The organism is Pseudomonas sp. GW821-FHT02H06 (genome assembly GCF_059421525.1).
The window spans coordinates 1-57,671 of the sequence record NZ_JBWKVD010000014.1; the positions used below are offsets into that span (position 1 = coordinate 1).

At 61.3% G+C, this 57,671-nt stretch carries 49 protein-coding genes (1 of these 49 running past the window's edge); 10 read left to right on the plus strand and 39 right to left on the minus strand.

Annotated elements, in window-relative coordinates:
* Nucleotides 1-244: 244 nt before the first annotated feature.
* The 32 genes from fliJ to AC07VF_RS20335 form a co-directional block, all read right to left on the minus strand.
* Nucleotides 245-694 (minus strand): flagellar export protein FliJ, encoded by a 450-nt coding sequence (gene fliJ, locus AC07VF_RS20180; RefSeq protein ID WP_192174142.1) that lies wholly within the window; start codon nucleotides 692-694, stop codon nucleotides 245-247.
* Between the two features lie 6 nt (nucleotides 695-700).
* The gene (gene fliI, locus AC07VF_RS20185; protein WP_192174141.1) at nucleotides 701-2,059 is read right to left on the minus strand and encodes a flagellar protein export ATPase FliI; all 1,359 of its coding nucleotides are present in this window, start codon (nucleotides 2,057-2,059) and stop codon (nucleotides 701-703) included.
* Nucleotides 2,049-2,864 (minus strand): flagellar assembly protein FliH, encoded by an 816-nt coding sequence (gene fliH / locus AC07VF_RS20190; protein WP_495010023.1) that lies wholly within the window; start codon nucleotides 2,862-2,864, stop codon nucleotides 2,049-2,051. Before fliH ends, fliI begins: the two co-directional genes overlap by 11 nt.
* Before the next feature lie 15 nt (nucleotides 2,865-2,879).
* Nucleotides 2,880-3,896 carry a flagellar motor switch protein FliG gene (gene fliG, locus AC07VF_RS20195; RefSeq protein ID WP_065987292.1) on the minus strand — a complete coding sequence of 339 codons (1,017 nt, stop codon included), beginning with the start codon at nucleotides 3,894-3,896 and terminating at the stop codon, nucleotides 2,880-2,882.
* Nucleotides 3,889-5,667, minus strand: a complete 1,779-nt coding sequence (gene fliF / locus AC07VF_RS20200) for a flagellar basal-body MS-ring/collar protein FliF (protein ID WP_192174139.1) — start codon at nucleotides 5,665-5,667, stop codon at nucleotides 3,889-3,891. Before fliF ends, fliG begins: the two co-directional genes overlap by 8 nt.
* A 14-nt stretch (nucleotides 5,668-5,681) precedes the next feature.
* Nucleotides 5,682-6,011: a flagellar hook-basal body complex protein FliE gene (gene fliE / locus AC07VF_RS20205; protein ID WP_065987290.1), complete on the minus strand. Its 330-nt coding sequence runs from the start codon at nucleotides 6,009-6,011 to the stop codon at nucleotides 5,682-5,684.
* Nucleotides 6,012-6,328: 317 nt separating this feature from the next.
* Nucleotides 6,329-7,735, minus strand: coding sequence for a sigma-54-dependent transcriptional regulator (locus AC07VF_RS20210; RefSeq protein WP_495010024.1), 1,407 nt, complete (start codon nucleotides 7,733-7,735; stop codon nucleotides 6,329-6,331).
* A complete protein-coding gene (locus tag AC07VF_RS20215) occupies nucleotides 7,732-8,979 on the minus strand; it encodes a sensor histidine kinase (RefSeq protein WP_495010025.1) in 1,248 nt (415 codons plus the stop codon). The genes AC07VF_RS20210 and AC07VF_RS20215 overlap by 4 nt, the downstream gene beginning before the upstream one ends.
* Before the next feature lie 139 nt (nucleotides 8,980-9,118).
* Nucleotides 9,119-10,594: a transcriptional regulator FleQ gene (gene fleQ, locus AC07VF_RS20220; protein WP_192174136.1), complete on the minus strand. Its 1,476-nt coding sequence runs from the start codon at nucleotides 10,592-10,594 to the stop codon at nucleotides 9,119-9,121.
* A 169-nt stretch (nucleotides 10,595-10,763) separates the two neighbouring features.
* Nucleotides 10,764-11,060, minus strand: a complete 297-nt coding sequence (fliT, locus tag AC07VF_RS20225) for a flagellar protein FliT (RefSeq protein ID WP_133775902.1) — start codon at nucleotides 11,058-11,060, stop codon at nucleotides 10,764-10,766.
* Nucleotides 11,061-11,071: 11 nt separating this feature from the next.
* Nucleotides 11,072-11,467 (minus strand): flagellar export chaperone FliS, encoded by a 396-nt coding sequence (fliS, locus tag AC07VF_RS20230; RefSeq protein ID WP_122534871.1) that lies wholly within the window; start codon nucleotides 11,465-11,467, stop codon nucleotides 11,072-11,074.
* 120 nt (nucleotides 11,468-11,587) lie between these two features.
* Nucleotides 11,588-13,015 (minus strand): flagellar filament capping protein FliD, encoded by a 1,428-nt coding sequence (fliD, locus tag AC07VF_RS20235; protein ID WP_192174135.1) that lies wholly within the window; start codon nucleotides 13,013-13,015, stop codon nucleotides 11,588-11,590.
* Between the two features lie 78 nt (nucleotides 13,016-13,093).
* Nucleotides 13,094-13,483, minus strand: coding sequence for a flagellar protein FlaG (locus AC07VF_RS20240; RefSeq protein WP_192174241.1), 390 nt, complete (start codon nucleotides 13,481-13,483; stop codon nucleotides 13,094-13,096).
* Between the two features lie 73 nt (nucleotides 13,484-13,556).
* Nucleotides 13,557-14,408 carry a flagellin domain-containing protein gene (locus AC07VF_RS20245; RefSeq protein WP_192174134.1) on the minus strand — a complete coding sequence of 284 codons (852 nt, stop codon included), beginning with the start codon at nucleotides 14,406-14,408 and terminating at the stop codon, nucleotides 13,557-13,559.
* Between the two features lie 298 nt (nucleotides 14,409-14,706).
* On the minus strand, nucleotides 14,707-15,558 hold the full coding sequence (locus AC07VF_RS20250; RefSeq protein WP_495010036.1) for a flagellin domain-containing protein: 852 nt from the start codon (nucleotides 15,556-15,558) through the stop codon (nucleotides 14,707-14,709).
* 287 nt (nucleotides 15,559-15,845) lie between these two features.
* Nucleotides 15,846-16,094: a hypothetical protein gene (locus AC07VF_RS20255; protein ID WP_192174133.1), complete on the minus strand. Its 249-nt coding sequence runs from the start codon at nucleotides 16,092-16,094 to the stop codon at nucleotides 15,846-15,848.
* A complete protein-coding gene (locus AC07VF_RS20260) occupies nucleotides 16,091-17,386 on the minus strand; it encodes a motility associated factor glycosyltransferase family protein (protein ID WP_495010026.1) in 1,296 nt (431 codons plus the stop codon). The genes AC07VF_RS20255 and AC07VF_RS20260 overlap by 4 nt, the downstream gene beginning before the upstream one ends.
* Nucleotides 17,387-17,487: 101 nt before the next feature.
* Nucleotides 17,488-18,420, minus strand: a complete 933-nt coding sequence (locus AC07VF_RS20265) for a ketoacyl-ACP synthase III (protein ID WP_282371604.1) — start codon at nucleotides 18,418-18,420, stop codon at nucleotides 17,488-17,490.
* Between the two features lie 914 nt (nucleotides 18,421-19,334).
* Nucleotides 19,335-20,387: a pseudaminic acid synthase gene (gene pseI / locus AC07VF_RS20270; protein ID WP_495010027.1), complete on the minus strand. Its 1,053-nt coding sequence runs from the start codon at nucleotides 20,385-20,387 to the stop codon at nucleotides 19,335-19,337.
* A gap of 70 nt (nucleotides 20,388-20,457) precedes the next feature.
* On the minus strand, nucleotides 20,458-21,549 hold the full coding sequence (gene pseG / locus AC07VF_RS20275) for a UDP-2,4-diacetamido-2,4,6-trideoxy-beta-L-altropyranose hydrolase (RefSeq protein WP_495010028.1): 1,092 nt from the start codon (nucleotides 21,547-21,549) through the stop codon (nucleotides 20,458-20,460).
* Nucleotides 21,546-22,244: a pseudaminic acid cytidylyltransferase gene (pseF, locus tag AC07VF_RS20280; RefSeq protein WP_495010029.1), complete on the minus strand. Its 699-nt coding sequence runs from the start codon at nucleotides 22,242-22,244 to the stop codon at nucleotides 21,546-21,548. The genes pseG and pseF overlap by 4 nt, the downstream gene beginning before the upstream one ends.
* A gap of 30 nt (nucleotides 22,245-22,274) precedes the next feature.
* Nucleotides 22,275-23,453 carry a UDP-4-amino-4,6-dideoxy-N-acetyl-beta-L-altrosamine transaminase gene (gene pseC / locus AC07VF_RS20285; protein WP_495010030.1) on the minus strand — a complete coding sequence of 393 codons (1,179 nt, stop codon included), beginning with the start codon at nucleotides 23,451-23,453 and terminating at the stop codon, nucleotides 22,275-22,277.
* Nucleotides 23,450-24,451, minus strand: a complete 1,002-nt coding sequence (pseB, locus tag AC07VF_RS20290) for a UDP-N-acetylglucosamine 4,6-dehydratase (inverting) (protein WP_495010031.1) — start codon at nucleotides 24,449-24,451, stop codon at nucleotides 23,450-23,452. The genes pseC and pseB overlap by 4 nt, the downstream gene beginning before the upstream one ends.
* A 25-nt stretch (nucleotides 24,452-24,476) precedes the next feature.
* Nucleotides 24,477-27,371 carry a TIGR00180 family glycosyltransferase gene (locus AC07VF_RS20295; protein ID WP_495010032.1) on the minus strand — a complete coding sequence of 965 codons (2,895 nt, stop codon included), beginning with the start codon at nucleotides 27,369-27,371 and terminating at the stop codon, nucleotides 24,477-24,479.
* Nucleotides 27,372-28,475: 1,104 nt separating this feature from the next.
* Entirely contained in the window at nucleotides 28,476-32,051 is a 3,576-nt protein-coding gene (locus AC07VF_RS20300) for a glycosyltransferase (protein ID WP_495010033.1), read from the minus strand.
* A gap of 120 nt (nucleotides 32,052-32,171) precedes the next feature.
* A complete protein-coding gene (locus tag AC07VF_RS20305; RefSeq protein WP_192172642.1) occupies nucleotides 32,172-33,761 on the minus strand; it encodes a flagellar hook-associated protein 3 in 1,590 nt (529 codons plus the stop codon).
* Between the two features lie 13 nt (nucleotides 33,762-33,774).
* Entirely contained in the window at nucleotides 33,775-35,817 is a 2,043-nt protein-coding gene (gene flgK / locus AC07VF_RS20310) for a flagellar hook-associated protein FlgK (protein ID WP_192172643.1), read from the minus strand.
* 10 nt (nucleotides 35,818-35,827) lie between these two features.
* The gene (gene flgJ / locus AC07VF_RS20315) at nucleotides 35,828-37,120 is read right to left on the minus strand and encodes a flagellar assembly peptidoglycan hydrolase FlgJ (protein WP_282371627.1); all 1,293 of its coding nucleotides are present in this window, start codon (nucleotides 37,118-37,120) and stop codon (nucleotides 35,828-35,830) included.
* A 12-nt stretch (nucleotides 37,121-37,132) separates the two neighbouring features.
* Complete coding sequence (locus tag AC07VF_RS20320) at nucleotides 37,133-38,242, minus strand: flagellar basal body P-ring protein FlgI (protein WP_074893047.1); 1,110 nt, start codon at nucleotides 38,240-38,242, stop codon at nucleotides 37,133-37,135.
* 13 nt (nucleotides 38,243-38,255) lie between these two features.
* Nucleotides 38,256-38,969 (minus strand): flagellar basal body L-ring protein FlgH, encoded by a 714-nt coding sequence (flgH, locus tag AC07VF_RS20325; protein WP_282371631.1) that lies wholly within the window; start codon nucleotides 38,967-38,969, stop codon nucleotides 38,256-38,258.
* A gap of 97 nt (nucleotides 38,970-39,066) precedes the next feature.
* A complete protein-coding gene (flgG, locus tag AC07VF_RS20330) occupies nucleotides 39,067-39,855 on the minus strand; it encodes a flagellar basal-body rod protein FlgG (RefSeq protein ID WP_065987266.1) in 789 nt (262 codons plus the stop codon).
* 47 nt (nucleotides 39,856-39,902) lie between these two features.
* Nucleotides 39,903-40,643, minus strand: coding sequence for a flagellar basal body rod protein FlgF (locus AC07VF_RS20335; RefSeq protein ID WP_192172647.1), 741 nt, complete (start codon nucleotides 40,641-40,643; stop codon nucleotides 39,903-39,905).
* Between the two features lie 271 nt (nucleotides 40,644-40,914).
* Between AC07VF_RS20335 and AC07VF_RS20340 the strand changes: the two genes are divergently transcribed.
* On the plus strand, nucleotides 40,915-41,094 hold the full coding sequence (locus tag AC07VF_RS20340; RefSeq protein WP_495010034.1) for a hypothetical protein: 180 nt from the start codon (nucleotides 40,915-40,917) through the stop codon (nucleotides 41,092-41,094).
* A gap of 356 nt (nucleotides 41,095-41,450) precedes the next feature.
* Here AC07VF_RS20340 and AC07VF_RS20345 read toward each other — a convergent pair whose 3' ends face one another.
* From AC07VF_RS20345 to AC07VF_RS20375, 7 genes are all read right to left on the minus strand, one after another.
* Complete coding sequence (locus AC07VF_RS20345) at nucleotides 41,451-43,187, minus strand: flagellar hook protein FlgE (RefSeq protein WP_495010035.1); 1,737 nt, start codon at nucleotides 43,185-43,187, stop codon at nucleotides 41,451-41,453.
* Between the two features lie 257 nt (nucleotides 43,188-43,444).
* Nucleotides 43,445-44,779, minus strand: coding sequence for a flagellar hook protein FlgE (gene flgE, locus AC07VF_RS20350; protein WP_192172650.1), 1,335 nt, complete (start codon nucleotides 44,777-44,779; stop codon nucleotides 43,445-43,447).
* Between the two features lie 28 nt (nucleotides 44,780-44,807).
* The gene (locus AC07VF_RS20355) at nucleotides 44,808-45,533 is read right to left on the minus strand and encodes a flagellar hook assembly protein FlgD (RefSeq protein ID WP_463582725.1); all 726 of its coding nucleotides are present in this window, start codon (nucleotides 45,531-45,533) and stop codon (nucleotides 44,808-44,810) included.
* 15 nt (nucleotides 45,534-45,548) lie between these two features.
* Nucleotides 45,549-45,992 (minus strand): flagellar basal body rod protein FlgC, encoded by a 444-nt coding sequence (flgC, locus tag AC07VF_RS20360; protein WP_133775926.1) that lies wholly within the window; start codon nucleotides 45,990-45,992, stop codon nucleotides 45,549-45,551.
* A gap of 3 nt (nucleotides 45,993-45,995) precedes the next feature.
* Nucleotides 45,996-46,403, minus strand: a complete 408-nt coding sequence (gene flgB / locus AC07VF_RS20365; protein ID WP_192172652.1) for a flagellar basal body rod protein FlgB — start codon at nucleotides 46,401-46,403, stop codon at nucleotides 45,996-45,998.
* Nucleotides 46,404-47,458: 1,055 nt separating this feature from the next.
* A complete protein-coding gene (gene cheR, locus AC07VF_RS20370; RefSeq protein WP_192172653.1) occupies nucleotides 47,459-48,286 on the minus strand; it encodes a protein-glutamate O-methyltransferase CheR in 828 nt (275 codons plus the stop codon).
* A 44-nt stretch (nucleotides 48,287-48,330) separates the two neighbouring features.
* Nucleotides 48,331-49,263, minus strand: coding sequence for a chemotaxis protein CheV (locus tag AC07VF_RS20375; protein ID WP_192172654.1), 933 nt, complete (start codon nucleotides 49,261-49,263; stop codon nucleotides 48,331-48,333).
* Between the two features lie 74 nt (nucleotides 49,264-49,337).
* On the opposite strand from AC07VF_RS20375, the gene flgA reads away from it, so the two are divergent.
* From flgA to AC07VF_RS20420, 9 genes are all read left to right on the plus strand, one after another.
* Nucleotides 49,338-50,099, plus strand: a complete 762-nt coding sequence (gene flgA / locus AC07VF_RS20380; RefSeq protein WP_495009899.1) for a flagellar basal body P-ring formation chaperone FlgA — start codon at nucleotides 49,338-49,340, stop codon at nucleotides 50,097-50,099.
* A gap of 170 nt (nucleotides 50,100-50,269) precedes the next feature.
* Nucleotides 50,270-50,587 (plus strand): flagellar biosynthesis anti-sigma factor FlgM, encoded by a 318-nt coding sequence (gene flgM, locus AC07VF_RS20385; protein ID WP_192172656.1) that lies wholly within the window; start codon nucleotides 50,270-50,272, stop codon nucleotides 50,585-50,587.
* 49 nt (nucleotides 50,588-50,636) lie between these two features.
* Nucleotides 50,637-51,104, plus strand: coding sequence for a flagella synthesis protein FlgN (locus AC07VF_RS20390; protein WP_074893095.1), 468 nt, complete (start codon nucleotides 50,637-50,639; stop codon nucleotides 51,102-51,104).
* An 82-nt stretch (nucleotides 51,105-51,186) separates the two neighbouring features.
* Nucleotides 51,187-51,927, plus strand: coding sequence for a flagellar brake protein (locus AC07VF_RS20395; protein ID WP_192172657.1), 741 nt, complete (start codon nucleotides 51,187-51,189; stop codon nucleotides 51,925-51,927).
* 337 nt (nucleotides 51,928-52,264) lie between these two features.
* Nucleotides 52,265-52,519: a PAAR domain-containing protein gene (locus AC07VF_RS20400; RefSeq protein WP_192172658.1), complete on the plus strand. Its 255-nt coding sequence runs from the start codon at nucleotides 52,265-52,267 to the stop codon at nucleotides 52,517-52,519.
* 101 nt (nucleotides 52,520-52,620) lie between these two features.
* Entirely contained in the window at nucleotides 52,621-53,511 is an 891-nt protein-coding gene (locus AC07VF_RS20405) for a hypothetical protein (RefSeq protein ID WP_495009900.1), read from the plus strand.
* Nucleotides 53,508-55,067: a type VI secretion system Vgr family protein gene (locus tag AC07VF_RS20410; RefSeq protein ID WP_495009901.1), complete on the plus strand. Its 1,560-nt coding sequence runs from the start codon at nucleotides 53,508-53,510 to the stop codon at nucleotides 55,065-55,067. Before AC07VF_RS20405 ends, AC07VF_RS20410 begins: the two co-directional genes overlap by 4 nt.
* A 3-nt stretch (nucleotides 55,068-55,070) precedes the next feature.
* Complete coding sequence (locus AC07VF_RS20415; RefSeq protein WP_495009902.1) at nucleotides 55,071-56,294, plus strand: DUF2345 domain-containing protein; 1,224 nt, start codon at nucleotides 55,071-55,073, stop codon at nucleotides 56,292-56,294.
* A 2-nt stretch (nucleotides 56,295-56,296) separates the two neighbouring features.
* A protein-coding gene (locus AC07VF_RS20420; protein WP_495009903.1) for a phospholipase D-like domain-containing protein crosses the window boundary here: on the plus strand, nucleotides 56,297-57,671 show its 5' portion. 590 nt of this gene lie beyond the right edge of the window; the window shows 1,375 of its 1,965 coding nt (coding positions 1-1,375); its start codon is at nucleotides 56,297-56,299; its stop codon lies beyond the right edge, outside the window.

The window sequence follows — 57,671 nt, forward strand, 5'->3', positions numbered from 1 at the left end:
GAGCCGCATGGATGCGGCGAGAGCGCCGTCAGGACATGGATGTCCGTTCGGCGCGGGCCCACGGAGCAAGACCGGAGCGAGGGAACCCGACGCAGGAGGGCCAAACCAGGAGCAGGCACTTTTGGTTACTTTTAGTGCTTTTTAAAAGTAACTCGCCGAAGGCGAAACAGTCTGCCCCCAGGCAGACGCTCGTGATCTTAAGGGTCTTGATCTTGATCTTGATCTTGATCTTGATCTCAAGCTCCTAAAACTGCTCCGTCCTGGGCAACCTCTGCACCAGCTCATCCAGCAGCTTTTGCTCGCGTTTATCTTCCAGCGCACGCGCCTCATCGATATACCGCTGCACCAACTTACGCAGCCCCTCCACCCGCGCATACGCCTTCTGCCACTCGCCGCGCGCCTTGTTCAGATTATTCTCATGCCACGCCAGACTCTGACGCTGCTGCGCCACCGCCGTCTCCAACTGATTGAGGAAGCGCTGATAATTCATCAGCCACTGACCCGACACCCCATGGGCGCCCTTGTCGATCCACTGCTGCTGATAATCAGAGCGAAACTTATCCAGCTCACCCAGCTTGGCCTCGGCCAGCCGCACCTGACCCTGAAAATGCCCCAGGCGCTGCACGGCGGCCTTCTCGACCTTCTCGGCCATCTCCACCACCGGCGCCAGACGGGCTGCGCGACTGACTGCCATGACCGATTAACCCCCAGCCTGAGGATTGAAAATCTTCGCCAACTGCTCCTCACTGCTCTGCATGCTCTCGTTCTCCTGCAAGCCCTGGCGCAAATACTTCACCAACTGTGGCTGCAGTGAAATCGCCAGGTCAGTCTCTCGGTCGCCGCCGGCCACGTACGCACCGACGCTGATCAGATCGCGGCTCTGCTGATAACGCGACCATAACTGCTTGAAATACTGCGCCTGAACCATGTGCTGCGGATCGACCACGGACGGCATCACCCGGCTGATCGACGCTTCGATATCGATGGCCGGGTAATGGCCCTCTTCGGCCAGTCGCCGCGACAGCACGATGTGGCCGTCGAGCACGCCTCGGGCCGAGTCGGCGATCGGGTCCTGCTGGTCGTCGCCTTCGGACAAAACGGTATAGAACGCCGTGATCGAGCCACCGCCCGCCTCGGCGTTACCGGCGCGTTCCACCAGCTTGGGCAGCTTGGCAAACACCGACGGTGGATAACCTTTGGTCGCGGGCGGCTCGCCGATGGCCAGGGCGATCTCACGCTGGGCCTGGGCGAAACGGGTCAGGGAATCCATCAGCAACAGGACGTTCTTGCCCTTGTCACGAAAATATTCGGCGATGCGCGTGCAATACATTGCCGCGCGCAGACGCATCAACGGCGCGTCATCCGCTGGGGAGGCCACGACGACAGAGCGCTTGAGGCCCTCCTCGCCCAGGCTGTGCTCGATGAATTCCTTCACCTCGCGACCCCGTTCGCCAATCAGCCCGACGACGATGATGTCGGCCTCGGTGAAGCGGGTCATCATCCCCAGCAGCACGCTCTTGCCCACCCCGGTACCGGCGAACAGACCCAGACGCTGACCGCGGCCGACCGTCAACAAACCGTTGATGCAGCGAATGCCCACGTCCAGCGGCTGGCTGATCGGGTTGCGGTTGAGCGGGTTGATGGTCGGGCCGTCCATCGGCACCCAGTCTTCGGCTTTCATCCCGCCCTTGCCGTCGAGGGGGCGACCGGCGCCGTCGAGGACGCGGCCCAGCATGGTCATACCCATCGGGAGACGGCCGGTGTCCGGCAGCGGAACGACGCGGGCGCCCGGTGCAATGCCGGAGACGCTGCCAACCGGCATCAGGAACACCTTGCCACCGGAGAAGCCCATGACCTCGGCTTCCACTTCGACCGGGTGATGACTGCCGTCATTGATTACCATGCAACGGCTGCCCATCGCCGCGCGCAGGCCCTCGGCTTCGAGGGTCAGGCCGACCATGCGCAGCAGTCGTCCTTCGACGATCGGCTGCGTAGGCAGGGAGATCGCGTCGGGATACGTGCTCAGACGCTTGGCGAAACTGGTGCGTTCAAGGCGCATCGACAGCACCCAGCGGGTAAGTGGTTTTCTCGGCGCTCTGGATCGCCTCTTCCAGTTCGATGGTCACATCGGGGGGCGCCGGATGAAGGGCCTGCTCGTGCAACTGGTCGAACATTTTGCCGAGGGCCTGACTGATCCGCGCCTCGACCGTGGCGTCGATGCGGCTGTGCTCGCTCTCGACCCGGCAACCGCCGGGCTGGATCGTATCGTCCTCGAGAATGCGCCAGGTTTCTTCGTGACGCTCACGCATGGCTTTGACCAGCGCGAAGTCCTGCGGGTTGACCAGAATGCGCACGTTGGCCGCCCCCATCGGCAACAGTCGCAACGCTTCGCGCAGCACCGTGCCGATCTGGCTGGAGTCGGTTTTCAATTCGCGCTGGATGACCTGCCGGACCACGTGTTCGACCAGTGACACCATGGCTTTCTCGATCTGTGCGTCCTGATCGGCGATGGGTTCGAACAGATGCCCCATCAGGGTTTCCATGCTTTCGAGCTTGGCCGCCAGGGCCACTTCCGCTTCCTGACGAACCTTGAGCTGGGTGCTGTGGAAACCCTCTTTTTCGCCGATGGCAAACCCTTCGTTGTAGGCGTCCTGGCGGATGCTTTCCAACTCTTCCAGGGTCATCGGCTGGACTTCCTCCAGCGGCACTTCTTCGCTTTCGGCGATCTCGGCTTCTTCGATGACCGGTTCCGGCTCGGGCGTTTCCACCTGCGGGTCGAAGCTGGGCAAGGCCCAGACGTCGAGGCCGCGCAAATCCTGGGCGCGGATGAGCTCACTGGGTGCTGCTTTATCGGAGCTGGACATCAACGACACCTACGCTTAAATCATTTCCTCGCCACCTTTGCCGCCAAGAACGATCTCCCCGGCCTCCGCCATACGACGGGCAATGGTGAGAATTTCTTTCTGGGCGCCTTCCACGTCGCTGACGCGAACCGGGCCTTTGGCTTCCAGGTCGTCGCGCAGCAGTTCGGCGGCACGTTTGGACATGTTCTTGAAAATCTTTTCCTTGATGGCGTCGTCGGAGCCCTTCAGTGCCAGGACCAGCACATCGGAGGAGACTTCGCGCAGCAAGGCCTGAATCCCGCGGTCGTCGACGTCGGACAGGTTGTTGAAGACAAACATGAGGTCTTCGATCTGCGTCGACAGGTCTTCGTCCACTTCGCGGATCGAATCCATCAACTGGCCTTCGATCGAGCTGTCGAGGAAGTTCATGATATCCGCCGCACGCTTGATGCCACCCAGGGTGGTACGCGACGTGTTGGCGTTGCCCGAGAACTGCTTCTCGAGAATCTGGTTCAACTCTTTCAGCGCCGCCGGCTGCACGGTGTTCAATGACGACACGCGCAGAATAATGTCCAGGCGCACCTTGTGGTCGAAATGGCTCAGCACTTCACCGGCCTGATCGGCGTCCAGGTAGGCCACGACGATCGCTTGAATCTGCGGGTGCTCGAAACGGATGACGTCGGCCACCGCGCGCGGTTCCATCCACTTCAGGCTGTCGAGACCGCTGGTGTTGCCGCCCAGCAGAATCCGGTCGATCAGGCCGTTGGCCTTGTCCTCGCCCAGTGCCTGGGTGAGCATCTTGCGAATGTAGCCGTCCGAGCCGATGCCGACACCGGTCTGATCGCCGACCACGTCGACGAACTCGCTCATCACCTGCTCGACCTGCTCGCGGTGCACATTGCGCATCTGCGCCATGGCCACGCCCACACGTTGAACCTCTTTCGGCCCCATGTGGCGCAAGACCTGCGCGGCATCGGTCTCACCCAGGGTAAGGAGCAGAATCGCGGCCTTGTCCACGCGGGTCAATTTAAGCGCAGCAGCTCTATCACTCATCAGCGTTGATCCACTCTTTGACGACCTGCGCTACACGCGCCGGGTCCTCGGCCACAAGGCTCTTGATTGCGTTGAGCTGTGCGTCATAGCCCTCGGTAGGGCTCGGCAACAGAATACTTTGCGGACCGCCCAGACTGACGCGGTCGTTTGCCAGTTCACCGTCCATCCCGATCATGCCGCCCAGCTCGGAGTCACCGTCAAGGCGCTTGCCTTGAGGATTGGTGATGCCCTTGAGCACCGGACGCAGTACACCGAACACCAGCACCAGGATGAACAGCACGCCCATGGCCTGTTTGACGATGTCCCAAAACCACGATTGCGAATAGAACGGAATGTCCGGGATCACTTCGCCGCGATCAGTAGAGAACGGCACGTTGATCACGCTGACGCTGTCACCACGGCTGGCGTCGAAGCCGACGGCGTCCTGCACCAGACGGGTGAAGCGCGCCAATTGATCGGCGGTCCACGGCACCATCGTTGTTTCGCCGTTGGCCGGGTTGACCTTGACCTGATCATCCACCACCACCGCAACCGACAGGCGATTGACCCGGCCCTGCTGCTGCTTGGTGTGGCTGATGGAACGGTCGAGCTCGAAGTTCTTGGTCGACTGGTTACGCTTGTCGGCCGGGTATGGCGCCAGCATCGGCTGACCGGTGGCCGGGTCCATGATCTGTTGACCGTTGGCGTCCAGCAGCGGTTGGCCCGGGGCGATAGCGCCCGCGGCACCGGCAGCACCGGCGGTGGCGTTCTGTGGTGCGGTCGCCGGGCCTGGCGGCTGGTTGCTCAAAGCACCCGGTACGCCACCTGAACCGCTGCCGCTGGAGCGTTGTTCGTTGACGGTCTGCTCGCTGCGCAACGCAGGCTGGTCCGGGTTGAAGCTTTCGGCAGTGGATTCGACGGCGCTGAAATCAACGTCTGCCGAGACTTCTGCCTTGTAGCGGTCATTGCCCAGCACCGGCTGCAGGATGTTCTGTACACGCTGGGTCAGCATGCTTTCCATGCGACGGGTGTAATCAAATTGCTTGCCGGCCATGGACAGCTCGGAGTTCTCGGCCTGATCGGACAGCAGGTTGCCCTTCTGATCAACGACAGAAATCTGCGACTTGCTCAGTTCCGGCACGCTGGTGGCGACCAGGTTCATGATCGCCAGCACCTGACCCGGCTCCAGCGAACGACCGGCATACAGCTCAACCAGAATGGAAGCACTGGGCTTGCGATCGTCACGCACGAACACCGAGCTCTTCGGGATCGCCAGGTGAACGCGGGCGCCCTTGACGTTATTGAGGCTGGAGATGGTCCGCGCCAGTTCGCCTTCCAGGCCACGACGGTAACGAGTGGCCTCCATGAACTGGCTGGTGCCCAGGCCTTGATCCTTGTCGAGGATTTCGAAACCGACGTTGCCGTCGCTCTGGGCAATGCCGGCGCCGGCCAGCTTGATGCGGGCACGGGACAGGTCATCGGACTTCACCAGCAGCGCGCCGGAATTAGGCTCGACGGTGTAGGGAATGTCGGCCTGGGCCAACGTGTCCATCACCTGCTTGGTGTCGACGCCCGACAGGCTGCCATAGAGCGGCTTGTAATCAGGCTGTTGCGACCAAAGCACGACGGCGAAACCAATCGCCACGCTGGCAGCCAGACCGACCATGAGGCCGACCTGACGCAGCATGGTCATCTCGGAGAGATTTTGCAGGAACGCCAGCCCGAACATCGGCGGCTTGCTTCCTGGCGCACCCGTTTTGGCGGGTACGTTATCGACGGCGGCTTCGGCCATGACTTAAATCGTCCTCAAACCGGCATTTGCATGATGTCTTGGTACGCCTGAACCAGCTTGTTGCGTACCTGGGTCAGCGCTTGAAACGACACGCTGGCTTTTTGCGAGGAGATCATCACGTCGGTGAGGTCCACGCCGCTCTTGCCCATCTCGAAAGCGGTCGACAACTGATTCGACGCCTGCTGGGTGTCGTTGACCTTGTTCACCGCCATGCCGAGCATGTCAGCAAAACTGCTCGCACCGGCCTGTTCTGGCGCTGCGATGGCCTTGGGCTGAGCCATGGCGTCCATTTGCATGGAGCGCATGTCCAACATCAAGCGATTAAATTCAACACCTTGGGTCATGACGTTTCTCTCAAAAGGGCCGCAGATTTTTGACACGGCTTCAGCGGTTACCTAAGCATTAGCAACAAGGGTGCCAGACCAATAGCGGCGATGTGCCACGTTTGATGAAAGTGTTCGGATGGGTATTTGAACGGACACATAAACGCAGAGGCGCTTCACGCATTGACACCGCGCGATGCCCTATCAAACGCGGTCCCTGTGGGAGTGAGCTTGCTCACGAAGACGGCATCACACCCACTGAAAAATCAGCGGGTTGACGGACATCTATCGTCAGCTCCAGTCAGGCAGGCATCCATTTCACCGACACACGCGCCTGCTCAGGAGGCAAACAGAAACCCTTCGACATCCATTCCCGCATCACGCATCTGCGCCAGCTTGTAGCGCAACGTACGCGGGCTGATACCGAGACGTTCGGCGGCCTCTTTGCGACGACCGCGCTCGGCACGAAGGGTGTCGATGATCATCTGGAACTCCCGCCGACGCAGGTCTTCACCCAGGGCGCCGGCCCCTTCCCCGCCGCCGGTATCGGGCGACACTTCCATGGCGCCGGTCGCGACCGTCGACGCCTGAGGGGTTGGCGCGGCGGCGAACGTGACCGGCCCGGCAAGACAGAAGTCCTCGGCCTGAATCACCCCGCCCTGCTGCAGAATCAGCGCCCGCTGTACCGCGTTGTCCAGCTCGCGGACATTGCCCGGCCAGGCGTAGCCGACCAGACACTTCTGCGCCTCGGCGGACAAACGCACCGGCCCGTGCTTCATTTTATTGACGTGCTTGGCCAGCAGACGCTCGGCCAGCGGCAGAATGTCGGCGGGACGCTGGCGCAAGGATTGCCACGCGAGCGGGAACACCGACAGTCGATAAAACAGGTCTTCGCGGAAACGCCCGGCCGCCACTTCGCCCGCCAGATCGCGGTTAGTCGTCGCCAGCACGCGGATATCCAGTTCGATAGGCTTGCGCGCACCGACCCGCTCCACTTCCCGCTCCTGCAGCACACGCAATAGCTTGGCCTGCAGGCCCATGGGCATTTCGGAAATCTCGTCGAGCAGCAGGGTGCCGCCTTCAGCCTGCTCGAACTTGCCGGCCTGGGAAGCAATGGCCCCGGTGAACGAACCCTTTTCGTGGCCGAACAGGGTGGCTTCGAGCATGTTGTCCGGGATGGCCGCACAGTTGATCGCAATGAACGGCTTGCCGGCGCGCGGCGACTGCTGATGAATGAAACGCGCCAGCACTTCTTTACCCGTGCCCGATTCGCCGGAAATCAACACCGTCGAATCGCTCTTCGCAACACGACTGGCGAGGCTGAGCAACTGCACGCTGGCAGGCTCGACCGCGATCGGACCCTCGCCATCGGCCGGCCCGAGGCGACCCAACGCATGGCGGGCAACCAACGCCACCAACGCCTTGGGCTCGAACGGTTTGACCAGATAATCGGCCGCGCCCTGACGCATCGCCTCCACCGCGCGGTCGACCGTGCCGTGGGCGGTCATCAACAGCACCGGCAACTGCGGGTAGCGGCTGCGCAACTGGCCGAGCAATTGGTGACCGTCCATGCCGGGCATATTGACGTCGCTGACCACCAGGCTGAACGACGAATCGGCAGCGGCGATCAGCGCCTCTTCCGCCGAGCCAACCGCCTGATAATCATGGCCGGCCAGCGCCAGGGTTTCGCCCAGTGCTTCGCGCAGAGACGGGTCATCCTCAACCAGCAGCACCTTGATGGTCATGAGCGCTCACCCGCCGGTATCGTCAACGCGTCAGGCCCATTCCCGGCACCCGGAACCAGCGGCAACGAGACGATGGCGCAGGTGCCACGGCCCGGACGTGAGCGGAATTCGACACGCCCCTGATGCGCACGCGCCACGGCGGTGACAACGGCCAGACCTAGACCGGTGCCGGTTGTTTTGGTGGTGAAGAAGGGCTCGCCGATGCGGGCTAGCGCCGCAGGCTCGATGCCGCTGCCACTGTCGCTGACACACAGGCGCAACGTGTTGCCGCGGTTGTACGCATGAATTTTGAGGCGGCGACGCCCGTCAGTCTGGCCGGCACTGGCCTGGACCGCGTTTTCAATGAGGTTGAGCAGCGCGCCGACCAGCGTGTCGCGGTTGCACAGCAACTCACCCGACGGACTGTCGCACTGCCAGCGCACGGCCACATCACGCACATGGGTCTGGGCGGCGGATTCGAGGGCGGCCACCAGCGCGGCCGGCGTCACTCGGTCAGTCAGCGGCAATTCGCCACGGGCAAACACCAGCATGTCGCGGACCTGATGCTCGAGCTCGTGCAAACGCTCTTTAAGACGTCCGGCAAAGCGCTGTTGGGTTTCGACGTTCAAGGCCTGTTCGGCCAGGTGGCTGGCGTAGATCATGGCGGCGGACAGCGGCGTACGGATCTGATGGGCCAATGACGCGACCATGCGGCCCAGGGACGACAAACGCTCATGGCGCGCCAGCTGGCTTTGCAGATGACGGGTTTCGGTCAGGTCGTTGAGCAGCACCAATTGGCCCGGCTCGGCGTCCAGCGAACGGGTGGCAATGGAAAGCCGGCGCCCGTCCTTCAGGGAGATTTCGTGGCCATCGTCCTCGCGCGGCGCAAAGCAGCGGGCGATGACGTGGCGCCAGAGCATGCCGATCAACGGCTCGCCCAGCAGATCCAGTGCGGCAGGATTGGCCTCGCGGACCATGCCGGTGCCGTCGATAACAATGACGCCGCCGGGCAGCAGATCGAGCAGATGCTGCAAGCGGTTCGCCAGACGCTCTTTCTCCGCCAATTCCTCCATGCGCTGGGCGCTGACCACGGCCAGCTCGCCCTTGAGCTCGGTGACCCGCGCTTCGAGCAGGCCGTAGGAATCGGTCAATTGAGTCGACATCTGGCTGAACAGCGCGAAGGCCTGTTCAAGGCCTTGCCTGCTCGCCACTTCCGGGGACTGCTGCACTAACGAACCAATGGCTGAACCGGGTTCGGAAGACATCTGAGCGGCCTGGGGCATAGTTGATCTCTCGGGTAGCGAACCGTCAGTAAACGGTATGTTCCCAGAGACATAGCAATCCCCGTGCCGAAAAAAAACCGCTGAAAAATCAGCGGTTTATTTTTGACGCGTCAAACGACAGTCAGTCTTCGACCTGTTCGTCGCCTTCGCGACGGCTCATGCCGTACTTGCGCATTTTCTCTACCAGCGTGGTGCGGCGGATACGCAAACGCTCGGCGGCGCGTGCCACGATCCCGTTGGCATCGTCCAGCGCCTGCTGAATCAGGCCCTGCTCCAGACCACCGAGGTAGTCCTTCAGGTCCAGGCCTTCAGGCGGCAGCAATGCGCTGCTGGCGAAGTTTGGCGTATGGCCGTTGATGGCCACGCGCTCTTCGAGATCGCTGCGCAGGCTGTCGACCAGTTGCTCGTCTTCGTCGTCGACGTAGCGGAATTTCTTCGGCAGCTCGGAGACGCCAATGACACCGTACGGATGCATGATCGCCATGCGCTCAACGAGGTTGGCGAGTTCACGCACGTTGCCCGGCCAACCGTGACGGCACAGGGACATGATGGCAGCGGAATTGAAGCGGATCGACCCGCGCTTCTCATGCTCCATGCGCGAAATCAGCTCGTTCATCAGCAGTGGAATGTCTTCCACACGCTCACGCAACGGCGCCATCTCGATCGGGAACACGTTCAGACGGTAGTAGAGATCCTCGCGGAAACTGCCGATGACGATCATGTCTTCAAGATTTTTATGCGTCGCAGCAATGATCCGCACGTCGACGCTCTGGGTCTTGTTGCTGCCTACGCGCTCGAAGGTGCGTTCCTGCAAGACGCGCAGCAGCTTGACCTGCATCGGCAGCGGCATGTCGCCGATCTCATCGAGAAACAGCGTCCCGCCGTTGGCCAGTTCGAAGCGCCCTGCCCGGCTGGTGATGGCGCCGGTGAAGGCGCCCTTCTCGTGGCCGAACAATTCGCTTTCGAGCAGCTCGGCCGGAATCGCGCCGCAGTTGACCGGCACAAACGGCGCATCGCGGCGCTTGGAATGGTAATGCAGGTTACGCGCGACGACTTCCTTGCCGGTCCCGGATTCACCGAGGATGAGCACGCTGGCGTCGGTGTCGGCGACCTGCTGCATCATCTGGCGAACGTGCTGAATCGCACGGCTGGTGCCGACGAGGCTGCGGAAAAGATTGGGTTCGCGCTGACGCCCGCGTTCACGGGCCTGGTCGTACATCTCGCGATAGACCTGGGCGCGGTGCAGGGAGTCCAGCAGTTTGCTGTAGCTGGGCGGCATCTCGACGGTGGAGAGGACCCGGCGGCGCAGATCGTCCGCCAGTTCGGCCGAGGAATTCTCGCCCATCAGCAGGACCGGAAGAAACTCGTCCCACGCGGCCACGGTTTTGAGCAGGCCTTGAAGGCTGCCCGGGGCGTTCACGCTGCCGACCAGCACGCAAAGCACTTCTCGGGTGGATGTCAACGAACCCACGACTTGCTGCCAGTCTGTGCTGGAGCAAGACAGGTTCTCATCACCCAGAAAATTCAGGATCACCGCCATGTCACGGCGGCGCTGGCTATCGTCATCGATCAGCAGGATTTTGATTTCACGCCACATGCAATAGCAACTTCCCTAGTCAACTCGATGCCCGATCACGGGCAAGCTTGGCTTTCGTATCGTCCGTTGAGACGTGTCAATCACCGAAATTAGTGAACTTCACTAGTTAAGTCAAAAAACCGTACACAGTCAAATTTATGGCGTACTTATTTTGGCTATGGACCAAGTGTCAACCGAACAGATGGTAAACCTTTGCCGCGCTTTTCGCTCGCTGGATCTGCGACATTTCGTCGACGATCGCTTGACGTTCGCCCACGGCAACGTCAATAAGCTTGCGATAGACGCCTAGCAGCTCTTCCAGATTATTTCGCAGCTCAGGCTCATCGTTGCTTGCCTGGCTGATGACCTCATCGACACAGGCCCGGCAGGCCATATCGAGCTGGCCGATCGCCTCCCAGTCACGCTGCTCGAGGGCATCGACCAAGGCTTCACGGGTTTCTTCGATTCGCTTGAGTGCAGCGCTCATGGGGTTCTCCTTCAGAGCACGGGTTGCTGTTCGCCGATCCCGTCCCAGCCTTCCTTGACCGTGGTCAGCAAGCCGCTGACTTCATCGAGGATCTTCGGATCGGATTTGATGTTCGCTTCCGCCAGACGCTTCATCAGGTAGACATACAGGTTGTCGACATGGGCCAGGGCTTCTGCCTGCTTTTCCATGTCCAGACCTTCACGCAGGCCGCCGATGATTTCAATCGCCTTGCCGATCAACAGTCCTTTGGCGGGGATGTCCTTGCGCTCGATGGCGCCTTTGGCCTGGGCGATACGGTCCAGGCCGGCTTCCATCAGCATCTGTACCAGACGGTGTGGCGTGGCCACGGCGGTCTGGGCGTGTGAGTTAACCTTCTGATACTGACGAAGGGCTGCCATACGGTTCATTGTCTTACCTCGCGCAACGAAGTTTCTATAGTGAGGGTATCGACACGGCCCGGGAAAACTTTAAGGCCAGATGCCAAAAACCCGGCACTGGGGGCCGGGTCTTGATCAGCTCGTCAACGGTCAGCCGCTTTGCTGGGCATTGAGCGAGTCGAAGAACGAGGTAATGCTCGTCGCAGAGGCTTTCAACTGCCCCACCAACAAGTCCATCGCGTTGTATTTGGCGGTCAGCGTGGCGGTCAGCGTGGTCACGCGCAGGTCGAGCGCCGTCTGCTGGTTCTGCAGATCAGTCTGCTGTTTGTTGAGGCTGCTGGTGCGCGTGGACAAGATGCCGCCGGTCTGGGTGTACGGCGTGATGGCCGCCTTCATCCGAGACAGCAAGCCGTTGGTGCTGTCAGTGCCGCTGAAGAGCTGCTGCACGTCGCCCGCAAGTCCCTGATCCATCGCGGCGGAAAACTTCTTGGCATCAAGGCTGAGCGTACCGTCGGACTGACCGGTGGTAATACCCAATTGAGAGAGCACGGAAATACCGCCGGGTGCCCCTGACGTTACCAACTGATCACGAATCGCCGAAAGGATCGAGCGCGGCAACGCATCGCCGGTCAGTGCGGCCGGGGTCACTGTTGCACCGGTGGTTTTATCCGGGGTGTCGCTGATGGTGGCCTTGGTGACACTGGCCACGGCTTTGACAACGGTGTTGTAGGCATCGATGAAGGTTTGCAGCGAGGCTTTCAGGCCATCGTTGTTGCCGGTCACCGCAACGGTCGAAGCACCCGGCGCCAACAGGGTCATGGACAAGCCACCGAGGCTCTTGTCGATGGTGTTGCTGGCGCTGGTGATGGTCAGGCCGTTGACGGTCAGACTGGCGTCGATCGCTTGGGCGCCAATGTAACCCGCACTGGTTTTGCTGGCCGGATCGAGCTTGGCGCCAGCGACGATATTGAATTCGCTGGACGTCGTGCTGGAGGCCGTGATATCCGTGCCCTTGCCCGTCACCGTGGAGCTGAATACCAGGCGTGAGCCATTGTCATCGGTGATGATGTTGGCGCTGATGTTTGACGTCGCGGTTTGCGCATTGATCTGCTTGGCGACCGACGCCAACGTGGCGCCGGTCGGGATGGTGATCTTGGTGTCAATGCCATTTTGAGTGAGGGTCAAATCGCCACTCGGAATAGCACTGGTGGTCCCGCCGGCAAAAGAAGCACTGGCGACACTCGAAGCCGTTGCAAGGTCTTTGACGGTGATGCTGTAGGTACCGGGTACGGCCGAGTTGTCGGACGTGACGGTTAGCTTGGTCGCATCGGAAGCTTTTGCTGCATAACCGGCGAACGCAGGGGTGTCGGTCTTGCCGAGGTTCGTCAGCGCGGTCTGAAAGGCGGTCATCGCACTCGTCAGCGTGCCAATGCCGGAGATTTTGGTGGTGACCAGCTTGGTCTGGGTGGTGATCTGAGTTTGCTTGGCCAGCTTGTCGGAGTTGACCAGCGCAGTGACGATGTCACCGATTGCCAGGCCCGAGCCGAGGCCGGTGGAGGGGGTAATAGGACTAGCCATGTGAGTCTCCTTTCAGTTGTAGTCGGCATTTTGACGAGCACGCGATGCCACATGCACAGCGTTCACCTTTCATGCCATTTAAACTTTCGCGTCGAATAACAGGCTGTTTGCATTCTTCAGGCTGTCGGCGAGCTTCAAGGCTTCGGCAGACGGCAATTGCCGCACCACTTCACCGGTTTCCGTGGCGATCACCTTCACCACCACTTTCCCCGATTTATCGTCGATGGAAAATTCCAGGTTGCGATGAACCGACTGAAAGAACTTTTCCATTTGTTTGACGGCTGCTTCCAGTTCTTCGGTTTTCTTTTCCGGGTCTGAGTCTTTACTTGTCGACGTGCCTGACTGCGATGAAGCCGCCGGAGCAGGAACGACTTGAGGCGCCACGGCAGGCTTGTCAGCAACCACAGGCACCGCGGGCAACGACTGGACCATCGAATAAGACACGTTCAGCCTGCTACTTATGTCCATGTCCACTCACCTCTTGAAAGTAAAAAGCGGGAGAGCACGCAAGCATACTCCCCCGCCAAAACTCTAGCCGTTATTACTGAAGCAGTTTCAGAACAGCGGATGGCAGCTGGTTAGCCTGGGCCAGAACAGAGGTGGAAGCTTGTTGCAGAGTCTGTTGTTTGGTCAGGTTAGCGGTTTCAGCGGCGAAGTCGGTGTCTTGAACGCGGCCCAGTGCTGCGGTGGCGTTTTCGTTAACGTTTTGCAGGTTGGAGATGGTGCTGGTCAGACGGTTTTGCGCGGCACCGAGGCTCGAACGGGTGCTGTTGATTGTTGCCAGAGCCGCGTCGATTGCCGAGATAGCGGCGTCGACGTTGGTGTGAGCAGTAGCGTTATCCGCGCCGCTGATCGAAGTAGAGCCGCTTGCAACGCCCAGAGCCGAAGCAGTGAAGCTGCCAGTCAGAACCAGGTCGATGTGGTTCGAAGTACCGGTGTTGGAACCGACTTGCAGGGTTACGGTGCTAGCCGAACCGTCCAGCAGGTTCTTGCCGTTCAGGTTGGTCGAACCGGCGATACGGGTCAGTTCGTCCGACATTTGAGCGTATTCGGAGTCCAGTGCGCCACGGTCAGCAGTACCGTTCGTGTCGTTTCGGGACTGAACAGCCAGTTCACGCATACGCTGCAGAATGTTGGTCGATTCTTGCAGAGCGCCTTCAGCGGTCTGAGCGATCGAGATACCGTCGTTGGCGTTCTTGATGGCAACAGTCTGGCCGCGGATTTGCGACGTTTCGCGGGTTGCGATCTGCAGGCCGGCTGCGTCGTCTTTAGCGCTGTTGATTTTCAGACCGGAAGACAGACGAGTCATCGAAGTCGACAGTGCATCGGAAGCTTTGGACAGGTTCTTCTGAACAGCCAGGGAAGCTACGTTGGTGTTTACGCCTAAAGCCATGATGAATTCCTCGTGAGTTGTTTGCTGCGGCTATCCGGCCCTGGCAAGCGCCGGGTGTGGCCTAGAGAACCTACGTAATGTTTATCGTCGCGGTTGCCAGGAGCTTGAGGGCTTTTTCAAATTTATTTGCCACCAGAGCGCCACCCCCGCAGTTTGTTGTCCGGGGATACACAGCGTTTCGGCGCAACCCCTGGAAGCTTTAACCTCACCCGGCGATTTGTTAACCAGTTCTCAAAAAGACGGGCGCCCCCTTCGGCGCGCCCGGGTTTTGCTTGGCGTTATCTATAGAGGCGGTTGTTTATTGGAGAAGCTTCAAAACGGCGGACGGCAGCTGGTTCGCCTGGGCCAGCACTGCCATGGAGGCTTGCTGCAGGGTTTGTTGCTTGGTTAGCTCCGCGGTTTCGGCGGCGAAGTCGACATCCTGAATCCTGCCACGAGCAGATTGAGTGTTTTCACTCATGCTCTGCAGGTTGGCGACCGTCGAGGTCAGTCTGTTCTGCGACGCCCCCAAGGCCGCCCGGGTAGACGTAACAGACATCAGAGCTTTATCGATTGCTAGCATCGCCGCGTCAGAATTCGTATGGGCGTCGGCAGTGGTCGCTCCTGATAACGCCAACGTGGGGGAATCCACTCCCATTGAAACAGCATCGAACTTAGCGCTTAAATCCAGAGTAATTCGAGATGCGGCGCTCGTGTCGGTACCAATCTGCAGCTCCATGACCCCCGCAGAACCATCAAGAAGCCGCCGACCATTGAGCTTCGTATCTTCGGAAGTTCGGGTGAGCTCGGCGCTCATCAAAACAAACTCATCATGCATGGCGGCGCGCTGAGCAGTACCGTTATTGTCATCACGAGCTTGAATCGCCAGCTCTTTCATCCTGGTGAGAATATTTGCTGTCTCGTTGAGCGCTCCTTCCGCTGTCTGCGCCATTGATACTCCATTGTTAGCGTTTCTCAACGCGACGCTTTGCCCTCTTATCTCATTGGTCATCATCGTCGCGAGCTGCAGCCCGGCTGCATCATCCTTCGCGCTGTTGATCCGCAACCCCGATGACAACCGTGTCATCGAGATACTCAGCGCATCGCTCGCACGATTGAGTTTGGTTTGAATAGCAAGCGATGCAATATTGGTATTTACGGTTAAAGCCATTTTGAATTCCTCGTTGATAGAAACGGAGGGCTCTCTAATATCGGGGAAGTCCATTTCTCCCGGAGAACCTACAGTCCCGGTATCGACGATTTGCATAGTGGCTTTAACAACAAACATGGCGCACGGGGTGCGCCATCACGACAGTTGAAGGGTAATAAATTGGCTAACGCATTAATTGGAATAGATATTAAAAAAACATAAAAAAACGGCCGCTGCGGGCCGTTTGATTCAGATAAAACTGAAACTAATGTAGGAGTTTTCTCTAACTTCCCGACAATGGGAAAGTGTCAGACTTCAAGAAATTCGACTTCAAGCCAATCAGCCACCCCCAACCAGTCCTGCCGCTCCTGGCACGCCAGAATCGCACTCAACACCCTCCCCCATTCAGCCTGTCTATCAGCAGAAACCCCATCCATCAGCGGCAGCGATCGATCAATCAGTTCGACCATTTTCAAGGCCCCTTCGATATCCCGGCCAAGACGAAACAGCTTCGCGCAGTCGCGGGCTTCTTCTACAACGTGTTCAGGCAGGGTCATGGCGCGGTCCAGTCCGGGTCGAAGTCGGCGCCGGCGATCAGAGCACCGTCGCGGCTGGTGTTGAGGAACGTGACCTCGGGGTGGCGGGCGATGAAACGTTCGAGTTCGATGAGGTAGCTGCGGAAATTGAGCTGCGTCTTGACCTTTTGGCCCCGACCGTCGCGCACCCAGTGTTTGGCGATGCTCAGGGCTGGCCCCAGATCGCCGTCCTGCCAGCCGGTGTGGGTCTTGCCGCCGGGGAAGGCGAAGTCGGCGCCGAACAGGGTGATCCGCGCGGCGCCCATTTTGACCGCGAGATCGACGGCCGGATGAATGACGCTGCCCCCCACATGCAAGGTGGCCTTGGGGATCTGCTCGCGCAGCCGCGCATACAGCGGGCTGGTGGAATAGCCGACGTAGCGCGGGCCTTGCCAGCTTCGCAGCATCTCGGCGTCCTGGCCCGGCACATAGACCAGCGTGATGTGCGCCGAATCCTCGGCGGGGAGATGTCGCGGGGTGATGCGGTGGTCGATGCTCACCACCACATCCGGGGTAATGCCCTGGTTGCGCAGCGGCACGTAGGCGGTATCCACACAAATGATCAGGGGCCGGTTGGCGCTGTTCGACGTGCTCAAGAGGCGCGGCAAATGCTGTTGCAGACTCGGCCCCGTGGCGATCACGAACACGTCGCACCCTGATTGAGTGTCAAACAACTCGGCGACATCGGTGTCCTGTTGCAGCAGCGCCCTGCCCTGTTCCAGCAGGCGCGCGTTGTCAGGGGTGTTGGCGGCGAATGCTTGATTGTTGAAGTCGACATGCACTTCGCTGACCAGCCGATCGCGGATCCGCGCGCTGCTGTCGTCGGCCAGCACCAGTTCGGCCGGCAGCGCGAAGAATGGCAGGAGGATTTCGCTCCGGGCATCGGCGTACGCGAGGTTCACGCGGGGGTCGGACAGCCAGTCATCCTGTTCCAGCAGTTGCAGCACCAGGGCGAACAGCGCGCCATTGAGGATGTGAACGTGCAGCGTTTGCAGGGAAGCGTCGGCCAGCAATACCCGCTGCAGATCGCCGAGGGCGGTGCCGTAAAGGTGAACGACGGGGCTGTTGGCGGGGAGGCTTTGTGCCTGGGTGTGCGCTTCGGCGAGGCGATCATGGCGGCTGGTGAGCTGGATCCCGCCAATGCTGAGGGTCGATTGTCGGCCTTCGATCAACTGCGCAGGAATGGATTCGATGTGTTCGGAGCTCAACCGCTGCGCCACGTCAGGCCAGCGCTGTTGGATCACGGCGAGGTTGCGCTGGAAAAACTCGCTCATGACGGCAGTCCTTTTCCTATTGGAAGTGCAGAACGCAAAACGGCGACCTGATAAATCAGCGTCGCCGTTGTGCAGGCTGGGATCAGCCTGGTGACGCGATGTCAGGGACGATAAAGGATCGCCGAGCCCCACGACAAGCCCACGCCGAAACCACTGACCGCGATGCGCTTCCAGGTGGCGTTCATGACGTGTTTTTCCAGCAGCAGCGGAATGCTGGACGACACCGTATTGCCGGTCTCAAGCATGTCCTTGACGAATTTCTCCGGCGACTTGCCGTCCTCGAACCGACGGGCGACCGCATCGACGATGGCCGCGCTGCCCTGGTGGATGCAGAACGCATCGACGTCGGAGGACTGCAGGCCGGAGTCTTCGAGCAATTCGTTGAGGTGCGCCGGCACTTTGACCAGCGCGAAGTTGAACACCTGACGCCCGTTCATGTAGAACGCGCCGTCGGTGGTCTTGAGGAACTCCGCCCCCGAGCCGTCGGTGCCGAACTTGGATTTGCCCAGCTGCCACGGCGCGTCATCGCTCATCCAGGTGGCGGTGGCGGCGTCGCCGAAGAGCATGGTGGTGTTGCGGTCTTCCGGGTCGACGATCTTCGAATACGGGTCGGCGGTGACCAGCAGGCCGTTTTTCAACCCGGTCGCTTCCATGAAGCCTTTCAGCGCATAGATACCGTAGACATAACCCGAGCAACCCAGGGAAATGTCGAACGCGGCGACGTGGGTCGGCAGGCCGAGTTTGTGTTGAACGATGGCGGCCGTGTGAGGCAGACCTTCTTCGTCGCCGTTCTGGGTGACGACGATCAATGCATCGATGGCGTCCCGCGACAGACCGGGGTTGTTGGCGAACAGCTGGTTGACCGCTTCGACGCACAGGTCCGAGGTTTCCTGGGTGTCGTCTTTGCGCGGCAGAAAAGCAGAACCGATCTTGCCAAGGATGAAGTCTTCATCCTTTCCGAATTTGGCACCCTGGGCGTAATTGTCGACGCCGGCTGTGGGCACATAACTCGCTATGCTCTTGATGCCAATCATCATGGCTTCCCAATAAAAAACTGCTGAACATCACCCGGCGCGGTTAGGCGGGGCGTTGAAAATCCGGGGCTTGCGGCCTGAAAAAAAGGCAACGTACAGGTCAGGGCGACACCAGAATCGCTCTGGAATCAGCCCAAGGACGTCACGGACCGCCAACACGATACAGTGAAGATGCCCGTTATGACCTACAGGTCACCAAAAGTTTTACAAGCTTTTAGCTGACCGACAGGTACGGCGCAACATCAGATCGCCGGTCAGACAGGCAATTGACATGAAGATGTCACGGGATTGTGGCGGGTGGTTTCAGTGTCATCGGCATTGCGTCAGACGCTAATTCATCGGACGACACGTGACATTGTGGGAGTGAGCTTGCTCACGAAGGCGGCATTTCAAACGCTGAAATTGCGGCGAATGTTCAGCCCCCCTTCGCGAGCAAGCTCGCTCCCACAGGTTTTGCATGCGCTGAAGATTATGGTCATTGCGCAGAACCACTGTGGGAGTGAGCTTGCTCACGAAGGCGGCATTCCAAACGCTGAAAATGCGGCGATGTTCAGCCCCCCTTCGCGAGCAAGCTCGCTCCCACAGGTTTTGCGTGCGCTGAAGGTTATGGGCATTGCGCAGAACCACTGTGGGAGTGAGCTTGCTCACGAAAGCGGCATTTCAAACGCTGAAAATGCGGCGAATGTACCGGCCCCTTCGCGAGCAAGCTCGCTCCCACAGATTTTGCGTGCGCTGAAGATTATGGTCATTGCGCAGAACCACTGTGGGAGTGAGCTTGCTCACGAAGGCGGCATTCCAAACCCTGAAAATGCGGCGAATGTTCAGCCCCCCTTCGCGAGCAAGCTCGCTCCCACAGATTTTGCGTGCGCTGAAGATAATGGTCCCTCTCACAAGCTTAGTCGGTCGCGCGGGTGCTAACCCACCCCATCCCAACTCAGCGCCGAGCCGCGTTTCAGCGCGTGTCGTGCTTTGCGCCCGAGGACGGCATCGATGTGTTTGGGCGCCAGGCCGAGGCCGGGGCGGATGGCGCGGATGTTGTCCGGGGTGAAAGCATCGCCCTCGGCGATGTCCCGCACCACGTACAACGAGCGGCGGTATTGCAGCGATTTCTGTTCGGCTTCGGTGGCGCCGTATTGCACGCGGCCCATGCCTTGCCAGGCGCGTTCGGTTTCGGTGACCAGGCTGGCCATTTCTGCCGGTTCCAGCGAGAAACTGGCGTCGACCCCGCCGTCGGCGCGGTCCAGGGTGAAGTGCTTTTCGATGACTGTCGCGCCCATGGCCACCGCCGCCACCGACACGCCAACGCCCATGGTGTGATCGGACAAGCCCACCTGGCAGCCAAACAGCCCGGCCATATGCGGAATTGTGCGCACGTGGCTGTTGGCCGGTGTCGCCGGGTAAGTGCTGGTGCATTTCAGCAGCACCAGATCCTTGCAGCCCGCCGCCCGCGCAGCGCGCACGCTTTCGTCCAGCTCGGCGATGCTGGCCATGCCGGTGGAGATGATCATCGGCTTGCCAGTGGCCGCCACTTTGCGAATCAGCGGGATATCAGTGTTCTCAAAGCTGGCGATCTTGTAGGCCGGCACGTCGAGGCTTTCGAGAAAATCCACAGCGGTCTCGTCGAAAGGCGTGGAAAACGCCAGCAGCCCCAGTTCTTTCGCACGGGCGAAGATCGGCGCGTGCCAGTCCCACGGCGTGTGCGCCTGCTCGTAGAGCGCATACAGCGAGGTCCCGGCCCACAAGCTGTTGGGGTCTTTGATGAAGAATTCGCCCTCGGCGATGTCCAGGGTCATGGTGTCGGCGGTGTAGGTTTGCAGCTTGAGGGCGTGGGCGCCCGCCTTGGCCGCCGCCTCGACGATGCGCAACGCCTGATCCAGCGACTGATTATGGTTGCCGCTCATCTCGGCGATGATGAACGGCGGCGCGTCGGGGCCGATGGTTCGGGAACCGATCTTGAAAGAATTCATCGTTGCTCACTCGCTGCACTGACATCGGCCGGCACTAGGCCAAACGATAAAAATAAGAACGGGCAGTGGCTCATGCGCCCTGCCCCTTTGCCGCGTTATCGGCAACCGTCGCCAATGCATCAGCGATGCGCCGGGCACCCCGGCCATCCACCAGCAACCTCGATTGTTCGGCGAACGACCGGCGTAGAACCGCATCACCGCAAAGCCGCTCGATGGCGTCGTGCAAACGCCCGGGCTCAAGCTGCACATGGGGCCCGAGATACTCATGCACACCGGCCTCGGCCAGCAATTGCGCATTGAGCTGCTGATTGTTCGCCACCGAAATACAGATCGTCGGCAAGCCCAGCGCTGCACGCTCCCAGGTGGTGCCGCCGCCGGCGCCGATAAACAGATCGGCCGCCTGCATCAGCGCGAAAAAATCACCGGTCAGCGTGTGCAGCCGCCACTCAGGTCGAGAGGCCGCCAGCTCGCTCATCGCCTGCCAGTGCGGATTGTGCAAACCGGCGACGAAATCCACCTGCAGATCAGCGAAGCCCTGAAGCGCCAGCATCGTGGCGTACACCTGCCCGGCTGCATCGAAGCCGCCAAAATTGACCAGCACCCGCTCCACCCGAGGCTTGATCGCGATGGGCTCGCACTGAAACTCCTCGCGCAGCAAAGCAAATCTCGGCCCCAGAAAGGTCTGGCTCTCAGGACCAACCCAAGCGGCATAGGGCTGATCCAGCGCCTGAGCGCTGTAATTCTGGTCCAGCAACACTTCGACCGCATGGGGCCGATTGGCCAGATCGTCGATCGCCATGACCCGATCGGCGAGACCGCGCGCCGCCGTTTCCCAGCGTGCATCCAGCCCGTAATGGTCGACGATCAGCCAGTCAAAGGGCGGCTCATCTTCAATCTCTTCGGCCAAGGCAGACAGGTCCGCCTGCCACGGCAACGCTGCTTCGATGTCCGAGTCTTCTTCAGCACCATAGCGGGCGGGCAGCACATGGGTGACATAGCCCTGATCCGCCAGCCGCTGGAGTAAATGGCCCGGCAATTCGCGGCAGGCAAAATGCACATCGGCGCCATCTGCACGTAGCGTGTTCGCCAGCGTCAGGCAGCGGGCAATGTGGCCGCTGCCGATGGTCACCGAGGCGTCGGCGCGGATCAGCACGCGCATCATTGCAGTTCCCCGCCGGCCTTGAGCGCGGCGTACAGGTATTCGGCGCGCAGCCAGTCTTCCGGGCTATCGATGTCCTGCACCAGATGCCGAGGCAGGATCACCGGCAGGCTCAGTTCGGAAAATACCGTGTCGCCGCGCCGCCAGGCATCGCCGCGGCCCCAGTAGAACTGGCCGGCGTCCTGATAGGCGACGGGCAGATCCTGGGAACGCACGCTGCGAAATTCCGGGTGCATCGCGCCCAGGCAGCCGTCGCTGTCGATCAACAGCGCACGCTGCACCGGGAAGCCGAAGCTGCACACCGAGAACGCATAGGATTTTTCGGCTGCTGCTTCGAGCGCTTCCAGGCCCTGACGCAGATAACGCGCCTGCAACAGCGGCGCGGTGGCGTAGAGGCAGCAGGCGTAATCAAAGGAACAACTGAGGGCGCCGAGGGCATGCTGGATTACCGCCGCCGTGCCGGTGAAGGCATCGGCCAGATCCGCTGGGCGCATGAACGGCACCTCGGCACCGTAATGGCGGGCGACGTCGGCGATTTCTTCGTCGTCGGTGCTGACGACAACCTGATCAAACACCCCGCTCGCCAGCGCGGCGCGAATGGAATGGGCGATCATCGGCTCGCCGTTGAACAGCTTGATGTTCTTGCGCGGGATGCGCTGGCTGCCGCCCCGTGCGGGAATGATGGCGACGGCGTTCATGCTCGTGGGCCTGTCATGGGTTCGCTCGCATCAGTCGCTGGCCCGCGCCGTTTCGCCAAGCAGCCGGCCAAGCTGCTCAACCACGTAATCCTGTTGCGCGTCGGTCATCGCCGGGTACAACGGCAGGCTGATTGCCTGGGCGTAATAGGCCTCGGCTTCAGGGAAATCACCCGGTTTGAAGCCCAGGTCGCGGTAATAGGGCTGAAGATGAACCGGGATGTAGTGCACGTTCACGCCAATGCCCGCCGCGCGCAGCCCTTCGAACACCTGACGATGGCTCACCGAAAGCATGTCGGTCTGAACGCGGACGACATACAGGTGCCACGCCGACTCGGCCTCGGCCTGAAGGGTCGGCAAGGTCAGCGGCAGGTTGGCGAGCAGCGTCTGATAGCGCGCCGCCAACGCCCGCCGACGGGCCAGAAAACCGTCCAGTTTGTTCAGCTGCGAAAGCCCGAGCGCGGCCTGCATGTCGGTCATGCGGTAATTGAAACCGAGTTCGACTTGCTGGTAATACCAGTGGCCGTGACTCGGCTCGTCCATCTGCGCCGGGTCACGGGTCATGCCGTGGCTGCGCAGGCCGCGCAGATGTTCAGCCAGTTCAGGGCGATTGGTCAGCACCATGCCACCTTCGCCAGTGGTCACGATCTTCACCGGATGAAAGCTGAACACCGTCATGTCAGCGAACTCGCCGCAACCCACCGGACGCCCGGCATAGTGCGCGCCGACCGCGTGGGAGGCGTCTTCGATCACCACAAACCCATAACGCCGGGCCAGTTCGCCGATGGCGCGCATGTGGCAGCTCTGGCCGGAAAACGCCACCGCCACCAACACTTTGGGCAGCGTGCCGGTTGATTCGGCGGCTTCAAGTTTTCGCGCCAGAGCATCGGTGTCGAGGTTCCAGGTCAGCGGGTCGATGTCGACAAAATCCACATCGGCGCCGCAATAGCGCCCGCAGTTGGCCGAGGCCAGAAAGGTATTCGGGCTGGTCCACAGCCAGTCGCCCGGCCCCAGTCCGGCCGCCAGACAGGCAATGTGCAGCGCCGCCGTGGCGTTGCACACCGCCACCGCGAAACCGGCTTCACAGCGCTCGGCCATAGCGGCTTCGAAGCGCTCAAGGGTCGGCCCCTGGGTCAGCCAGTCGGACTTGAGCACCTCGACCACGGCGTCGATATCGGCCTGATCAACGCTCTGCCTGCCGTACGGAATCATGGCTTTACGTCAGCGTGCAGCTCGCCGATCTGGCGGATCGACAGAAAGTCCGGGTTGGTGTCGGAGCGGTATTCGAATTCGTCATGGACCGCTCTGCCCTGTGCGCCGGTGGCGTCAACGGCAAAATCGGTGTCGACGTTATTGAAGCGAATCGACGGCACGATGGTGTAGTGGTCGTCGAATTCCAGGGTCATGCGCGCGTCGTCCTGGGGGACCATCAGCTCATGCAGTTTTTCCCCGGGACGGATGCCGACGATCTTGTGCGGCAGGTCGGGGGCCATGGCCTGGGCCAGATCGACAATGCGCACCGACGGAATCTTCGGCACGAACACTTCGCCGCCGTGCATGCGCTCGAAACTCTGCATGACGAAATCCACACCGTGGTCGAGGGTGATCCAGAACCGCGTCATGCGCGGGTCGGTGATCGGCAATTCAGCCGCGCCGCCGGCCAGCAGCTTGTTGAAGAACGGCACGATGGAGCCGCGGGAGCCGGCGACGTTGCCGTAGCGCACCACGGAAAACCGCGTCTGCTCCTCGCCACCGATGTTGTTGGCGGCGACGAACAGTTTGTCCGACAGCAGCTTGGTGGCGCCGTACAGGTTGATCGGGCTGGCGGCCTTGTCGGTCGACAGCGCGACGACCTTTTTCACGCCGTTGGCGATGGCCGCCGAAATGATATTTTCCGCGCCATTGACGTTGGTGCGGATGAATTCGGTCGGGTTGTATTCCGCCGCCGGCACGTGCTTGAGCGCCGCCGCGTGGACCACGTAATCGATGCCGCGCATGCCCTGCTGCAAGCGGTCGGCATCGCGCACGTCACCGAGGAAATAGCGCATGCACGGGGCGTTGAATTCCTGCTGCATTTCGTATTGTTTGAGTTCATCGCGGGAGAACACCACCACGCGCCGAGGCTGATAACGCGCCAGCAGCGAGCGGATGAACATGCGACCGAATGAACCGGTCGCGCCTGAGATGAACACTGATTTGCCGTTGAACATGACGTAGTCCTTTAACCCGGAGGCCTTAAGCGAGCAGCTCGGCCCAACTGGAACCGTCGGCCTGAGCGAGGGTGAAGCCCTTGCCGGTCAGTTGCAGATTCTTGTTGTACGCCAGGTCGTGGGCGAACGCACCGGACCATCTGTCCTGCAGCGCCGCCAGCGTCTGTGGCGCGTCGGGCAACGCGCCCGAATGGACGAACTGCACGTGAGGCGTCCACACCGTCAGGTACCCGGCCTCGGCCACTTTCAGGCAAAGATCCACGTCGGCAAAGGCGTCGGCAAAATGGCCTTGATCCAGGCCGCCGACGTCGTCGAACAGCGCCTTGCGCACCATCAGGCAGGCGTCGGACACCGCCGAGTAATTCTGGTCCAGCAGCAAACGGCTCATGTAACCGGCAGCGTCTTTTGCTTCGCCGACGAACGCTGAACCGACGCCGCCGTTCATGCCGAGGATCAACCCTGCCTGACTGACCGTGCCGTTGCGTTCAATCAGCTTGGCGCCGACCACGCCGACTTCCGGACGCATCGCCTGATTGAGCAAGGCGTCGATCCAGTTCGGGCTGATGACTTCACCATGGGCCGAGAGCAGCGCCAGGTATTCGCCCTTGGCCTGCGCGCCCACGGCGTTGATCAGCGCGGCGTGGTTCAGCGGTTGATCGAAACGAATCACCCGCACGCGGCCTTTTTCCTGGCGGCCCAGCCATTCGCTCAGCTCCGCCGACACGCTGTGATCGTCCGCAATCAGCACTTCGTAATTCGCGTAGCGCGTGCGCAGCAGCACACTGGCCAGGCAGCGCTGCAGCACCGGCAGGTCGTCGATGTCATGCAGGATGATCGACACCAGCGGGCGCTGGATGTGGCGGTAATCGATGCGCCAGGCGCCGGTTGCCGCCGGACTGATCTGGGCCTTGAAGCCGCGATTGTTCAGGTGCCGGGTCAGGGCCAGACGCTGCTGGGGGTTTTCTTCCAGCGGTTGCGCGTCGGTGACCAGCAGCGGCTCGTCCAGATGGGCCAGCCAGCCCATGCCGCCCTGCTCGATGATGCGCAGCAGCAGTTCGAATTCGGCAGCCTGGGCGAAGTCGGCGGAGTAACCGCCGGCCTCGACCAGCACGTCGCGGCGGACCAGCCAGTGGCGGGACATCAGCGTCGGGTTGCTCAGCAGCAGGTCGAGGTTGAAGCCCGGGCGCATGACATGGGTCAGCGCACCGCTGGCCTCACGTTGAACTTCATCGGCGAACACCGCGCGGCACTCAGGGGCGGCCTGCAGTTCCAGCGAGGCACGCAACAGGCCGCCGGCGGTGAAGGCACCACCGACTTCCGCCAGCATCAGCCAGTGGCAGGTGGATTGGCGGGCGATCTGGTTGACCTTGTCGACCCAGTTGCTCTTGCTGACCTTGACGAAATGCAGGGTGTTTTGCGCGCTGGTGGCGGCCGGCGGCTCGCCGCTGGTGAACACCACGACCTTGAACGTCTTGCAGTGGCCTTCGACCAGGCTGTCCAGGGTGACCTGCAGTTTGGTCATGTCATCGTTGAGGTCCAGCAACAGAATGCCGAACTGCGGTGCGCCGCCAAGGCTGTCGATGCGGTTGAGGATGGCCTGCGCGTCGCCCGGGCTCGGCTGGCGTGCGTCCAGCCACTGCAACAACTGGCCCGACGGCATGTCGGCCAAGCGTTCACGATGGTCCTCGCGATGGACCGAGTTCAGGCGCTCGAGCCAGCGCGACATTTGCGCGGCTTCTTCGGGGTCGCCCTGCCGCGCCATCAGACCGGCCAGCGGCTCGACGATGTGCGGGTTGAAGATGTTCAGGGCCATCGCTTCCCACATCCGGTTGGCGATGGTTTCGGGGTTGTCGTTGGCGTGGGTGCGCAGCAGCACTTCCTGCTGAACCCAAGTGCCTTCGAGCTGTTCCATTTGCAGCTTGCCAGCGGGCAGCGCGTGGATCAGGAATTCGATCTCGGTCAGCACATCGAAAAAGGCCTGGTTGTAAAACGGCATCTCAACGAACTGCCGGGGCCCGAACTGACGGTCCACGGGTCTGAAGACATCGTTCCAGCGGGACAACACGATGCTGGTCAGGCCCAGGGAATGTTGATCTTCGAGACAGACCTGCAGGGCGGTGTAGGCGTTTTTGACCTGCTCGATGCCGTCGGCTGCATTCAGGTCGCGGTCGGCCGTGGTCAGGGCTGCCAGAAAACCGGCGAATTCGTGGCGTTCGAGGACGGCTGACGGATCGCTGTCACTCAGCTTTTTCAGCATGTGGGTCGGGCGGTCAGAGAGCCGGTGGTGGAGTTCGCGGACCACGTAGGGGATCGGCAGGATTCGCGCCTTGGCGGCCGAGAGCAGGAAGTAGGCGTGGCCGAACTCTTGCAGTTCGCCGCTGATGCTCTGGGGCAACGCGGCAAACCACTGTTGCAGCAGCGCCGTGCGGGTGACGGCGTAGAACGGCGGAATGTAGTGATCCATGAAGCTCAGGACGCGCTCGCCGCTTTCGTCGGCGGCGAAGTCTTCCTGGCCTTTTTTGTCGCGGCGGAAGTATTCGACCTTGTCGCCGTGGGCCTGATACATCAGGCAATAGCCGTGGCACAGGCCGTAGGCCGGGTTGGCGGCGAGGAATTCCACCGACTGGGCCAGGGCGTCATGCATCAGAAAATCTTCGTCGCCCACGAACGCCATGAACGGCGTAGCCACCTGGGTCACGCCGTGGGCGATCCTGCTCTGGACCCCGGTCTCGGCGAACTGAGGCACGTGGCGGTAATCCACCTGCGGGAACAGCGCGGCGATGTCTGCGGCTGACTGCTGCGAAGCATCGAGCACCAGCACCCGAGCCGACGAGGCACTGTAGTACTGCAATGTCCGGCGCAGGAGCGCGGGCCGGTCATGGGTGAGGACCACAAGCGTCAGTTGGGCATCGAGCGGCATGGTGTTTCCCGGAGATGAATGAGGGTGCATTACGTTTTTCCTGTGATGCGGCCAGGCGTCAAAAAGATGATCAATGGCGATATCGGGGAGACGAAGCAGGAAGCACGCCAACTCTGGATGGCGGGACTGCGCGCAATGGGCTGGAGGGGCTTTGGCCGGGAAAAGCCCTGGCGATGATGCGGCGGATACCGGTCATGTGGGAGTGAGCTTGCTCACCAAGGCGGCATCTCTACCGATGGATATTCAGCGAATGTGCCGGCTTATTCGCGAGCAAGCTCGCTCCCACACGTTCTTGACCTGCCGGAAGATCGGCGACGTCAGTAGGACCGGCTTTAGCCGGGAAGGCGGCATTCGTCGCACCGCATAATTGAGGGTGCACATGCAGGCCTCTTCCCGGCTGAAGCCGGTCCTACATTCACACCGCGTACCGTCAGTAGGACCGGCTTTAGCCGGGAAGGCGTCATGCGTCACACCACAAAATTGAGGGTGCACATGCAGGCCCCTTCCCGGCTGAAGCCGGTCCCACGTTCACACCGCGTACCGTCAGTAGGACCGGCTTTAGCCGGGAAGACGTCAGACGTCACACCGCGAAATTGAGGGCGCACATGCAGGCCCCTTCCCGGCTGGAGCCGGTCCCACATTCACACCGCGTACCGTCAGTAGGACCGGCTTTAGCCGGGAAGGCGGCATACGTCATGCCGCAAAAGTGAGGGTGCACATGCGGGCCTTTTCCCGGCAGAAGCCGGTCCTACATTCACACCGCGTACCGTCAGTAGGACCGGCTTTAGCCGGGAAAGCGTCATGCGTAACACCACAAAATTGAGGGTGTGCATGCGGGCCCCTTCCCGTCTGAAGCCGGTCCTACATTCACACCGCGTACCGTCAGTAGGACCGGCTTTAGCCGGGAAGACGTCAGACGTCACACCGCAAAAGTGAGGGTGCACATTCAGGCCTCTTCCCGGCTGAAGCCGGTCCCACGTTCACACCGCGTACCGTCAGTAGGACCGGCTTTAGCCGGGAAGGCGTCGTTCGTCACACCACAAAATTGAGGGTGCACATTCAGGCCTCTTCCCGGCTGAAGCCGGTCCCACTAAAACGCCGTGCTTAATCCGCCAGCCACCCGTTGACCCAGTGCTGGAGGTTGTCGCCGCGCAGGACGTAGTCGCGCATGACCACTTCTTTCAGCTCATCGCCCATGCGGTAGCTGGCGTCCGGGTCGGCCAGGTGCATGCGGATCGCTTCGAGCCATTCGGCGGTGCTGTTGGTCATCACGCGGGTGCACGGCAGGTAGCCGTCGTACGCACGGGTGTCGGTGCAGATCACCGGGTAGCCGCAGGCCCCGTATTCCAGCAGGCGCAGGTTGCTTTTGCAGTCGTTGAAGATGTGGTGTTCCAGCGGCGCCAGCGCGAGGTCCAGGTTCAGCGCAGCCAGTTTGGCCGGATAGGCCAGCAAGCCCACTGACGGATGAAACTCGTGCACGTACGGGCGCAGCGACTCGGGGCACATGCCGAAGAACACCCAGTCGACCTGATCGGCCAGCTCGCGCACGACCTCGGCGATGATCTCCAGATCGCCGGCATGGCTGGTCCCGCCACCCCAGCCGACACGGGGCTTCTTCGAGGTACGGCGCTGGCTGCGCAGACCGGTCCAGAGCTGTGAAGCCAGCATGTTCGGGACCACGCGGATGTCGTGGTGCATCCCCGACAGCGCATCGGCCAGCGTCACCGTCGACACCACCACCCGATCACACAGGCTGGTGCCCAGACGCACCATCGCTTCCATGTTCGACGGCATGCTGCGCAGATGGCCGTTCTTTTTCGGCACGCTGATCACGTAGTCGTCCAGCTCGTAAATGCGCCGGGCGTTGGAGTACGCCTTGAGGCTGGCGACCTGATCGATGGAATTCTGACTGTAGCGGCACTGCACGACGATCACGTCCGGCGACTGACGCTCCAGCTCGATGATCGACGGCAGGTCGTAACTCATCCGCCCTTCGATTCGGCCATCGGCTTCCAGCTCCAGAAACGGCTGGGACACGCGGTAATGACCCACCGCCGTGCTGTTGACCGGGATCGCCAGCACATTCGGCAAACGCCGCGATGAATAAGGGTTCCAGCCTTTTTTAAGGCCCGGTTCCAGGCTATAGAACGAACCGGTCAGGCGCAGGTTCGGGTTGTAGGCCGGGTCGCGGGCGAGGATCGGCAGCCAGCGTTTGTAGAAGGCGTGTTGATCGTCGACTTGGGATTGTTTTTCGCGCACCTGTTCCGCTGGCGTCGAGGCGCCGATCGCCAGCACGGCACGGGGTGCCCAGACCACCAAATGGCCGGACTCGCGCACGCGCAGGCAGAAATCCACTTCACTCAGGCTGCCGGTGAATTCATTGCTGTTCAGGCCACCGAGCTGCTCGAACAAGGCCCGGCGCACCAGCAGGCAGTGGCCGCCCACCGCGCTCAGATCCTGGGCCGCTTGCAACCGCAGCAGATGACCGGGCGCGTGCAGTGGCTCGCCAAAAAACGCAGGGCCGGCCGGGCCGTGGTAACCCAGAATCAGCCCGGCCTGCAGGATGTAGCCTTCGGGGGTGAACAGCTTGGCGCCGACCACGCCGACTTCTTCCCGCCGGCCGTGATTGACCAGTTCGCCCAGCCACGCGGAATCGGCCACCACCGCGTAAATGCTGAGCATCAGCAGGTGCTCGCCGCGGGCGTGGGCAGCGGCGAAGTTGCGCACGTCGGCGCCGTTGCCCTGCCCTTCGTAATGCAGCACGCGCAGTGTATCGCCGCCGATCTGCTGCATGTCCGCCAGCCAGGATCGCGCTTCCGGGTTTTGACTGGCGCAGTCGACGATCAGTACTTCGAACGGCGCGTAAGCGGTCTTCGACAGCAGCGATTCGATGCAGCGCTGCAACGCCGCCAACTGGTCCTGATGGACGATGATGATCGACACCAGCGGACGCGCGTCGCTCAGGTAATCAATGTGATTGACCCACTGCCCTTCCACCTCGCGCAGCTGATGGGCGATGCCCATGCGGTGCAGATGCGCATCGAGCACCGGAGCGTTTTGCGCCATGACCTCATCCAGCGCGAGCCACGCCTGGAAGGGAAACTGCGACTCGACGAGGATTTCCGAAACGTGCTGAACCACCACGCCATGGGCTTCGGTCAGTCGCCAGATGGCGTCGTGGGGCGCCAGTTCGCCGTAGGCGGAATCGAAACCGCCAATCCCGGCCAGCGCGGCGATCTGAAACGCCAGCACCCGGCCAACGTAGGGGTAACTGCGCAGCAGGTCGAGGTTGAAGTCAGGCCGGAACACCGGCTCGGCCGACTCGCCTTCGTGCAGCGCGCCTTCGTCGCCGTACAGGCACAGCACGTCCGGCGAGTGGGCAACGCGTTCGGCGAGGATCAGCAGCGCGCAATCGGTGAGCCGATCCCCCGCCCGCAGCAGGTAGCACCAGTCGCCGCGCTCAAGCTGAGGCAACAGGTCATTGAGTTGCGCCAGCCAGTCGGGCTGCAGCGGCAAGGTGAACACACGGCCTTCGAGCACCGGCGCGTCACAAGCGCTGGACAGCACCAGGGTCAGTTCGGCGGCGTACAACTGCGCGTCGAGACTGGCCAGGGTCAGCGCCACACCGGCGGCACTGGCGTGTTCGTCGAGCACCACCGCCACCATCTTCGGCTGCGACGGCCATGTCGCGACGTTATCCGCCACGCGCAGGCGATCGGCGCCAAACAGGGTGCGGAAGCTCAACCATTGCTGGTACAGCTCGGCAAAACTTTCGCTGTCGGTGCCGACCCGCCACGGCAAGGCGGCCTGTCGGTCACCGAGCATGCGGCTGAGGGGCAGTTCTTGCCAGACACGGGGCTGCTCCGGCGCCTGAGTCAGCGGCACGAAGCGCACCCAGCCGTATTCGGGAGCGTCTTCGCCGGTGCGCGCCTTGAGCATCTTGCCCAGCCATTGACGCTCGTCGGTGATCAGATCCCTGACCCACTGCTGACGGCTGAAGCGCTCCGGGTGCAAGCGCTCGGCGCTGAGCACGTCGTTGAGCATGACCATGTTGCCGCGCTTGAGCAGACAGACGTAGAGCACGAAATCCACCAGCGCGGTGAAGCCGTCGCCCACTTCACGGAGCGCCGGCAGAATCACCTGCACATCGCTGCGGCGCATCAACGAGCTGCTGAAGCCGCCGAGGAAGTTGGTCGGCGAAATATCGAATACGGAGAGCAGATCGGCGCCGTAGAACACCGAGCTGGATTCGGCCAGCGGCGCGTTCTCGATGCGCACCGGCAGCTGAATGTCCTGGGGGTCGCAGAAATAACGCTGGGCCAGCACCAGGCTGACGTCGTCATGCTCGACAAGCACGCTGGCCTGACGCGCCACCGCCGCCGGAAAAAGCCGGTCGTCGTCGCAGAAAAACTTGATGAACTCGCCCTGCGCTTCGTGCAGGCACACCAGCAGATTGCCGACGAAACCCTGACGCGTAGGGTTGCGCACGTAACGCAGGGTGACCGGGCTGGAGTCCAGGTACTTTTCAACGATGCCCTGGATCTCGTCGGTCTGGCTGTCGTCGCAGACCACCACTTCAAGGGGCCTATAGGTCTGGGCCAGGGCGTCCTGAAGCGCTCGCTGAAAGAAGCGCGGGTTGTAGGCGGGAATGACGAGGCTGACGAGAGGAGCTGAATTCACGGGCGGGACTCACGAGCGGTGCCGCGCCCCGGGGAGAGGATCGGCATAACCGCTGACAATACGGTTGACGCTCAACGGTGGCGACACCTGTGGATCAGGTGCCGCCCTCCGCTGGGCCGATTACAACTTGCTGAACAGGTTCAGCGCCGACAGTTGGGTGAACACCAGCTGCGAGGCTTGCAGCATGGTTTTCTGCAGGGTCAGACGGGCGATGGCATCGACCGGGTCGGACGCGGTGATCGTGCCCGATTCGGTGGTGCCGTTGTCGATCATGGTCTGGTTGGTCACGCTCTGATCGGTCGCGGTCTTGGCCCGGGCACCGCCTTCGCTGGTGGCATTGATGATCTGCTCGGCCGCACTTTTCAGGTTACCGATGGTGGAGGTCATCGTGGCCTGCAGTTTCTGCTGGGCAATCGGGTCGCCATCGACCTTGCCGTTGAGCGCGGTAATGACCTTGGACAAGGTGTTCAGCACGTTCTGGCTTTGCTGGGTCGAAGACTGCGCGGTGAACTGGTCACCTGCCGCCATCGCCGGCGGCGTGCCGCTGAAGGTGAACGTCACGCCGGAGGCCGTCGCCGTGTTACCGCTCAGCGTGCCGGTGGACACCGCTTTGCTGGTCGCCGGGTCATAGGGCGCTGCGTACAGATTGAAGTTGGTGGCATCCGTAAAGCGCACGACAGCGCCGCCCGACGGGAAGGTTTTGTCGAACGCGGCCTGATCGGTCACCACCGAGCTGGTGATCACATCGGTCGAGGTGTTGGCCGGCAGACGCGAAGTGCTCACGGTGCTGGGGGAAACACCCAGCTGGAAGGTGTGGTCCTTGACGGCCGCGTCGGCGGCGCTGGTGCTTGCGTACTGATCTTTGGTCAAGTTGATGTTCAGGTTCAGTTCCAGGCCCCGGAAGGTGATGGCCTGGTTCGCCGAACTGGTGGACGCAAACTTGCCGGCGGCCGACGCCTCACCCGTCACATCCTGGTTGTTTTTGTCCAAGATGGTATAGGCCGTGCTGCTGGTGAAGGAGATCTTGTAGGGCTGGCCGGCGGTGAAACTGGTGTCGTAGGTGGAGGCATTGCTGACGCTGCCGCCGGACAACGAGATCACGCCGTCATCCGCGCCAGCGACCAGGGTCGTTGAGGTGCGCGTGGTGTTGGTCGCTTGTTCGAATGCATCCCAGCCGGTGGTGTTGCTGGCCATGGAGATGCCCGTGCCAACGGCCAGCAGGTTGCGCGTCTGGTCGCCCTGATAGCTGTAGGTGCCGTCGGAGCTGACGGCGTATGGCGCGGTGGTGCCCTTGGACCCGGAGAACAGGTAGGTGCCGTCGGCGTCCTGGCTGTTCATCAGGCCGAGAATCTGCCCCTGCAACTCCTTGAGCTCGGAGGCGTTGGCCTGGCGGTCCTTGTCGGTGAACGAGGTGTTCGCCGCCCCCAGTACCAGCTCTTGCGCGCGCTGAATCGCCGAGGTGATCGACGTCAAGGCCGTCTCGGTCTGCACGACGGTGGTATTGATCGTGTCGATGTTGGATTTGTACTGATTGAGCATCGTGCCCTGCTGCTGCAACTGCAGCACACGGCCCGCGCCGACCGGATCATCGCCGGCCGTGTTGAGCTTGACCTGGCTGGCCACTTCGTCACCGGTTTTGGTGACGTTGGCGTAACTGCGCGAATAGTTCGTGGCGCTGGTTTCGTAAAACTGGGTCGTTGAGATACGCATGGATTACGATTCCTTAAAGACTGTTGATCAGCGTGCTGAAAATGGCTTGAGCGGCTTTGATGATCTGCGACGAAGCGGTGTAGTACTGCTGATACTTGACCAGGTTGGCGGCTTCTTCATCCAGCGAAACACCGGAAACGCTGTCGCGCGCACTCTTGGCCTGGGTAAGGACGGCGGTGGTGGCCGTCGAATCATTCTTGCCCTGCGCCGCCTTGCTGCCGACGGTGGTAATCATGTTGGCGTTGGCGCCGCTCAGGCTCATGCCCGTGCCATTGCCGGCTGCGCTGTCGAGGGTCTGTTTGGTCTGCAGGGTACCGACCGAGGTCGCGTTGCGGTTGTCCAGAGACCCGGCGCCGGTCATGGCGATGCTGTAGGTGTCGCCACTGTTGGCCGAGCCGGCGAGGGTCATGCCAAACTTGAACGACTGCGCAGCACCCGACGAGTCGGTGTAACCCACTTCCAGACTGATGTCGTTGGACTGGCCTTGAACAATCGACCCCTTGATTGCATTGCCGGACTTGTCTTTGACCGCCGCGCCCTGCGCATCGACCAGCGTATAGGCTTGAGCACCATTGGTGACATCGCCCATGAGCAAACGCATCGGCGTCGAGGCGGTGAGCGCGTTTCGCAGATCGGCCGTCGCGGTCGGGTTGTAGATGTCGGCCTGGGTCGACAAGACAGGCTGGGTGAACGTGCCCGAGCCTTTGCTCACGATGGAGCTGCCGGTCAGCGGACTGGCCGAGGCGATGGCTTTCGGGTCGGTCATCACCACCTTGATACCGTCGGCACCGGTCTTGGTCGGGCTGATCTTGAAGCTGTCACCCTCGGTGGAGGTGCCATTGAATTTCAGCGAGAAGCCGTCGATGACCGGCGCAGTGGTGGCGCTGGTGTTGTACGAACCCATGTCCCTGCCGTCCGGCAGCCGCTTGACGCTGTACTGGCCGCTGGCATCGGTGAAGGTCACCTGATAATCGTTGGTCTGCAGCGCGCCGCTGTTGGCAATGGACACCGCGAAGTTGCCCGAGGACTGATCGTTGGTCGTGTTGGCAAGGCTGCGCTGGCTGGTCAGGCTCGGGTCATTGACGCTGATAAACAGGTTGCTGCCGAAGTTGCCGTTGGCGTCCACACCCTGGTTGAGCTGGCTGTTGATCTGGTCGGAAGCGACCACCGCCAGACGGCCCAGCTCGCTGGCGGCCGGCTGCAGCACGTCGCTGCGATAACGCAGCAACCCGCCAAGCGAGCCACCGGTTACCACACTGGAGACATCAACTTCGTTGTTCTGATATTTCAGTTTCAGCGCATACACGCTGGGGTCGCTGTCACTGGGCACGGCGCTCAGGGTATTGGCGGTGGTGCCGGTGACCAGCGGCTGGCCGGTGCCGATGTAAACGTCATAGCTGCCGTTGTTTTCAACGACCTTGGCGCCGACCAGTTCATTGAGCTGACGTACCGCCTCGGTGCGCGAATCGAGCAGCGTGTTGGGCTGACCGCCGGAAGCCTGGGTCTCGGTGATCTGCTTGTTGAGGACGGCAATGGACGACGCCAGTGCATTCACCTGCCCTGTTGCCGTGGTCAGCTGGGTATTGATGCTGGCGTTCTGGTCCTTCATCTGCGCCGAGATGGTGTTGAACTGACCGGCCAGCGCCGATGCACTGGTCAGAAATGTCGTGCGCGCAGCCGTGTCGGTCGGCCCGGACGCCAGGGCGCTCAGGTCAGTGAAAAACTTCGCCAGCACCGTGCTCACGCCGGTCGAGCTGTCGGACAGCATCGAGTCGAGCTTGCTGGCCTGGCTCAGGTACGCGGTGGCGTCGGCGTTGAGCGATGTGCTGGTCTGCAACTGGTTATCGAGGTAGCCGTTGTAGATGCGGCGCACGTCGGACAACGTCGTACCGGTGCCGATGAAACCGACGCCGATGTTCTGCTGAGCCCCGGCGGCGGTCATCACTTGCTGACGCGAGTAGCCCTGCGTGTCGACGTTGGCAGTGTTGTTGCCGATCGTCGTCAATGCTGCGCTGCTGGCGGTGAGTCCCGAAAGCCCGATTGAGATCAGTGACATGGTTCAAACCTTATAAAGTCGTGGAAGAGCCCGAGGCGGATGCGTAGGTCTGGTAACTCTTCATCTGTTTCGCTATCTGAGAAATCTTGCTGGCATAGGACGGATCGGTTGCGTAGCCGGCCTTCTGCAGCTCTTTCACAAACTGTTCCGGGTTATCGGCGGATTTCAGGGTTTCTTGATAGCGATTGTTGTTCTGCAGGAAGCTCACCAGGTCGTGGAAGCTGCTGGCGTACGAGTCGTAGGCGCGGAAGTCCGCGGTCTCCTTGACCATCTGGCCGTCACGGAACTCGCTGGTGATCGCGCGGGCTTCCGGCCCTTTCCAGCCGCCCTGGGCCTTGATGCCGAACAGGTTGTGGCTGCTGCCGCCGTCGGACTGACGCATGATCGATTTGCCCCAGCCGGTTTCCAGCGCGGCTTGTGCGACGAGCACGCTCGGATCGACGCCAATACGCGCGGCAGCGTCCTTGGCCAGCGGCATCATCGTGGCGACGAAGTCATCCCGGTTGGCGAATGCACTCTTGCCCGGCGCCAGCGGTGTCTGCACGCGACTGCGCACATAAGCGTCAGCGTCGGCGGCGTACTGCGGCCCGACGGTCCAGTCGCCATTGCTCTGAGACCCTGCGCTTTTCGCGGCGGCCACGGCATTGGAAACGGCGATGCGGTTCTTCAGTGTGGTAGCGCTGGTGCTCGCGTCCTGGCCGGCGGCGGTGGCGGTGTTCGGGACGATGCCGGCCATGATGCGGTCGCTGAGTTTGCTCGGCAGCGACAGGCGACGGGAATTCAGCGCTGCCACGTCGCTGTGCGCGGTGCCGTCGGTTGCGGCGGGCGCAGTCACCGAACGGGTGGCCCACAGCGGACGCTGAGCGATGTGCGTGGCCAGACCGGTCTGGGCAGGCGCGTCGGCTTTGCCGTCGACCTTTGCCGTGGTCTTGTTGTTGCCGGACACAAGCCCGGTGGCCGGCGCGACTTCAGCGCCCTTGTTTTTCGACAGCTGACGCATGAGCACGTCCTGCAGACCAATGCCGCCACCCTCGCGAGACATGCTCACCGACAGCTGCTGGTCATACATGTCCTGATACTGCCGCGTCGCCGCGGTGTTCATCGGGTTGTCCTTGGCCAGCACTTCGTTGGCCGAACGCATGGCCTTGAGCATCTGGCTGACGAACAGCGACTCGAATTCCTGCGCGACTTTCTTGAGGTTGCCCTCGCTGTCGCGATCACCGGTTTTCATGGCCGTCAGACGATTGAGGTCGGTGTACGCCCCTGAATCACCTGAAGAAACGCCGCCGCTTGGAATGCTCATTCAGTTTGCCTCTTAAATCACGATCAGGTCGGCTTGCAACGCGCCGGCCTGTTTCAGTGCTTCGAGAATCGCCATCAAGTCGCCCGGCGCTGCGCCCACCTGGTTAACCGCGCGGACAATCTCATCCAGCGTGGTGCCCGGACCGAACTTGAACATCGGGTGCATTTCCTGCTGGGCGTTGATCTTCGAACGCGGGACCACGGCGGTCTGGCCGTTGGAGAACGCGCCCGGCTGGCTGACGATCGGGTCTTCGGTGATGGTCACGGTCAGGCTGCCGTGGGTCACGGCTGCTGGCGAGACCTTGACGTTCTGGCCGATGACGATGGTGCCGGTCCGCGAGTTGATGATGACTTTGGCGGACGTCTGGCCCGGATCGATTTCCAGGTTTTCCAGCACCGACAGGTAATCAACACGCTGGTTGGGGTCCAGCGGCGCGGTGACCCGCACAGAGCCGCCGTCCAGCGCCTGAGCGACGCCAGGGCCGAGCATGTCGTTGATCTTGTCGACGATGCGCTTGGCGGTGGTGAAGTCGTTGCGATTGAGGTTCAGGGTCAGGGAGTTGCCCTGGTTGAAGCCACTCGGCACGGCACGTTCAACCGATGCACCACCTGGAATGCGCCCGGAAGACGGCACGTTGACGGTGATCTTCGAACCGTCGCGGCCTTCGGCATCAAAGCCGCCGACCACCAGGTTGCCCTGGGCCACGGCATAGACGTTGCCGTCGATACCCTTCATCGGGGTCATCAGCAGGGCACCGCCGCGCAGGCTTTTCGAGTTACCGATGGACGACACGGTGATGTCGATCTGCTGACCCGGTTTGGCGAACGGCGGCAGGTCGGCGTACACGGCCACGGCCGCGACGTTTTTCAGCTGCACGGTGCCGGAGCCCGCCGGCACCTTGATGCCGAACTGCGAGAGCATGTTGTTGAAGGTCTGCAGGGTGAACGGCGTCTGGGTGGTCTGGTCACCCGTGCCGTTGAGCCCCACCACCAGACCGTAACCGATCAACTGGTTGGTCCGTACGCCGGAAATGCTGGCGATGTCCTTCAGGCGCTCGGCGTGGGCGCCCAGTGCGGTGGTGAACAGCAGCGCTGCCGCTATCAGTTGCTTGAACGTGATCATGGCTATCCCGCTATCAGAAAGGGAACAACGGGCTGAGGAAGAATCGGTCGAACCAGCCTGGCTGACTGGAATCGGCAAACGCGCCTGTACCGGAATAAGTGATGCGTGCGTCGGCGATGCGAGTCGACGACACGGTGTTGTCAGTGGCAATGTCGTCGGCGCGAATCAGGCCGGCGATGCGCACCAGTTCGTCACCGGTGTTCAGGGTCATCCACTTCTCGCCGCGCACCAACAGAATGCCGTTGGGCATGACGTCAGCGACGGTCACGGTGATCGAGCCGGTCAGGCTGTTGCTCTGCGCCGCCTTGCCGTCACCCTTGGTGGCGCGGTCGCCGGTGTATCCGGCGTCCAGGCTGAGGTTGCCGCCGCCGACCGGGTTGTTGGTGCTGACGCCTGCGCCAAACAGCGAGGTCAGGCCAAGGCTGGTTTTGCTGGTCTTGCTGATCCCGGAGCTGGCGGCCTTGCTGGCAGCCATCTTCTCGGAAAGCGTAATGGTGATGATGTCGCCGACCCGATAGGCCTTGCGGTCGCCGTACATGTTCTGCTCGAAACCGGCCTGATAAATCGAACCGTTGCTGGCCGCCGAAGGCAGCGGCGTGCGCGGCAACACCGGCGCGTAATAAGGGTCATTGGGTTTGGCCGCAGGCGCAACGCAGCCGGTCAGCAGCGCGATACCGCACACAGGAGCTGCCAACAGGGAAAGCCGCAATACAGAGAGCCGTTTCATGACACTTAAAACCTCGCGGTGTAGCAGGCGTTTTTCAGGCGCCCCTTGGAATTGATCAGGTGTTTCGCAGCAGGACATCAGGCGTTTCAAACAGGGCTTACAGGTTCTGGGTTACGTACTGGAGCATCGAGTCAGCGGTCGAGATCACTTTGGAGTTCATCTCGTAGGCGCGCTGGGTGGTGATCATGTTCACCAGCTCTTCAACGGTGCTGACGTTGGAGTTTTCCAGGGTGTTCTGCTTGACCACGCCCAGACCGTTGAGGCCCGGCGTACCGACCTGAGGTGCGCCGCTGGAAGCGGTTTCCAGGTACAGGTTGCCGCCCTGGGATTGCAGGCCGGCCGGGTTGATGAAGTCCGCGGTCTGCACGTTACCGATGATCTGTGGCGTGGCGGTGTTGGCCGAGGTGGTGATCGACACGGTGCCGTCTTCGCCGACGGTGAAGGTCTGCGAGTCTTGCGGAACGACGATCGCAGGCTCCAGCGCGTAACCGTTTGCAGTCACGATCTGGCCGTTGCTATCCAGGTGGAACGTACCGTCGCGGGTGTAGGCCAGGGTGCCGTCAGGCTGACGGATCTGGAAGAAACCGCGACCGTTGACCGCCATGTCCAGCGGCTGGTTGGTGGTCTGCAGGCTGCCGGCGGTGAAGTTTTTCTGGGTGCCGACGATGCGCACACCGGTACCCAGTTGCAGGCCCGATGGCAGCTCGCTGTCCTGAGTGGACTGGGCGCCTGGCTGACGCTTGATCTGGTAAAGCAGGTCCTGGAATTCCGCACGGTCGCTTTTGAAACCGGTGGTCGAAACGTTGGCCAGGTTGTTGGAAATGGTCGTCAGGTTGGTGTCCTGGGCGGCCAGACCGGTTTTAGCAACATAGAGTGCCGGAAGCATGTTTGAATCTCCTCGAGCGCCTGTTTATCGGCGCAAGCTGTCAGTCATTAGCCCATTTGCAAGACGCGAGCCATCGACTCGTCATCCTGCTCGGCGGTCTTCATCATCTTGATATGCAGTTCGAATTGGCGGGACAGCGCCAGCACCGAGGTCATCTCGTCGACGGCGTTGACGTTGCTGGCCTGCAGAAACCCGGATTCGACCTGCACGTCAGCATCGGCCTGGGCCGGTCTGCCGCTTTTGGTGTGCATCAGACCGTCGGGGCCTTTTTCCATGGTGGTCTGGTCGCCCTTGACCAGCTTGATGCGGTCGATCTGCGCCATCACCTGAGGGCTCTCGCCCAGCGAGCGAACGCTGATGGTGCCATCGGCGCCGATCTCGATCTGCTGCTGCGGAGGCACGGCAATCGGCCCGCTGTTGCCCATGACCGGCAAACCATTGCCATCACGCAACACGCCGAGGGCGTCGATGTTCATGCTGGAGGTGCGGGTGTAGGCTTCGCCGCCGTCGGGCGTCTGCACCGCCATCCAGCCGTTGCCTTTGACGGCGACGTCCAGATCGCGACCGGTGTCGACCATCGCACCCTGGCTGAAGTCAGTGCCGGGACGTTCGCTCATGGCGTACGCTCGGGACGGGTTAACTTCGCCGAACACCGGCATTGAGCGCGCCTGTTCGAGGTCGCGCTGAAACCCGTTGGTCGAAACGTTCGCCAGGTTGTTGGCATGGGCCTTTTGGGCGATGGCGTTTTCCGACGCTCCGCTCATGGCCACGTATAGCAACTTGTCCACAGTCTTCCTCCTCCGACAGACGCTTGCCGCCTGTAGCTGTACTGAACAGGTCATAGCAATAATCGAACCAGTTTTTCAGCGGTGATACAAAGCGTTGATTCTTCAATGATTCCGGCCGCATTCGGCGGACCGGGATCCGGTTTGGACCGCCGCGCGACAGCGGACTGCCGGTTTCCTGCACATCGACGGCAGCGAGCGCCAGAAAACTCTCCATGGGGTGCGAAACTTGCAGCGTTTTATGAATTCGCTTGAGTCGCTACGGAAAACTGTCATGGGTCTGCGCATCGCCCTGCTCTTTACATTGATTGCCTGCTCGTTTGCCGTGTGGGCGGCGCCGGCGCCCTACTTCCTCTGGCAAGGCGCCCACCGCATCGTCTGCGCCCAGACCAGCCCGGGCAAAGGCTGGACCCGGATCAGCGCCGCCTATGTGAAGTCGGATTGTTCGATTTGAGTCGTTTCGTTTCGCCTGTGACGGATTGATCGCCTGACACGCCGCCTTCCCGGCTGAAGCCGGTCCTACACTGATCTCGGCGCAAGCGGATATCCCTGCTCGACGCAAGACCTGTAGGAGTGAGCTTGCTCGCGAAGGCGGTTTGCCTGTGATGAATCAACCGTCTGACACGCCGCCTTCCCGGCCGAAGCCGGTCCTACAATGATCTCGGCACATCCGGATATTCCTGCTCGACGCAAGACCTGTAGGAGCGAGCTTGCTCGCGAAGGCGGTTTAGCTGTGATGAATCAACCGTCTGACACGCCGCCTTCCCGGCTAAAGCCGGTCCCACCTTCGCGTTCACGCTAAATCCCGCATCAAGTCGCGCGTATCAGCGTCTGCATCAGTTCCGCCTCCGTCGACAGGGTTTTCGAGTTGGCTTGATAGGCCGTCTGCGCCTGGATCAGCTCCACCAGCTCGTTGGTCAACGTGACGTTGGAGCCTTCCAGCGAATGGCCGATGACACTGCCCAAGGTGCCGACACCCGGCGTGTCGTAATTGGCGACGCCGGAGGCCAGGGTTTCGACCCAGCGGGTGTCGCTCACCGGCTGCAGCCCCTGATTGTTGGCGAAGCTGGCGAGCATGACCTGGCCGACATTGCGGTGCAGACCATTGCTGAACCCGATCATCAGCATGCCGCTCTTGTCGATCGTCAGCTGGGTGGCCTGCCCTGCCGTGTGCCCGTCGATGACGATGTTGCTGCTGCCCGTGGCGGCGTTGTGCTGACTGATCTTGTTGAAGTCCATGACAATCCCGTCGGCATTTCCTACCGCGCCGTTCGCACCCCAACGCCCGCCCGGTTTGTTGCCGTCCAGCGGTTTGGCCGGCACCCAGCCTTCGAGGGTCAGGGTGTTGTTGGCAGCGGTCAGCCACTGGCTGCCGATCAGCGATTGCAGCGAGCCACCGGAGTCGAACAGCATGCTTGCCGTCGTCGGTGCCGTACTGCTCGGGTCCTGCGGGTTACGCCCGTCGATCAGCGTGTGCATCTTCCAGCTGTTGCTGCCGTCTTTGACAAAATACTGGGTCATCTCGTGACGCATGCCGAGGCTGTCGAACACGCCGTAGGTGGACGCCTTGGTGTAGGTGGTGATGTCCGCCGGATTGAAGGTCGGGACGGGCCGCGGCATGAGCGGATCGGCCGGGTCGAGCACGGGCAGGCCACCGTCCAGCAGCGGCAGTGAGATCGGGCCGGGCGCAGGCGCGGGGCTTACGGTCCAGCTGCCGTTGACGTTGATCGCCGGACGCCACTTCTGCAGGGACAACTCGGTGTCGGAAATCATCTTCACCGCCGCCGTCGAACCCGTGACCGAGAGCCTCCCCGCCGCAGACACCTGCAAACCGATTTCCAGCGGCGCGGTGCTGGTGGGGTCCAGCGGATTGACGCCGTCGATGAGAATGTAAGACGTCCAGTTGTCGTCTTCAGTCTTGACGAAGTACTGCTTGAGTTCGTGATCCTGTGGCGGAACGCCGGCGTCCTGAATCAGCCGCCCCGTTACCCGCGTGTAGGTGGTCGGGTCGCCAGGGTCGAAGCGCGGGATGGCGCCGAGTGACGGCGACGCCGCATTCAGGTTGAGGGTCTGCTCCATCTTGCCGGTGGCCTTGGGCGACATGTCGGCAGCGTCAATCTTCAGGTCCGTGCGAACGCCGCTGATCACCTCCCCCGCGTCTGTCACCCCATAGCCCTGCAAGCGGCTGCCGTGGGAGTCCACGACAAAATTCTGTGCATCCTTGATGAAGGCCCCTGACCGGCCGTAACTGATGGAACCGGCGTCACTCATGACAAAAAAACCGTTGCCCTGAATGCGCATATCAAGCGCCCTGCCCTCGCTGGTGATGACGCCGCCGGGCGCAAAGTTCTGCGAAACGTTGGCCACCTGCACCCCATCACCCGAGGCCGTCCGGCTGCCCCCGAGCATGGATGAGGAATAGACCGCCGAGAACTCGGCGCGTGAGGATTTGAAACCGGACGTGTGGACGTTGGCAATGTTGTTGCCGGCCACTTCCATGCGCTTGTGCGCCGCGTGCAACCCTGAAACCGCTGTGTTGAATGACATGAACACTCCCTGCGCCGTTGTTCAACGACACGCTCGTCAATGCATCGAGATCGCGGGCAAAGGAATGCAATCGAACGGACCGCGTAAACGACGCCGCTCAATGGCATTTATTTGTCAGCGATCTCGATTCTCGCAAAGACGAAAGTAGGAAGTTTCCAGTTGTAGAGTGGGACGGCTCTCGATATTTCAGTCAAAAAAAAAGGCATAAAAAAAGCCCCTCAGAGAGGGGCTTCAGCGAACGTATCCAGGGACCGCTATCAGGTCATCTGAATGATCGTCTGCATGATGGTGCTTTGCGTCGAAATGGTCTTGGCGTTCGCCTGGTAGTTGCTTTGCGCCTTGATCAGGTTGACCAGTTCACCGGTCAGGTCGACGTTGGATTCTTCCAGCGCCTGCCCGGTCAAGTAACCCAGCGTACCCGACTGTGGAGCGCCCGTGACCGGGATGCCCGACGAGGCTGATTCGCGCCAGTTGGTGCCGCCCGCCGGTGCCAGACCCTGAACGTTGGCGAAGTTGGTCAACGACACCTGACCGATCACCTTTGACTGACCGTTGGTGTAGGTCGCGAACATGTTGCCGGTGGCGTCGATGTTCATCGCCGTGATCTGGCCGGTGGCGTAACCGTCCTGGGTCTTGGTGATTGCACCCGAGACCGCGTTGGTCTGGGTGGTCGCCAGCATATTGAGCTTGATCCCGCCCGCGTTGGCGGACGCGCCGTTGCTTGACCAGGTGGTGGTGCTGCCGACGGTGGTCTTGGCGGCCGGTACCCAGTTGTTGATCGAGAAGACGCCGTCAGTACCTACGCTCACGTTTGGCGAATTGGTGGTATCAGGGGCGCCGGTGCCGCTGGTGATCAAGCCACCCGACGAATCGAAGGTCACTGCGGTCGCGTCAGCAGTAGTGGAGTTTGGATCGCTGATGCTGCGGCCATCGACCAGGCTGTACATCGTCCAGGTATTGGTGCCCGTCTTCGAAAAATACTGGTCGAGGGTGTGTTCGTTACCCTGACTGTCGTACAGCGGCGTGCTGTAGGTGGTGGTGTAGCTGTTGGTGTCGGACGGCGAGAACGTCGCAACCGTCGGAACCGTCGACGAGGAGTTCAGGTTGGAGGCGACGGTGATCAAGCTGGTGCTTTTCGGCGCCAGGTTCGACGAATCGACACGCAGGTTGCTCAGCACGCCGGTGGAGACATTGCCCTGACCGTCAACGCTGTAGCCCTGCAGGTTATTGCCCGCTTCGTTGATGATGTAGCCGGCGGAGTCGGTGTGAAATGCGCCGGCACGGGTGTACAGCTTTTCGCCGTTGTTGCTCAGCATGAAGAAGCCGTTGCCGTTGATCGCCAGGTCCAGGCTGCGGCCGGTACCGGTGTTCAGCGTGCCTTGGGTGAACTGCTGCGAAACCGCGGCGGTGGTGACGCCGCTGCCGGTGTTGGTGCCGCCGGAGGTGCCGCGAATCGATTGGGCGTACTGGTCAGCAAATTCCGCACGGGAAGATTTGAAACCGGTGGTCGCGACGTTGGCAATGTTGTTGCCGGTAACGTCGAGACTTTTGTTTGCGGCGTAGAGCCCACTAAGACCAACATTGAAAGACATGATTAACTCCTGCGCCGTCTAGTCGGCTCTAAATTCCGATTTGCTTGATTTTTGACAGTGCCACCTGGGTGCCGCCGGCAAGGTTCAACGTCATGTCAGAGCCCGTTGTGCCCATGGTCACGCTGCTCACTGTCGCCGGCAGATAGGTGCTCAGATTAGTAGCGGTGCCGTCCAGCTTGCCGTTGGCGACGAAGCTGTAATTGCCCGCTGCCACCGCTGCGCCGCTGTCGTCCAGGCCATCCCAGCTAAAGGATGTGGTGCCAGCGGCCTGAGTGCCGAGGTCGATGGTGCGCACGACGTTGGTACCGGTGCTGTCGTAGATCTTCACCGTGGTGTCGGCGCTGGACGATGGCAGCACCACCGAACCGGTCATGGCCTTGCTGGTATCGACATAGGTCGAACCTGCGTCCACGGTTACCGAGCGGCCGACCAGCGACGAGGCCTGCAACGCCTGGGACGACTGATACATGGTGCTGATCGAGTCGACCGAGGTGCTCAGGTTCTGCATGGTTTCCAGGCTGCTGAACTGAGCCAGCTGGGCCACGAACTCGCTGTTGTCCTGAGGATCGAGCGGGTTCTGGTTCTGCATTTGCGTGACCAGCAGTTGCAGGAATGAATCCTTACCCAGCGAACTTGAGCCGGTGAGGCTGCTGGTGTCGGTGCTGGATTTGGTGCTGGTGCCTGTGGTTCCGGGGGTCGTGCTTTGCAGCCCTTTGAGGAACGTCGAGGTAGCGTCTGTGCTTGAGACCGTCATGGATTTCGCCCTTTATCACTGACCCAGGGTCAGGACCTTCTGCATCATTGTTTTCGCGGTGTTCATGATTTCCGCGTTGGTCTGGAACGAACGGCTGGCCGAGATCATGTCGGCCATCTCGTTGACGACGTTGACGTTCGGGTAATACACGTAGCCGTTCTTGTCGGCTGACGGGTGATTTGGCTCGTAACGTGCTTCGAGGTTGGAGGCGTCTTCGACGATGCCGGAAACCTGTACGCCGGTGCCGGCCTGGCCCTGGTCTTCGAACAGCGAGGCGCTGCCGCCGGATTCCTGGCCCTGGAAGACCGTGGCGAACACCGGATGGCGGGCGCGGTAGGTCTTGTCCATGCTGGAGGACACGGTTTCGGCGTTGGCGATGTTGCTGGCCACGGTGTTGAGGCGGGTGTTCTGGGCACTCATGCCGCTACCGGCAATATTGAAAACACTGGATAGGGACATGGATTACTCTCCGCGCAGGGCTGCAACCAGCCCTTTGAATTTGCTGTTGAGCAAGGTGAAGCTGGCCTGAAAACCGATGGCGTTTTCGGCGTAGTTGGCGTTTTCGACCTGGGAGTCGACGGTGTTCTGATCGAGCGACGGCTGCGACGGGGTGCGGTAGAGCAGGCTGGCTTCGCCATCGCTCATGCCTTCGGCTTCGATGTGACGGCTGTTGGTCATGTCGAGGGCGAAGTGGCCGTTGTTGCTTTTGTCGCTTTGGGCGGCCAGGACTTTGGAGAAGTCCAGGTCACGCGCCTTGTAGTTGGGGGTGTCGGCGTTGGTGATGTTGTTGGCCAGCACTTCAGCACGCTGGGCGCGGAAGTTGAGCGCTTTTTCGTGGATGCCGAGGGCGTTTTCAAAACTGATGCTCATGTCGGGACCTTTGAGGGCTGACCAGATGTACGTGCAGGAGTTATAGCAAGGTGCGTGCCACTTGCTGGAAGTGCCGTTTTTCGCGGACTGCAGGGGTGTTGGTGCAAGGGGATGACAGAAAAGCGGCAAGGGATTTCCGCTCGATGGGAGGAAAGCGGCAAGAGCAGTGCCGTTTTTTTGCCGTATTGCGCTTTCGCTCGTGACATCAAGATCAAGGGCGTCTGCCTGGGGGCAGACGTTTCGCCTTCGGCGAGTTACTTGGAAAAGCACCCCAAGTAACCAAGGGTGCTTGCTCCTGGTTGGGCCCCTCCTGCGTCGGGGTTCCTTCACTCCGGTCTCGCTCCGTGGGCCCGCGCCGAACGGACATCCATGTCCTGACGGCGCTCTCGCCGCATCCATGCGGCTCGGCCCACTCCGCGAGACCTCCGTTCAGCCTGCACCCAAGTCGCGATTGGTGTCGTCTGAACTCTCTGCGTATGAAGATCAACGGCAACGGCGACGGCTTCCCGTCTGAAGCCAGTCCTACGGACTGCATGCGCTGCTGTTAGTGGGACCGGCTTTAGCCGGGAAGAGGCCAGTGCAGGCGCTTGCTATTTTGCTGATCAGACACCCTACCTGTGGGAGCGAGCTTGCTCGCGAATGCCGTTGCCGTTGCTGTTGCCGTTGCCGTTGCCGTGCTTTTGATCTTCATACGCGAACGGTCCGGTCACCGCCGAACGCGACTTGGGTGCAGGCTGAACGCAGGTCTCGCGCAGTGGGCCGAGCCGCATGGATGCGGCGAGAGCGCCGTCAGGGCATGGATGCCCGTTCGGCGCGGGCCCACGGAGCGAGACCGGAGTGAAGGTACTCCGACGAAGGAGGAGCCCAACCAGGAGCAAGCACCCTTGGTTACTTGGGGTGCTTTTCCAAGTAACTCGCCGAAGGCGAAATGTCTGCCGTTAGGCAGACCCCTCTAAGCGCCGCTCCGGCTAAGAGGCAGCCAACAGTCTCAGCGCCAACACGAAACAAAAAACCCCGCCTAAGCGGGGTTCTCATCAAAGCAAAACCGCAGCCAATCACTTGGCCTGATAAATAATCCCGGGACTGCACTGCACCATCTGATAATGATCGGGCAACCCGTTCAACGCCTCCGACGCCCCCAGGAACAAATACCCCCCCGGCTTCAACGTCGAATGAATACGCAGCAAAATATCCTTCTTCACCTCCGCCGAAAAATAAATCAGCACGTTGCGACAGAACACGATATCGAACTTGCCCAACGCCGCATAACTGTCCAACAGATTGAACGAACGAAACTCCACACGGCTTTTGATCGGCGCCTTCACCGTCCAGCGCCCTGGCGTCTTCTGATCGAAGAAACGCTGCAGACGATCCGGCGACAAACCCCGGCCGATGGCCAGACTGTCGTACTCACCCGTCTTGCAATTGTTCAACATCAAACCCGACAAATCCGTCGCCACAATCTGCGCGCCCGACTTCAACTGCCCCGGGTTACTGCGCTCGAACTCATCGATCGTCATCGACAGCGAATACGGTTCCTGACCCGACGAGCACGCCGCCGACCAGATGCGCAAACGCTGGTTGGGGCTGGCCTTGATCGCCTCGGGCAAGACCTTGTTCTTCATCACCTCGAAGGGGTACGTGTCGCGAAACCACAACGTCTCGTTGGTGGTCATCGCATCCACCACCTGCTCACGCAAACCACTGCGCGGCTGAGTCTGGATCCGCTGGATCAGCTCGCCCAACGATTTGATGGACTGCTGCTCCATCAACTTGTTGAGGCGGCTGGAAACCAGGTACTGCTTATTTTCACCCAGCAAAATGCCACAGGCTTTTTCCAGGAATACCCGGAACTGATCAAAATCCAAATTACCTGTAGACATGCCGCCTCTCAAATCATGTGAACAGCAAGGAGGAAAACCCCTCCTCAGCTGATATCTGCCGCCTTGATACGATCTACCACCCTCGCCGCCAGATCGTCTGGCCGGAACTTGGCCAGGAAATCATCCGCGCCGACCTTCTTGACCATCGCCTGGTTGAACACGCCGGACAACGACGTATGCAACACGATGTGCAACTTCTGCATGCGCGGGTCGCTGCGAATCTCCGCAGTGAGGGTATAGCCATCCATCTCCGGCATTTCAATGTCGGAAATCATCATCAGGAATTCTTCTTCCGGCTTCTTGCCTTCATCCACCAGTTTGCGCAGGAAATCGAGTGCCTGACGACCGTCATTCAACGCCGTGACTTCCACGCCGACGGTTTGCAGGCAACGCGTCACCTGTTTGCGCGCCACCGAGGAGTCATCGACCGTCAGCACGCGCAGCGACAGAGCCTTGTGCTGAACCTCCGCCGTGACCACGCCGACCGAGATGTTCTCGGACACCGGCGCCACTTCGGCGAGGATCTTCTCGACATCGATGATTTCCACCAGCTGGTTGTCCAGACGCGTCACTGCCGTGAGGTAGTGGTCGCGACCGGTGCCCTTGGGTGGCGGATGAATGTCTTCCCAGTTCATGTTGACGATGCGTTCCACCGCATGCACCAGGAAGCCCTGAATCTTGGTGTTGTACTCTGTGATGATCACGAATGAATTGGTAATGTCAGCCAGCGGCTTGCCACCGGTCGCCAACGCCAGATCGAGGATCGGGATAGTCCCGCCACGAATATTTGCCACACCGCGCACAATCGGACTGGATTTGGGCATATGGGTAAGTTTCGGGCACTGAAGCACCTCTTTTACCTTGAACACGTTGATCCCATACAACTGCTTGCCGTCCAACCGGAACAGCAACAGTTCAAGGCGGTTCTGCCCGACCAGTTGAGTGCGCTGGTTTACTGAATCCATCACACCAGCCATGCACCACACCTCCCAAAAACGACCAATTGCGCTACCGGAACGGTAAGCGGCACGGGCCTTGCTATTTACTCATCATGAACACACAAACGACAGTATCCCGACGCCCGGCACCCGCAACCCGCAGCTTTGTCTGCGTGCTGGTCGCGCTGTGTCTGTTGTGTGCCGCCAGCCTGAGCCGGGCGGACAACATGACCCTGCCTGAAACACTTATCGGCGTGACCCAGGGCTTTCTTGAATTCACAGTTGAAGACTACATGGCGACCAACCAAACCGCCGGCCGCTACGAAATTGAAGTCAAGCAGCTGGACCCGCGTCTGCGCATGCCGCTGTGCGACAAGGATTTGACAGCCTCACTGGAAAGCCCGGCCCAGCCCATCGGCCGCGTCACCGTGAAGATTCGCTGCGAAGGCACGTCCCCGTGGACGGTGTTTGTGCCGGCCCAGGTACACCTTTACCGCAATGTGGTCACGGCCGTGCGGCCCATGAAGCGCGACGCAATCGTGACGGAAAACGATGTGGCGCTGCGCGAACGCGACGTCAGCCTGCTGGGGCAAGGCTTCCTGGATTCAGTCGATCAGGCAGTCGGGCAAAAAGTTGTCCGACCAACGGTCATCGACCAGATCCTGACGCCCGTCCACCTCGATCAGCCGCAAATGGTCCATAAGGGCGACCAGGTGGTGATCAGTGCGCGCAGCGGTTCAATGAGCGTGCGCATGCCGGGCGAAGCCTTGTCCGACGGCGGTTTCAACGAGCAAATACGAGTGAAGAACCTCAACTCCCAGCGGGTGATCAAGGCCAATATCGTTGCGCCCGGGCAAGTCGAGGTCGCTATGTAACTGACATGTGAAGGTAAGACCTCTGGCGCTGCGCTTGCGCTTTTCCTACACTCGGAACCCCTGTGCTCCGTGCGAAGTCCATTCGAGACTGTTTTCGCACGGGCCCTAAAGTTATTCCGGGTCTGGCCGAAACCAAGGCAAGCGTCCTAGAACCCAGAGGTTTTTCAATCATGGTCATCGACTTCAATCGTTTGAACAGCTCCACTACCGTTGGCGGTACAACACGTACTGCCAGCACCAAGGAAGCCAGCAAAACCGAAGCTACGGCAGCGGTCAGCGGCACCTCGAGCGTGCCCGGTAGCGGTGAGGCAGTACATTTGAGCAGCGAAGCTCAACAGTTGCAGAAGATCAGTGATTCGTTGCGTGATCAGCCTGTCGTCAACAGCGCCCGTGTGGCTGAGTTGAAGCAGGCGGTCGCCGACGGCAGCTATAAGGTCGACAGCAATCGTGTTGCAAGCAAACTGCTTAACTTCGAAGCCCAGCGCTAGCCCCAGGTCTGCGCAGGGGCTTCTGGACGCTTAAACACCAGGGCATGCGATGCAAGACACTACATTGCTTCAACTGATCACGGACGACATTGCGCCAACCCGGCATCTGCTGGATATCCTGAAGGCCGAGTCAGTGGCGCTTCACGGGCGCAATATGGTCGAGATGGAACACATCCTGGCGCAGAAACAGGCGCTGGTGATCGTGCTCGAGCAGCATGGACGCCGACGTACCCAGCTGATGACCAGCCTGGGTCTGCCCGCCAATCGCGCGGGACTCGAAGAAGTGGCGAAACATTCGTCAGTGGGTGAAGCCTTGTTGACCGCAGGCGATGAACTCAGCGCGCTGATGAGTGAATGCCAGGCGGCCAACGAACAGAACGGCAGCCTCATCCAGCTCCAGCAACTCACCACGGCACAGCAGTTGAGGATTCTCAACGGCGGCGACACGCCCACGCTGTACGACAGTCGCGGTTCGACGTCGGGCAAGGCCAGGCCGCGTCCGCTCAGCCAGGCGTAAGTTCTTGTATCAAGGTGCGCACTGTGGTGGCAATATGCCGCACGCTGCACGCTGCCGTTATTTGCCTGGAGATGGATAGACCGTGAATGCCTCAAGCGCGGACGATGTTCCGCAGCCCCCGAAGGTACTGACCACCCCGTTGGAAATCGCCGCCAATCTGCGGCTGCTGATGGAAAGTCATGACCCGTTGATCATCACGTTTCACGAACGCACCCAGCGTTTTCAGAGTTACGTGATCGACGTCGACCGTGACACCAACCAGGTCATTTTCGACGAGATGATCCCCCGAGATGGCGAGCGTTTCCTTGCCAGCGGTGAGCCCTTCCGGGTCGAAGGTTTTCACGACGGTGTGCGCATCGCCTGGGAAAGCAAAGCCCAGCTGACCGTGATCGAAGAGCCGCGCAGCTATCGCGGCCCTCTCCCTGAAGAAGTCGTCTATCACCAGCGTCGTAACGCGTTCCGCGCGGCCCTGAAGCTGGCTTCGCTGATTGATGTCGAGATTGGCGGCGACCGGCTCAAATTTCCGTTGCGCGGCAAACTGCTGGATGTCTCCGCCACCGGCTGCAAGCTGCGCTTTGAGGGCGATATCTCCGAGCGCATGCAACTGGGCCAGGTCTATGAGCGCTTCATCGCCTCCCTGCCCTTCGGCAACATGACCACGCCGGTCGAACTGCGCTATCTGCACTTCGAAGAAAGGATCAACACCACGTTCGCCGGTGTGCGCTTCCACAACATGAGTGGATTGGTGCAGCGTCAGGTCGAGCGTTTCGTGTACCAGCTGCAGCGCGAAGCGCGACGCTTCGACAAAGACGACGATTTCTGATCGTTTGTGATGACCGGCTGGCGCGTTTCAGGGCGTGCTGGCCGGTTGCCCACATCCGCTGCTATCGCCTCCCCCCATAACGCGCACATCAAATAGCGCGTCCTGATCCCCTCCCATAACGCCTCCCGCCCCGCTCCAACCCCCTCCAAACCACGCCTGTTCGATCAAAATGCGAACCTCATCACGCCCGCGTGTAGGACTCTTCACCGCGCAAAAGTAGGACGCGTCTTGAAATAATCTGTGCCACTTTCAAGCCCCTGACCCTGTGTTAATTTCGCGGCTCAAACGCACCGGAGCATGGACGCTCGCCGCGGCCACATCTCAGGGAAGTTTCGTCATGCGCCCCATCATCGTTCTCAACGACCCCACCCTCAAAGGCGGTCGAGTCATTCAAGGCTCGCCCTCCACGTTCCTGCACGGTCTCGAAGTCGCCCGCCACGGCGACGGCGTGCTCTGCTTTCACGGCCCCTGTGCCATCGCCGAAGGGGATGAAACCTGCCTCGTCGATGACCGGCCCATTGCCCGCGACGGGGATCGCCTGCTGTGCGGCGATGCCCTCGTCGCGACCCACGATGACTGCTGCATCCTGTAGGGGTCGTCATGAAATATTCCTTTTTGAAACGGCTGCTTGGCAAACCCGCGCCGCTGCCACCCCCTCCTGCCCCTCAACATTACGTCCGGCCGCGGCGGAACATGTACGACCGGATTTCCGAGAAACGGCTGGCACAGGAAGCCGCCCAGCGCCTGCTGGACCGGGCCAAACCCCGAGGTGATTTCTGCTCGCAGAGCGTCAGCGTCGAGGACGTCTGGCTTCGATTGCCCGGGCATTCCCTGGACCAGCAGTTACCTGTCCAGCACATCCCCAGGCACGCGAACGCGCTGAGCCACGATTCAAGGCTGATGGCTGCCGATGGCTCGCGCCGACTGTTGCGGCGGATCGAGATCGACGCGATTCCTCTGCCCTCGATCGACCCGCTCGCCCGCGCCATGGAACTGCTGCAGGCGACCCTGACCCAGTGCCCGCTGCTCGACCGAGTTGCGGACTGGACGCAGGTTGAAGTGCATCTGTTCCCGCCGTCCCATGTCGATCCATTGGTCTGGTTTGAGACCGTGGTGGGTGTGTGGCCCCAGGCGTGGCTGCCCGGCGGCGGTTTCCGTATCGCCCGCCAGGCACCGGGGCCGTGGCTTGCCGAATTGCTGTCCAGCAACCTGAGCATGCCCGGCCATCTGTGCCTGAGCCTCGACAGCTGGGCCACCCTGCCGGCCAACGCACACGCTGCAGATCCGGCGCCCCTGGGAGAGGTGGTATCCCTCGTTTCGCTCAAGCGGGGCGCGCGGACCGATACCCCGAATACCGCCCCCGAGCAGACCTTCAATCAGCAGGTTCAGGCCCCGTCGCTGTGCGGCCAGGTCGGGACCGTTGCTGCCGAATGGACGCGGATGGCCCTAGGCTGCCTGGCGGCCCGCGCCGCCTCCGGCCAGGCCCAATGGGTGATGGACCTTACCGACAGCGATTCAAGCAGCGGGTCGATCATCGCCGCCCCTCACGCTGTGCCCACTGCCCCGACAGGAAGTCCGACATGACCTTCGCAACCCCCTCCCCCTTCAACTTCGCCGGTATCCGCCAGAAAGGACGCCTGCTCGAACTCAAGACGCCACTGACCGAGCCGCTGCTGGCCGTGCGCGTGCACGGCGTCGAGCGAATCGGCCGAATCCCGCGTTACTGCGTGGACGTCGTCAGCGAATCGACATGCCTCGACCCCCACCAACTGATCGGCGAGCCGGTTCGCCTCGCCATCAAGGCCGCCGACGGCAGCCACAGTTACAAACACGGTTTCGTGGGCAGCGTGCGCTACCTCGGCAGCGACGGCAGTTTGCAGGACTGGCAGCTCGAATTCGCGCCGTGGTTCAGCCTGCTGGAATACCGTCAGGACTGCCGTATCTGGCAAGACATGACGTTGATCGACATCTTCACCGACGTATTCCGAGGGCATCCCCAGGCGCAAGGCCGCTATGAATTCAACTTGCGCCACGAGCATCCGCCGCAGTCCTACGTCACCCAGTTCAACGAAAGCGACGCCCACTTTGTGCATCGCTGGTGCGAGCAGGCCGGCATCTATTGGTACGTGCTTCATGAGGCTGACCAGCACCGGATTGTATTCGTCGACAGCGTCCTTGACCTGCCGCCGCTGGAGCCGGAAGCGCTGCCTTTTCACACCCAGACGGCCGCGCTGGACCACGACAGCATCGTGGAATGGAGTCAGGCCGACACGCTGCTGAATGGCCACGTTCTGTGGAGCAGCAACAATTACCGCGCTCACCGCCAGCCCATGTCTGTCCGCTCCATGGGCCTTAATCCACCGGGGGCGGCGAAGACGCTCGAGCGTTATGAATACCGAGGCCAGTACGCGTGGCACAGCGAAGACGACGGCAACTGGCAGACACGGGTGCAAATCGAGCAGGTGGAATCAGCCGCGCGGCGCATCACCGGCCATGGCGGCGTCCGGCACATGCTCCCGGGTCACGGGTTCGAGCTGCACGGGCATCCGCTGTATGAGGACGGGCCCGCTAAACGCCGTACGTTTCTGCTGATCGCCGTCGAGTTCTTCGCGCAAAGCAATTTACCCGTTGCACTGACACGCCGTGAACGCCCCGGCAGCCTGCAATCGCGCCTGAAAGAGCTGGGCGCCGACAAGCCGTCCGAGAAAGGCGAAGGATTTTATTGCAACGCGTTCGAGGCCCAACGTCTGGACGTCCCGTACCGCAGTGCCTTCGAACACCAAAAGCCTGCTAACCCCGGGCCGCAGACCGCCGTGGTCGTGGCGCCCAACGGCGGGCCATTGCAGACCGACGCGCTGAATCGGGTGTGCGTGCGCTTTCACTGGGACCGCCTCCGATCACCGAAAAAAGCACCCAGTTGCTGGCGGCGCATGCTGCAAAACAGCAGCGGCGCCGGTTGGGGCAGTGTCTACGTGCCGCGGGCAGGTGAAGAAGTGGTGGTCACCTTTCTCGACAACGACATCGACCGCCCGCTGATCCTCGGCCAGGTCTACGGCGGCGACAAACCGGCGTGGCATTCCACGGGCCGGATGAGCGGCTACAAAAGCCAGGAAATCGACGGGCTCGGTTACAACCAATAGGTGATGGACGACACCACGGGGCAGTTGCGCACGCAGATCCACAGCAGTCACGGCCACAGCCAACTGAACCTCGGCTGCCTGGTCGATCAACAGGGCAATGACCGCGGCGCCTGGCGCGGTGACGGGTTTGAATTGCGCACCGATGCCTCCGGCGCCATTCGCGCGCCGCAGGGTTTGTACCTCAGCACCTGGCGGCGCACCAAGGCACAAAGCGGGCATCTGGACAGCAGCGAGGCCAGCCAGCAGTTAAGCGACGCCTTGCAGCGGATGACGGCCCTATCCGACAACGCCGCTCAGCACAATGCCCTGTCGCTGGAGGAAGGGGTCGACAACCTGAACCGTCTGCATCAGGCCGCCACGCATTCCCACCGCCAGGGCAATGCGACCTCTCAGGGCTATGACGCGCCGCTGATCGTCGCCTCGGCGCCCGCCGACATCGCCGTTGTCACGCCGGAGAACATCCAGTTGCACAGCGGCCGCCACACCAGCCTCTCCAGCGGTGAAGACATCAACCTCGCCAGTGCACGCTCGCTGCTGGTCAGTGTGGGTCGCAGCATCAGCCTGTTTGCCCGCGACGCCGGGGCGAAGCTGTTCGCGGCCAAGGGCAAGGTTGAGATTCAGGCCCAGGACGACGCCATCGAACTGACCGCCAAAGACAGCGTACGCATCACCTCCACGGCGCGAACCATCGAGATCGCTGCCCAGGAGGAAATTCTGCTGACCTGCGGCGGTGCCTTTATCCGCCTCAAGAACGGCGATATCCAGATTCACGCCCCCGGCACCATAGACATCAAGGCGGCGAAGAAAACCATCGGCAACGCCAGCCAGATGGACCGCGAGCAGACGCCGTGGCCGCAGAGCACGGCGGGCCAGACGCTGACCCTGCTGGCCGGGCAAAGCAGCGCCGCCAGTCACCAGCCGTGGACCGGCATGCCTTACACGGTGTTCGCCGACGGGGTCGAGATTGAAAAGGGTGTGATATCGAGCGACGGGAAAATCAGCGTTGAGCACCGGGTATCCCGCTCGCGCTACCGCGTCGAACTGGCCAACGGCGCCAGCTATGACATCCCGGTCAGCGGTGATTACCTCGGCGATCAGGACAACGGCGCACGCGCCAACCGCGGCCTGCATCGCCATCAACACAGCCTGACGCCCGGTTCGGGCGAAGCACCCAGTCAGTACCGCGAAGACTACGACCGCCTCAACCATCCAGACACGGAAGCCTGAAGATGAACACACCCAGCATCACCTGCCCCATCGCCACCCGCCAGACCTCATCGGCCGTCATGAATCAGCGCTGGATGGTCGAGTGCAGCGAGTATTCGCCCAAGCCTGCGACCTTCGAGCCGCTGGTGAATGGCGAACGAGCATTCGGCGCCGTCCACGACGCGATCATGGCGGCAAAACATTCGGTGGAGATCATTTGCTGGGGGTTTCAGCCTTCGATGCAGTTCAAGCGCGGCGGTGGTCAGGCGCAGTGCATCGGCGAATTGCTGGTCAATAAAGCCTCTCTTGGCGTGAAGGTGCGCGTGCTGTGCTGGTCCGACAGCGCGCACCTGACTGCGATGTTCGCGGAGAACATGACACCAGGACGCAACGTGGCCTCTATTGCATCGCACGCCGGCGACTGGCGATCCACGTGGCAGCAAGCGTATGACTGGGAATGGTACCGCCGCGCCTCAACCCCTGACACCGGTGCCAGTTCGCTGGTGGGGAGGGTGTTCCCCGGACTGAAGGGCTTCCGATTAACCAAGTTACTGGCACAAGAACTGTTCAAGGCGGGCGCGCGGCCTTTCGAAAACATCGAGTTTGCGGTCCGCGACCTGGGGCTGGCCGACCGAGCCGAGATTGCCTATCAAATATGGACGCGCTCCCGGGAGCAAGGCGCGACAGAACTTGAGGCAGCCAGCAAGGCAGCGGCGATGTCGGTGATCCCCACCCATCACCAGAAAATGGTGCTGATCGACTACGAACACGCTGACCGGGCGGTCGGTTTCGTCATGGGCCACAACATGCTCGACCCCTATTGGGACCGCGACGACCACGCCCATGCTCGTGCGAATGATGTGTCCGGCCGCAACGGTTCTACGCCGCGCCAGGACATATCCAGCCGCGTCACCGGCCCGGTGCTCCAGGACCTGAACGCCAACTTCACCCAGGCCTGGCTTAAAGCAACCGGCATTGACCTGCAGACCGCCCGTGAGCCCCTCGCCGCCAATCTCAAACCGCGCAAAGGTTTCGGGCCGCCGATGATGGCGCAAGTGCTGCGCACTCAGACCGAGGCCGGCAAGCGCGACATCCGGACGATGTACCTGCAAGCGATCAAGAACGCGACCCAGTTCATCTACATCGAGAACCAGTATTTCCGCTGGAAGCCGTTCGCCGACGCCGTTGTCGACATCGCCCGCCGCCATGCCGAAGGCGGCCGCGACCCCGGCGAACACGGCTACCTGCACCTGTTCGTCGTCACCAACTCCTCCGACGAAGGCATGGCCGACGGCGCCCTCGGCACGTTTCGCATGCTTCGTCAGTTGGGCCGCAGTGAAGTCATGCCCTCTGTGGCGCGTCTCGAACACGATGATTACTGGCAGGCGAAGCTCGATG

What these genes read in the sequence shown, in the direction of transcription:
- flgJ (WP_282371627.1), bottom strand. Translation starts at nt 37,120, where the DNA reads ATGAGCATTCCAAGCGGCGGCGTTTCTTCAGGTGATTCAGGGGCGTAC.
- AC07VF_RS20215 (WP_495010025.1), bottom strand. Translation starts at nt 8,979, where the DNA reads ATGTCTTCCGAACCCGGTTCAGCCATTGGTTCGTTAGTGCAGCAGTCC.
- fliI (WP_192174141.1), bottom strand. Translation starts at nt 2,059, where the DNA reads ATGCGCCTTGAACGCACCAGTTTCGCCAAGCGTCTGAGCACGTATCCC.
- AC07VF_RS20410 (WP_495009901.1), top strand. Translation starts at nt 53,508, where the DNA reads ATGACCTTCGCAACCCCCTCCCCCTTCAACTTCGCCGGTATCCGCCAG.
- AC07VF_RS20295 (WP_495010032.1), bottom strand. Translation starts at nt 27,371, where the DNA reads ATGCCGCTCGATGCCCAACTGACGCTTGTGGTCCTCACCCATGACCGG.
- flgC (WP_133775926.1), bottom strand. Translation starts at nt 45,992, where the DNA reads ATGTCCCTATCCAGTGTTTTCAATATTGCCGGTAGCGGCATGAGTGCC.
- fliH (WP_495010023.1), bottom strand. Translation starts at nt 2,864, where the DNA reads ATGTCCAGCTCCGATAAAGCAGCACCCAGTGAGCTCATCCGCGCCCAG.
- AC07VF_RS20320 (WP_074893047.1), bottom strand. Translation starts at nt 38,242, where the DNA reads ATGATCACGTTCAAGCAACTGATAGCGGCAGCGCTGCTGTTCACCACC.
- pseF (WP_495010029.1), bottom strand. Translation starts at nt 22,244, where the DNA reads ATGAACGCCGTCGCCATCATTCCCGCACGGGGCGGCAGCCAGCGCATC.
- fliJ (WP_192174142.1), bottom strand. Translation starts at nt 694, where the DNA reads ATGGCAGTCAGTCGCGCAGCCCGTCTGGCGCCGGTGGTGGAGATGGCC.
- fliS (WP_122534871.1), bottom strand. Translation starts at nt 11,467, where the DNA reads ATGAACCGTATGGCAGCCCTTCGTCAGTATCAGAAGGTTAACTCACAC.
- flgH (WP_282371631.1), bottom strand. Translation starts at nt 38,969, where the DNA reads ATGAAACGGCTCTCTGTATTGCGGCTTTCCCTGTTGGCAGCTCCTGTG.
- AC07VF_RS20355 (WP_463582725.1), bottom strand. Translation starts at nt 45,533, where the DNA reads ATGACGGTCTCAAGCACAGACGCTACCTCGACGTTCCTCAAAGGGCTG.
- fliF (WP_192174139.1), bottom strand. Translation starts at nt 5,667, where the DNA reads ATGGCCGAAGCCGCCGTCGATAACGTACCCGCCAAAACGGGTGCGCCA.
- pseI (WP_495010027.1), bottom strand. Translation starts at nt 20,387, where the DNA reads ATGAATTCTTTCAAGATCGGTTCCCGAACCATCGGCCCCGACGCGCCG.
- cheR (WP_192172653.1), bottom strand. Translation starts at nt 48,286, where the DNA reads ATGTCTACAGGTAATTTGGATTTTGATCAGTTCCGGGTATTCCTGGAA.
- AC07VF_RS20245 (WP_192174134.1), bottom strand. Translation starts at nt 14,408, where the DNA reads ATGGCTTTAGGCGTAAACACCAACGTAGCTTCCCTGGCTGTTCAGAAG.
- AC07VF_RS20345 (WP_495010035.1), bottom strand. Translation starts at nt 43,187, where the DNA reads ATGTCATTCAACACAGCGGTTTCAGGGTTGCACGCGGCGCACAAGCGC.
- fleQ (WP_192174136.1), bottom strand. Translation starts at nt 10,594, where the DNA reads ATGTGGCGTGAAATCAAAATCCTGCTGATCGATGACGATAGCCAGCGC.
- pseG (WP_495010028.1), bottom strand. Translation starts at nt 21,549, where the DNA reads ATGATGCGCGTGCTGATCCGCGCCGACGCCTCGGTGACCATCGGCAGC.
- fliG (WP_065987292.1), bottom strand. Translation starts at nt 3,896, where the DNA reads ATGAGTGATAGAGCTGCTGCGCTTAAATTGACCCGCGTGGACAAGGCC.
- pseC (WP_495010030.1), bottom strand. Translation starts at nt 23,453, where the DNA reads ATGATTCCGTACGGCAGGCAGAGCGTTGATCAGGCCGATATCGACGCC.
- AC07VF_RS20375 (WP_192172654.1), bottom strand. Translation starts at nt 49,263, where the DNA reads ATGGCTGGTGTGATGGATTCAGTAAACCAGCGCACTCAACTGGTCGGG.
- flgA (WP_495009899.1), top strand. Translation starts at nt 49,338, where the DNA reads ATGAACACACAAACGACAGTATCCCGACGCCCGGCACCCGCAACCCGC.
- flgG (WP_065987266.1), bottom strand. Translation starts at nt 39,855, where the DNA reads ATGCTTCCGGCACTCTATGTTGCTAAAACCGGTCTGGCCGCCCAGGAC.
- AC07VF_RS20390 (WP_074893095.1), top strand. Translation starts at nt 50,637, where the DNA reads ATGCAAGACACTACATTGCTTCAACTGATCACGGACGACATTGCGCCA.
- AC07VF_RS20240 (WP_192174241.1), bottom strand. Translation starts at nt 13,483, where the DNA reads ATGGACATAAGTAGCAGGCTGAACGTGTCTTATTCGATGGTCCAGTCG.
- AC07VF_RS20415 (WP_495009902.1), top strand. Translation starts at nt 55,071, where the DNA reads ATGGACGACACCACGGGGCAGTTGCGCACGCAGATCCACAGCAGTCAC.
- pseB (WP_495010031.1), bottom strand. Translation starts at nt 24,451, where the DNA reads ATGTTCAACGGCAAATCAGTGTTCATCTCAGGCGCGACCGGTTCATTC.
- AC07VF_RS20255 (WP_192174133.1), bottom strand. Translation starts at nt 16,094, where the DNA reads ATGACCCTGCCTGAACACGTTGTAGAAGAAGCCCGCGACTGCGCGAAG.
- flgK (WP_192172643.1), bottom strand. Translation starts at nt 35,817, where the DNA reads ATGTCACTGATCTCAATCGGGCTTTCGGGACTCACCGCCAGCAGCGCA.
- AC07VF_RS20210 (WP_495010024.1), bottom strand. Translation starts at nt 7,735, where the DNA reads ATGACCATCAAGGTGCTGCTGGTTGAGGATGACCCGTCTCTGCGCGAA.
- AC07VF_RS20265 (WP_282371604.1), bottom strand. Translation starts at nt 18,420, where the DNA reads ATGATTGGCATCAAGAGCATAGCGAGTTATGTGCCCACAGCCGGCGTC.
- fliE (WP_065987290.1), bottom strand. Translation starts at nt 6,011, where the DNA reads ATGACCCAAGGTGTTGAATTTAATCGCTTGATGTTGGACATGCGCTCC.
- AC07VF_RS20305 (WP_192172642.1), bottom strand. Translation starts at nt 33,761, where the DNA reads ATGCGTATCTCAACGACCCAGTTTTACGAAACCAGCGCCACGAACTAT.
- flgM (WP_192172656.1), top strand. Translation starts at nt 50,270, where the DNA reads ATGGTCATCGACTTCAATCGTTTGAACAGCTCCACTACCGTTGGCGGT.
- AC07VF_RS20400 (WP_192172658.1), top strand. Translation starts at nt 52,265, where the DNA reads ATGCGCCCCATCATCGTTCTCAACGACCCCACCCTCAAAGGCGGTCGA.
- flgB (WP_192172652.1), bottom strand. Translation starts at nt 46,403, where the DNA reads ATGAGCATCAGTTTTGAAAACGCCCTCGGCATCCACGAAAAAGCGCTC.
- fliT (WP_133775902.1), bottom strand. Translation starts at nt 11,060, where the DNA reads ATGAGCGCTGCACTCAAGCGAATCGAAGAAACCCGTGAAGCCTTGGTC.
- flgE (WP_192172650.1), bottom strand. Translation starts at nt 44,779, where the DNA reads ATGTCTTTCAATGTTGGTCTTAGTGGGCTCTACGCCGCAAACAAAAGT.
- AC07VF_RS20405 (WP_495009900.1), top strand. Translation starts at nt 52,621, where the DNA reads ATGTACGACCGGATTTCCGAGAAACGGCTGGCACAGGAAGCCGCCCAG.
- AC07VF_RS20340 (WP_495010034.1), top strand. Translation starts at nt 40,915, where the DNA reads ATGGGTCTGCGCATCGCCCTGCTCTTTACATTGATTGCCTGCTCGTTT.
- fliD (WP_192174135.1), bottom strand. Translation starts at nt 13,015, where the DNA reads ATGGCTAGTCCTATTACCCCCTCCACCGGCCTCGGCTCGGGCCTGGCA.
- AC07VF_RS20260 (WP_495010026.1), bottom strand. Translation starts at nt 17,386, where the DNA reads ATGAGCGAGTTTTTCCAGCGCAACCTCGCCGTGATCCAACAGCGCTGG.
- AC07VF_RS20250 (WP_495010036.1), bottom strand. Translation starts at nt 15,558, where the DNA reads ATGGCTTTAACCGTAAATACCAATATTGCATCGCTTGCTATTCAAACC.